Source organism: Streptomyces sp. NPDC020731 (assembly GCF_044334705.1).
Taxonomy (GTDB): Bacteria; Actinomycetota; Actinomycetes; order Streptomycetales; family Streptomycetaceae; genus Streptomyces.
The window spans coordinates 1-56,180 of sequence record NZ_JBIRTN010000030.1; the positions used below are offsets into that span (position 1 = coordinate 1).

Annotated in this window: 51 protein-coding genes and 1 pseudogene (1 of these 52 running past the window's edge); 20 read left to right on the top strand and 32 right to left on the bottom strand. The window is 72.0% G+C overall.

What is annotated here, in order from left to right; translation table 11 throughout:
• Positions 1-346 precede the first annotated feature (346 nt).
• The 6 genes and pseudogenes from ACH4VX_RS33420 to ACH4VX_RS33445 all read right to left on the bottom strand — a co-directional run bounded on the left by ACH4VX_RS33420 (position 347) and on the right by ACH4VX_RS33445 (position 6,612).
• The gene (locus tag ACH4VX_RS33420) at positions 347-1,267 is read right to left on the bottom strand and encodes a DUF2382 domain-containing protein (RefSeq protein ID WP_398372830.1); all 921 of its coding nucleotides are present in this window, start codon (positions 1,265-1,267) and stop codon (positions 347-349) included.
• 103 nt (positions 1,268-1,370) lie between these two features.
• Positions 1,371-2,179, bottom strand: a pseudogene (locus ACH4VX_RS33425) (lysophospholipid acyltransferase family protein).
• On the bottom strand, positions 2,176-2,949 hold the full coding sequence (locus ACH4VX_RS33430) for a GNAT family N-acetyltransferase (protein WP_398372832.1): 774 nt from the start codon (positions 2,947-2,949) through the stop codon (positions 2,176-2,178). Before ACH4VX_RS33430 ends, ACH4VX_RS33425 begins: the two are co-directional and overlap by 4 nt.
• A gap of 293 nt (positions 2,950-3,242) precedes the next feature.
• Positions 3,243-3,992 carry a succinate dehydrogenase/fumarate reductase iron-sulfur subunit gene (locus ACH4VX_RS33435; protein ID WP_398372834.1) on the bottom strand — a complete coding sequence of 250 codons (750 nt, stop codon included), beginning with the start codon at positions 3,990-3,992 and terminating at the stop codon, positions 3,243-3,245.
• Complete coding sequence (locus tag ACH4VX_RS33440) at positions 3,989-5,938, bottom strand: fumarate reductase/succinate dehydrogenase flavoprotein subunit (RefSeq protein ID WP_398372835.1); 1,950 nt, start codon at positions 5,936-5,938, stop codon at positions 3,989-3,991. Before ACH4VX_RS33440 ends, ACH4VX_RS33435 begins: the two co-directional genes overlap by 4 nt.
• Positions 5,939-5,940: 2 nt before the next feature.
• The gene (locus ACH4VX_RS33445) at positions 5,941-6,612 is read right to left on the bottom strand and encodes a succinate dehydrogenase (protein ID WP_398372913.1); all 672 of its coding nucleotides are present in this window, start codon (positions 6,610-6,612) and stop codon (positions 5,941-5,943) included.
• A gap of 120 nt (positions 6,613-6,732) precedes the next feature.
• Between ACH4VX_RS33445 and ACH4VX_RS33450 the strand changes: the two genes are divergently transcribed.
• Positions 6,733-7,617 (top strand): LysR family transcriptional regulator, encoded by an 885-nt coding sequence (locus ACH4VX_RS33450; protein WP_398372837.1) that lies wholly within the window; start codon positions 6,733-6,735, stop codon positions 7,615-7,617.
• A 6-nt stretch (positions 7,618-7,623) separates the two neighbouring features.
• Here ACH4VX_RS33450 and ACH4VX_RS33455 read toward each other — a convergent pair whose 3' ends face one another.
• Positions 7,624-8,085 (bottom strand): universal stress protein, encoded by a 462-nt coding sequence (locus ACH4VX_RS33455; protein ID WP_398372839.1) that lies wholly within the window; start codon positions 8,083-8,085, stop codon positions 7,624-7,626.
• A 146-nt stretch (positions 8,086-8,231) separates the two neighbouring features.
• On the opposite strand from ACH4VX_RS33455, the gene ACH4VX_RS33460 reads away from it, so the two are divergent.
• Positions 8,232-9,071 carry a polysaccharide deacetylase family protein gene (locus ACH4VX_RS33460; protein ID WP_398372840.1) on the top strand — a complete coding sequence of 280 codons (840 nt, stop codon included), beginning with the start codon at positions 8,232-8,234 and terminating at the stop codon, positions 9,069-9,071.
• Positions 9,072-9,102: 31 nt separating this feature from the next.
• Here ACH4VX_RS33460 and ACH4VX_RS33465 read toward each other — a convergent pair whose 3' ends face one another.
• Complete coding sequence (locus ACH4VX_RS33465) at positions 9,103-9,771, bottom strand: class F sortase (protein WP_398372842.1); 669 nt, start codon at positions 9,769-9,771, stop codon at positions 9,103-9,105.
• A gap of 333 nt (positions 9,772-10,104) precedes the next feature.
• Here ACH4VX_RS33465 and ACH4VX_RS33470 point away from each other — a divergent pair, with 333 nt between their 5' ends.
• Entirely contained in the window at positions 10,105-10,602 is a 498-nt protein-coding gene (locus tag ACH4VX_RS33470; protein WP_398372843.1) for a hypothetical protein, read from the top strand.
• Positions 10,603-10,701: 99 nt separating this feature from the next.
• Here the strand turns inward: ACH4VX_RS33470 and ACH4VX_RS33475 are convergent, their stop codons facing one another.
• Positions 10,702-11,466 carry a hypothetical protein gene (locus tag ACH4VX_RS33475; protein WP_398372845.1) on the bottom strand — a complete coding sequence of 255 codons (765 nt, stop codon included), beginning with the start codon at positions 11,464-11,466 and terminating at the stop codon, positions 10,702-10,704.
• Between the two features lie 32 nt (positions 11,467-11,498).
• Complete coding sequence (locus tag ACH4VX_RS33480; RefSeq protein ID WP_398372846.1) at positions 11,499-11,627, bottom strand: hypothetical protein; 129 nt, start codon at positions 11,625-11,627, stop codon at positions 11,499-11,501.
• A gap of 665 nt (positions 11,628-12,292) precedes the next feature.
• Between ACH4VX_RS33480 and ACH4VX_RS33485 the strand changes: the two genes are divergently transcribed.
• From ACH4VX_RS33485 to ACH4VX_RS33495, 3 genes are all read left to right on the top strand, one after another.
• The gene (locus ACH4VX_RS33485) at positions 12,293-13,231 is read left to right on the top strand and encodes an SCO0930 family lipoprotein (RefSeq protein WP_398372915.1); all 939 of its coding nucleotides are present in this window, start codon (positions 12,293-12,295) and stop codon (positions 13,229-13,231) included.
• A 325-nt stretch (positions 13,232-13,556) separates the two neighbouring features.
• Positions 13,557-14,369 (top strand): SAM-dependent methyltransferase, encoded by an 813-nt coding sequence (locus ACH4VX_RS33490; protein WP_398372848.1) that lies wholly within the window; start codon positions 13,557-13,559, stop codon positions 14,367-14,369.
• Positions 14,366-16,507 carry a putative bifunctional diguanylate cyclase/phosphodiesterase gene (locus ACH4VX_RS33495; protein WP_398372849.1) on the top strand — a complete coding sequence of 714 codons (2,142 nt, stop codon included), beginning with the start codon at positions 14,366-14,368 and terminating at the stop codon, positions 16,505-16,507. The genes ACH4VX_RS33490 and ACH4VX_RS33495 overlap by 4 nt, the downstream gene beginning before the upstream one ends.
• Before the next feature lie 215 nt (positions 16,508-16,722).
• On the opposite strand, the gene ACH4VX_RS33500 is transcribed toward ACH4VX_RS33495, so the two are convergent.
• Positions 16,723-17,538: an alpha/beta fold hydrolase gene (locus ACH4VX_RS33500; protein ID WP_398372851.1), complete on the bottom strand. Its 816-nt coding sequence runs from the start codon at positions 17,536-17,538 to the stop codon at positions 16,723-16,725.
• A 57-nt stretch (positions 17,539-17,595) separates the two neighbouring features.
• Here ACH4VX_RS33500 and ACH4VX_RS33505 point away from each other — a divergent pair, with 57 nt between their 5' ends.
• Positions 17,596-18,069: a MarR family winged helix-turn-helix transcriptional regulator gene (locus tag ACH4VX_RS33505; RefSeq protein WP_398372853.1), complete on the top strand. Its 474-nt coding sequence runs from the start codon at positions 17,596-17,598 to the stop codon at positions 18,067-18,069.
• A gap of 6 nt (positions 18,070-18,075) precedes the next feature.
• Here ACH4VX_RS33505 and ACH4VX_RS33510 read toward each other — a convergent pair whose 3' ends face one another.
• The gene (locus ACH4VX_RS33510) at positions 18,076-19,230 is read right to left on the bottom strand and encodes a CapA family protein (RefSeq protein WP_398372855.1); all 1,155 of its coding nucleotides are present in this window, start codon (positions 19,228-19,230) and stop codon (positions 18,076-18,078) included.
• 211 nt (positions 19,231-19,441) lie between these two features.
• Between ACH4VX_RS33510 and ACH4VX_RS33515 the strand changes: the two genes are divergently transcribed.
• From ACH4VX_RS33515 to ACH4VX_RS33525, 3 genes are all read left to right on the top strand, one after another.
• Positions 19,442-19,987 (top strand): sigma-70 family RNA polymerase sigma factor, encoded by a 546-nt coding sequence (locus ACH4VX_RS33515; RefSeq protein ID WP_085571417.1) that lies wholly within the window; start codon positions 19,442-19,444, stop codon positions 19,985-19,987.
• A gap of 136 nt (positions 19,988-20,123) precedes the next feature.
• Positions 20,124-20,645 (top strand): hypothetical protein, encoded by a 522-nt coding sequence (locus tag ACH4VX_RS33520; protein ID WP_398372857.1) that lies wholly within the window; start codon positions 20,124-20,126, stop codon positions 20,643-20,645.
• 151 nt (positions 20,646-20,796) lie between these two features.
• Complete coding sequence (locus ACH4VX_RS33525) at positions 20,797-21,450, top strand: zf-HC2 domain-containing protein (RefSeq protein ID WP_398372859.1); 654 nt, start codon at positions 20,797-20,799, stop codon at positions 21,448-21,450.
• A 254-nt stretch (positions 21,451-21,704) separates the two neighbouring features.
• Here the strand turns inward: ACH4VX_RS33525 and ACH4VX_RS33530 are convergent, their stop codons facing one another.
• A complete protein-coding gene (locus tag ACH4VX_RS33530; protein ID WP_398372861.1) occupies positions 21,705-23,819 on the bottom strand; it encodes a SpoIIE family protein phosphatase in 2,115 nt (704 codons plus the stop codon).
• A 147-nt stretch (positions 23,820-23,966) separates the two neighbouring features.
• On the opposite strand from ACH4VX_RS33530, the gene ACH4VX_RS33535 reads away from it, so the two are divergent.
• Positions 23,967-25,388: a lipase maturation factor family protein gene (locus ACH4VX_RS33535; RefSeq protein ID WP_398372863.1), complete on the top strand. Its 1,422-nt coding sequence runs from the start codon at positions 23,967-23,969 to the stop codon at positions 25,386-25,388.
• On the opposite strand, the gene ACH4VX_RS33540 is transcribed toward ACH4VX_RS33535, so the two are convergent.
• Genes ACH4VX_RS33540 through ACH4VX_RS33555 form a run of 4 tightly spaced genes read right to left on the bottom strand, consistent with a single transcriptional unit; the run spans position 25,376 to position 29,284 of the window.
• Entirely contained in the window at positions 25,376-26,215 is an 840-nt protein-coding gene (locus ACH4VX_RS33540; protein ID WP_398372865.1) for an amidohydrolase family protein, read from the bottom strand. The genes ACH4VX_RS33535 and ACH4VX_RS33540 overlap by 13 nt on opposite strands.
• The gene (locus tag ACH4VX_RS33545; protein WP_398372866.1) at positions 26,212-27,189 is read right to left on the bottom strand and encodes an aldo/keto reductase; all 978 of its coding nucleotides are present in this window, start codon (positions 27,187-27,189) and stop codon (positions 26,212-26,214) included. The genes ACH4VX_RS33540 and ACH4VX_RS33545 overlap by 4 nt, the downstream gene beginning before the upstream one ends.
• Positions 27,186-27,941, bottom strand: coding sequence for an SDR family NAD(P)-dependent oxidoreductase (locus ACH4VX_RS33550; protein WP_398372868.1), 756 nt, complete (start codon positions 27,939-27,941; stop codon positions 27,186-27,188). The genes ACH4VX_RS33545 and ACH4VX_RS33550 overlap by 4 nt, the downstream gene beginning before the upstream one ends.
• Positions 27,938-29,284: an enolase C-terminal domain-like protein gene (locus tag ACH4VX_RS33555; protein ID WP_398372870.1), complete on the bottom strand. Its 1,347-nt coding sequence runs from the start codon at positions 29,282-29,284 to the stop codon at positions 27,938-27,940. The genes ACH4VX_RS33550 and ACH4VX_RS33555 overlap by 4 nt, the downstream gene beginning before the upstream one ends.
• 181 nt (positions 29,285-29,465) lie before the next feature.
• On the opposite strand from ACH4VX_RS33555, the gene ACH4VX_RS33560 reads away from it, so the two are divergent.
• Positions 29,466-30,167: a FadR/GntR family transcriptional regulator gene (locus ACH4VX_RS33560; protein ID WP_398372872.1), complete on the top strand. Its 702-nt coding sequence runs from the start codon at positions 29,466-29,468 to the stop codon at positions 30,165-30,167.
• A 409-nt stretch (positions 30,168-30,576) separates the two neighbouring features.
• On the opposite strand, the gene ACH4VX_RS33565 is transcribed toward ACH4VX_RS33560, so the two are convergent.
• On the bottom strand, positions 30,577-31,005 hold the full coding sequence (locus ACH4VX_RS33565) for a DUF3291 domain-containing protein (protein ID WP_398372873.1): 429 nt from the start codon (positions 31,003-31,005) through the stop codon (positions 30,577-30,579).
• Between the two features lie 87 nt (positions 31,006-31,092).
• On the opposite strand from ACH4VX_RS33565, the gene ACH4VX_RS33570 reads away from it, so the two are divergent.
• A complete protein-coding gene (locus tag ACH4VX_RS33570) occupies positions 31,093-31,746 on the top strand; it encodes a MerR family transcriptional regulator (RefSeq protein ID WP_398372875.1) in 654 nt (217 codons plus the stop codon).
• A gap of 219 nt (positions 31,747-31,965) precedes the next feature.
• Positions 31,966-32,361 (top strand): VOC family protein, encoded by a 396-nt coding sequence (locus ACH4VX_RS33575; protein ID WP_398372876.1) that lies wholly within the window; start codon positions 31,966-31,968, stop codon positions 32,359-32,361.
• Between the two features lie 106 nt (positions 32,362-32,467).
• Here ACH4VX_RS33575 and ACH4VX_RS33580 read toward each other — a convergent pair whose 3' ends face one another.
• On the bottom strand, positions 32,468-32,641 hold the full coding sequence (locus ACH4VX_RS33580; protein WP_398372878.1) for a hypothetical protein: 174 nt from the start codon (positions 32,639-32,641) through the stop codon (positions 32,468-32,470).
• 471 nt (positions 32,642-33,112) lie between these two features.
• Between ACH4VX_RS33580 and ACH4VX_RS33585 the strand changes: the two genes are divergently transcribed.
• Positions 33,113-33,562, top strand: coding sequence for a hypothetical protein (locus ACH4VX_RS33585; protein ID WP_398372880.1), 450 nt, complete (start codon positions 33,113-33,115; stop codon positions 33,560-33,562).
• Positions 33,563-33,580: 18 nt separating this feature from the next.
• On the opposite strand, the gene ACH4VX_RS33590 is transcribed toward ACH4VX_RS33585, so the two are convergent.
• The 6 genes from ACH4VX_RS33590 to ACH4VX_RS33615 form a co-directional block, all read right to left on the bottom strand.
• On the bottom strand, positions 33,581-35,074 hold the full coding sequence (locus ACH4VX_RS33590) for an SDR family NAD(P)-dependent oxidoreductase (protein WP_398372882.1): 1,494 nt from the start codon (positions 35,072-35,074) through the stop codon (positions 33,581-33,583).
• A gap of 105 nt (positions 35,075-35,179) precedes the next feature.
• Positions 35,180-36,607: a wax ester/triacylglycerol synthase family O-acyltransferase gene (locus tag ACH4VX_RS33595; protein ID WP_398372884.1), complete on the bottom strand. Its 1,428-nt coding sequence runs from the start codon at positions 36,605-36,607 to the stop codon at positions 35,180-35,182.
• Between the two features lie 234 nt (positions 36,608-36,841).
• Positions 36,842-39,472, bottom strand: coding sequence for a PA14 domain-containing protein (locus ACH4VX_RS33600; protein ID WP_398372886.1), 2,631 nt, complete (start codon positions 39,470-39,472; stop codon positions 36,842-36,844).
• Between the two features lie 205 nt (positions 39,473-39,677).
• A complete protein-coding gene (gene glgC / locus ACH4VX_RS33605; protein ID WP_398372887.1) occupies positions 39,678-40,898 on the bottom strand; it encodes a glucose-1-phosphate adenylyltransferase in 1,221 nt (406 codons plus the stop codon).
• A gap of 51 nt (positions 40,899-40,949) precedes the next feature.
• Positions 40,950-42,101, bottom strand: a complete 1,152-nt coding sequence (gene glgA, locus ACH4VX_RS33610) for a glycogen synthase (protein ID WP_398372889.1) — start codon at positions 42,099-42,101, stop codon at positions 40,950-40,952.
• A 38-nt stretch (positions 42,102-42,139) separates the two neighbouring features.
• The gene (locus ACH4VX_RS33615) at positions 42,140-42,895 is read right to left on the bottom strand and encodes a (2Fe-2S)-binding protein (RefSeq protein WP_398372890.1); all 756 of its coding nucleotides are present in this window, start codon (positions 42,893-42,895) and stop codon (positions 42,140-42,142) included.
• 210 nt (positions 42,896-43,105) lie between these two features.
• On the opposite strand from ACH4VX_RS33615, the gene ACH4VX_RS33620 reads away from it, so the two are divergent.
• Positions 43,106-44,224, top strand: coding sequence for a DMT family transporter (locus tag ACH4VX_RS33620; protein ID WP_398372892.1), 1,119 nt, complete (start codon positions 43,106-43,108; stop codon positions 44,222-44,224).
• Here ACH4VX_RS33620 and ACH4VX_RS33625 read toward each other — a convergent pair.
• On the bottom strand, positions 44,214-45,452 hold the full coding sequence (locus ACH4VX_RS33625; protein WP_398372894.1) for a transglycosylase family protein: 1,239 nt from the start codon (positions 45,450-45,452) through the stop codon (positions 44,214-44,216). The genes ACH4VX_RS33620 and ACH4VX_RS33625 overlap by 11 nt on opposite strands.
• A gap of 366 nt (positions 45,453-45,818) precedes the next feature.
• On the opposite strand from ACH4VX_RS33625, the gene gndA reads away from it, so the two are divergent.
• The gene (gndA, locus tag ACH4VX_RS33630) at positions 45,819-47,258 is read left to right on the top strand and encodes an NADP-dependent phosphogluconate dehydrogenase (RefSeq protein WP_398372895.1); all 1,440 of its coding nucleotides are present in this window, start codon (positions 45,819-45,821) and stop codon (positions 47,256-47,258) included.
• A gap of 668 nt (positions 47,259-47,926) precedes the next feature.
• Here the strand turns inward: gndA and ACH4VX_RS33635 are convergent.
• From ACH4VX_RS33635 to panD, 6 genes are all read right to left on the bottom strand, one after another.
• Entirely contained in the window at positions 47,927-48,691 is a 765-nt protein-coding gene (locus tag ACH4VX_RS33635) for a DUF899 family protein (protein ID WP_398372897.1), read from the bottom strand.
• 32 nt (positions 48,692-48,723) lie between these two features.
• Entirely contained in the window at positions 48,724-49,059 is a 336-nt protein-coding gene (locus ACH4VX_RS33640; protein ID WP_398372899.1) for an ArsR/SmtB family transcription factor, read from the bottom strand.
• A complete protein-coding gene (locus tag ACH4VX_RS33645; RefSeq protein WP_398372901.1) occupies positions 49,056-49,553 on the bottom strand; it encodes an SRPBCC domain-containing protein in 498 nt (165 codons plus the stop codon). Before ACH4VX_RS33645 ends, ACH4VX_RS33640 begins: the two co-directional genes overlap by 4 nt.
• Before the next feature lie 134 nt (positions 49,554-49,687).
• Positions 49,688-50,371 carry an aspartate/glutamate racemase family protein gene (locus ACH4VX_RS33650; RefSeq protein ID WP_398372903.1) on the bottom strand — a complete coding sequence of 228 codons (684 nt, stop codon included), beginning with the start codon at positions 50,369-50,371 and terminating at the stop codon, positions 49,688-49,690.
• Positions 50,372-50,378: 7 nt separating this feature from the next.
• A complete protein-coding gene (locus ACH4VX_RS33655; RefSeq protein ID WP_398372916.1) occupies positions 50,379-50,723 on the bottom strand; it encodes a GNAT family N-acetyltransferase in 345 nt (114 codons plus the stop codon).
• A 34-nt stretch (positions 50,724-50,757) separates the two neighbouring features.
• Positions 50,758-51,180 (bottom strand): aspartate 1-decarboxylase, encoded by a 423-nt coding sequence (gene panD, locus ACH4VX_RS33660; RefSeq protein WP_398372905.1) that lies wholly within the window; start codon positions 51,178-51,180, stop codon positions 50,758-50,760.
• 493 nt (positions 51,181-51,673) lie between these two features.
• On the opposite strand from panD, the gene ACH4VX_RS33665 reads away from it, so the two are divergent.
• From ACH4VX_RS33665 to ACH4VX_RS33675, 3 genes are all read left to right on the top strand, one after another.
• Positions 51,674-52,213, top strand: a complete 540-nt coding sequence (locus ACH4VX_RS33665; RefSeq protein ID WP_398372907.1) for a winged helix-turn-helix domain-containing protein — start codon at positions 51,674-51,676, stop codon at positions 52,211-52,213.
• A complete protein-coding gene (locus ACH4VX_RS33670) occupies positions 52,210-52,737 on the top strand; it encodes a transposase (protein WP_398372908.1) in 528 nt (175 codons plus the stop codon). Before ACH4VX_RS33665 ends, ACH4VX_RS33670 begins: the two co-directional genes overlap by 4 nt.
• A 570-nt stretch (positions 52,738-53,307) precedes the next feature.
• Positions 53,308-56,180, top strand: the 5' portion of a protein-coding gene (locus ACH4VX_RS33675; RefSeq protein ID WP_398372910.1) for an RHS repeat-associated core domain-containing protein. The gene runs 382 nt beyond the window's last position; only the first 2,873 of its 3,255 coding nucleotides appear in the window; its start codon is at positions 53,308-53,310; its stop codon lies beyond the right edge, outside the window.

Below are 56,180 nucleotides of genomic sequence, written 5' to 3' on the forward strand. Positions count from 1 at the left end.
CAGGTACGACAAACTCGCCGTCCGCTACGAAGCGACCGTGCTGGTCGCGGCCATCAACGAATGGCTGTGACCAGCACTTTCGCAACAGACCCTAGACGTACGGACGCCAACCGCGGCCGGCCGCACTCGCCGCGCCCGCCGCGGACAGTCGTGCCGCAGGGCGGCACGGGTGGGCGGTGGGGGTCCCTCCCGTTCGAGCGAAGCCGGGAGTGGGGGAGGCACCCCGTGAGCGCCGGACCGCGCGACTCCCCGCCCGGCACCGCTCGCCGTCACCCGCCCGTGCCGCCCTGGGGGCACGGCGACGCGCCGGTGACGTCGCACCGGCGCGCGCTGGGGGTGGTTGGTGCTACTCGCGGCCCCGCTTGGGGACGTCGCGGCCGCGACGGCCGGACTCCTCGTCCATCTCCGTCTCGGCCTCGATGCGCTCCTTGCGGACCTGGCCGCGGACGGTCTCGTCGGCGGTCTTCTCCTCCGTGGTCATCCGGACCCGTTCGACCGGCACCGCCTCGGTCTCCACGACCGGGCGCTCCTCGTACAGCGTGACCTCGTGCTCGTCCTCCTTGAAGGCCGGGCCCGACATGGCCTCGCCGCGGTTGGCGTCCGTGATCGGCTCGCGCTCCACGCGGACTTCCTCGTGGCGCACCGGCACGGTCTGCTGGACCTCCTCCGTGACCACGTACTTGCGCAGCCTGGCCCGTCCGGTCTCGTGCCGCTCGACACCGACGCGCATGTGCTCCTCGGAGCGGGTCATGGCGTCGTCGCCGCGTCCTCGGGTCCGGGCTTCGCTCCGGTGGCCCGCGGTGCCCGCGGTTCCGGCCGTGCCCGGCGCCGTCCGGGAGGCGTCGCCCCGACGGCCGGCCGCGCCCGCCGCGCCGGCGGCCCCCGCCGTACCGGCCGTGCCCATGCCGGGGGACCGGTCGCGTTCGCCGGGCTCGGCCAGCACGGAGTCCCAGTCGATGCCGTAGTAGTCGTACAGACGGTGTTCCTCGTCCACCGACAGGTGGCCGCCCGCGTCGATGTCGACGTTGGGCGCGCCCTTGATCTTGTCCTTGCGGTAGGGGACCTCCAGGTGGTCCTTCACCAGGGCGGCGTCACGGATGGGGATGAACGACTCGCTGGAGCCGAACATGCCCGTTTTGACGGTCACCCACTCGGGGCGTCCGCTCGCGTCGTCGAGGAAGACGTGCTTCGCGTCGCCTACCTTGTTCCCGTCCCCGTCGTAGACGGGATGATCCAGCAGGGTCGAGATCTCTTCGCGGGTGATCATCTGCCATCACCCTCCTTTCGAAGGTCGCCTCTCACGGGTTCTCCCGAATCGCTCGCCGAAAACAGTATGAAAGCGACAAAAAGTACTTAATTTTCCACAGTGCTCACTCGTGGTGACCTCCCTCGTGTCCCTCCACCGCCTCCGGCTGCGCCGCGCGCGCCAGGGCGCGGCGGTCGCTGTGGCTCCCCGGCGGGAGGGGAGCCCGCACCTCGACCTCGGCGACCACGCCACGGGCCGACGTCACGCGCCACAGCGAGGCGAGGAGCGTGTCGTCACCGACGAAGGCCGGTGCGGTGGCCGGGATTCCGCGCACACCCCGGTAACTGATGCGCACCGGCTGTACCGGGACCCGGGCGTCCAGCGCCGCCTGGAAGACCGCGCGGCGAAAGTGCCCCCGGGCCCGGCCGCACCAGGTGCTCCCCTCCGGGAACGCCGCGACCGCCGCGCCGCCGCGCCGCCGCGCAGGATCCCGGCGAGCGCGGCGACCGTGTCCGGTAGGGCGCGCAGCCGGTCACGGTCGATGAACAGCACGCCACCGCGCGCCGCCAGCGCCCCCGCCACGGGCCAGCGCCGTATCTCGGTCTTGGCCAGCATCCTGGCCGGACGGACCGCCGCGAGCAGCGGCACGTCCAGCCAGGAGATGTGGTTGGCGACGAGCAGCACTCCGCCCGTGGGCACGGCGGCCCCGGCGATACGGACCCGGACCCCGGCGGCCCGTACGATCCACCGGCACCACCGGCGCACCGCCCCCGCCGGGATCCGCCGCCCGAGCGGGAGCAGCGCGATCCCGGCGAGGACCAGCAGGCCCACCGCCGCCAGCCGCAGCACCGCCAGCGGTACGGCCGCCGCGGACGCCGTCGGTTCCACACAGCCCCTCGGGGTGCAGGGCGCACCCGGCAGCCAGACGCTCATCGGGCGGGGACGAGGGAGAGGAAGTGCCGCAGGTAGCGGGGGTCGACCCGGTTCATCGGCAGCAGCACATAGAGGTCGGCGACACCGAAGTCCACGTCGTGCGCGGGCTCGCCGCAGACCCAGGCGCCGAGCCGGAGGTAGCCGCGCAGCAGGGCGGGCAGCTCACCGGGGGCGGCGGGGGCCGAGGTCCCCGGCAGCCAGGGCAGCAGCGGGCGCACCCGGTACTCCTCCGGCGCGAGGTGCTTCGCCCGCACCCGGTCCCAGGTGGCGGAGGCGAGCGCGCCCCCGTCGGCGAGGGGGACGGAGCAGCAGCCGGCCAGCCAGGCGTGGCCGTGGTCGGTCATGTAGCGGGCGATGCCGGCCCAGATGAGCCCGATGACCGCGCCGTCGCGGTGGTCGGGGTGCACGCAGGAGCGGCCGACCTCGACGAGGGAGGGCCGTATCGCGTCGAGGCCCGACAGGTCGAACTCACCCTCCGCGTAGAGCCGTCCGGCGATCCCCGCGCGCTCCGGCGGCAGCAGCCGGTAGGTGCCGACGACCTGACCGCCGGCCTCCTCGCGCACGAGCAGGTGGTCGCAGTACGCGTCGAAGGGGTCGACGTCCAGTCCCGGCTGCGGGGTGCCCGGCAGGGCGCCCATCTCCCCCGCGAAGACGTCGTACCGCAACCGCTGAGCGGCACGCACGTCCTCCTCGTCGCGGGCGAGGGCGACGGTGTAGCGGGTGGGGGTGGTGGGCCGCGGGTGGTGGTCGACGGTCAGCACGCCTGTCATGGCTCTCTCCTGATCACGCGCCGGAGCGGGGGTGGGGACACCCCTGTTCTTCCGATCGGGGTTGGCGTGTACGTGACCGGAGCCGGGAGTACGGCTGTGGAGATGCTGAATGTTGGGAGCGAGACAGGGCCGGGAGGAGCACCTCTCCCGGCCCTGTCCGTCCGCACCTGTCGGCGAACGTTCACTGCGGCGGCCCACAGGGTCGCGGGGCGTGACCCTGTGCTGCTCCGCCGCGTGGGCGCGACCGGCCGCCGACGGCCCGCGGTCCGGCGACGACCGCCCACGCGACGGCGCTACCGCTTGGCGGCCTTACGAGTGGCCCGCAACCACTCCTTGTTCATACCGGTGATGGAGGTCAGCGGAATCCCCTTCGGGCAAGCGGTGGCGCACTCCCCGGCAAGCGTGCACCCCCCGAACCCCTCCTCGTCCATCTGCGCCACCATGTCCAGCACCCGCGTCTCCCTCTCGGGCGCCCCCTGCGGCAGCACATTGAGGTGATTGACCTTCGCGGAGGTGAACAACATCGCCGCCCCGTTCGGGCACGCCGCGACACACGCCCCGCACCCGATGCACTCCGCGTGCTCGAACGCCAGGTCCGCATCGGGCTTCGGCACCGGCGTCGCGTGCGCCTCCGGTGCGGAGCCGGTCGGCGCGGTGACGTAACCGCCGGCCTGGATGATCCGGTCGAAGGCGGACCGGTCGACCACCAGGTCCTTCACGACCGGGAAGGCGGAGGCCCGCCACGGCTCGACGTCGATGGTGTCGCCGTCCTCGAAGGACCGCATGTGCAGCTGGCAGGTGGTGGTGCGCTCGGGCCCGTGGGCGTCGCCGTTGATGACGAGCGAGCAGGCGCCGCAGATGCCCTCGCGGCAGTCGTGGTCGAAGGCGACCGGGTCCTCGCCCTTGAGGATGAGTTCCTCGTTGAGGGTGTCGAGCATCTCCAGGAAGGACATGTCGGGTGAGATGCCGTCCACCTCGTACGTGGACATGGCGCCGTCGGCGGCGGTGTTCCTCTGCCGCCAGACGCGCAGGTTGAGCTTCATGCGTAGCTCCGCTGGGTGGGGTGGACGTACTCGAAGACCAGGTCTTCCTTGTGCAGGACGGGAGCCTCACCGGTGCCGGTGAACTCCCAGGCCGCGGCGTAGGAGAACGCGTCGTCCCTGCGCGCGGCCTCGCCGTCGGGGGTCTGCGACTCCTCGCGGAAGTGGCCGCCGCAGGACTCGGAGCGGTGCAGCGCGTCGAGGCACATCAGCTCGGCGAGCTCCAGGTAGTCGACGATGCGGTTGGCCTTCTCCAGCGACTGGTTGAACTCCTCGCCGGTGCCGGGGACCTTGATGCGCCGCCAGAACTCCTCGCGGATCTGCGGGATGCGCTCGAGGGCCTTGCGCAGTCCGGAGTCGGTGCGGGCCATGCCGCAGAACTCCCACATGAGTTCGCCGACCTCGCGGTGGAAGGAGTCGGGGGTGCGGTCGCCGTCGACGGACAGGAGCAGGTCGATCCGGTCCCGGGTCTCGGCCAGCACCTCCTGCACCGCCGGGTGTTCGTCGGTGAGTTCCCCCTGGTGCGGGTTGCGGGCCAGGTAGTCGTTGACGGTCGCCGGGAGGACGAAGTAGCCGTCGGCCAGGCCCTGCATCAGCGCGGAGGCGCCGAGCCGGTTGGCGCCGTGGTCGGAGAAGTTGGCCTCGCCGACGGCGAACAGGCCCGGGACAGTGGTCTGGAGGTCGTAGTCGACCCACAGTCCGCCCATCGTGTAGTGCACGGCGGGGTAGATCCGCATCGGCACCCGGTACGGATCCTCGTCGGTGATCCGCTGGTACATGTCGAAGAGGTTGCCGTACTTGGCCTCGACGGCCCCCCGGCCCATCCGCTCGATGGCGTCGGCGAAGTCGAGGTAGACGCCCTGTCCGCCGGGACCCACTCCCCTGCCCTCGTCGCAGACGTTCTTCGCGGCGCGGGAGGCGATGTCACGGGGCACCAGGTTGCCGAACGAGGGGTAGATGCGCTCCAGGTAGTAGTCGCGCTCGTCCTCGGGGATCCCGCTCGGCGGCCGGTCGTCGCCCTTGGCCTTCGGCACCCAGATCCGGCCGTCGTTGCGCAGCGACTCGCTCATCAGCGTCAGCTTGGACTGGTGGTCGCCGGTGCGCGGGATGCAGGTGGGGTGGATCTGGGTGAAGCAGGGGTTGGCGAAGTACGCGCCGCGCCGGTGCGCCCGCCAGATCGCGGTGGCGTTGGAGTTCATGGCGTTCGTCGACAGGTAGAAGACGTTGCCGTAGCCGCCGCTCGCCAGGACCACCGCGTCCGCGAAGTACGTGTCGGTCCTCCCGGTGATCAGGTCCCGGGCGACGATGCCGCGGGCCCGTCCGTCGACGACGATCAGGTCGAGCATCTCGGTGCGCGGGTGCATCTCGACGTTGCCGGCCGCGATCTGGCGGGACAGGGCCTGGTAGGCGCCGAGGAGCAGTTGCTGGCCCGTCTGGCCGCGGGCGTAGAAGGTGCGGGAGACCTGGACGCCGCCGAAGGAGCGGGTGTCGAGCAGTCCGCCGTACTCGCGGGCGAAGGGCACGCCCTGGGCCACGCACTGGTCGATGATCTCGACGGAGATCTGCGCGAGGCGGTGCACGTTGGACTCGCGGGAGCGGAAGTCGCCGCCCTTGACGGTGTCGTAGAACAGCCGGTGGACCGAGTCGCCGTCGTTGCGGTAGTTCTTCGCCGCGTTGATGCCGCCCTGCGCGGCGATGGAGTGGGCTCGGCGCGGGGAGTCCTGGTAGCAGAACTGGACGACGCGGTAGCCCTGTTCGGCGAGTGTGGCACCGGCCGAGCCGCCCGCGAGACCGGTACCGACGACGATGACGGTCTTCCCCCGCCGGTTGGCGGGGTTGACCAGCTTGGCCTCGAAGCGGCGCCTGTCCCAGCGCTCGTGGACCGGTCCCGCGGGAGCCTTGGTGTCGGCGACCGGCTCGCCGGTCGCGTACTCGGTGTAGGAGGTCATGGTCAGTTCACCACTCCGGTCATGACGCCCACGGGTACGGCGAGGAAGCCGGCCGTGAGCAGCAGCGCGAGGGCATTGGCGGTGGTCTTGAGGGCGCGGTCGCGGGTGCGGCTGCCGGCGCCGAGGGTCTGGGCGGCGCTCCAGAAGCCGTGCCGGACGTGCAGGCCGACGGCGAGCATCGCGACGATGTAGAGGGTGTTGCCGTACCAGGTGGAGAAGGTGTCCACGATGTTCTGGTAGGGCTTGCCGGTCTCGAAGCCGCCGGAGTGCACGGTGCCGGTGGTCAGGTCGAGGAGGTGCCAGACGATGAACAGGGCGAGGATGACGCCGCCCCAGCGCATGGTGCGCGTGGCGTAGCTCGTCCGTGCCTTCTTGTGCACGTACTTGCTGGGGCGTGCCTTGATGTCGCGGCGGCTGAGCTGGTAGGCGGAGACGGCGTGGGCGACCACGGCGACGACGAGCACGACGCGGATGATCCACAGCGTCCACTCGTAGTGCATGAACGGTTCACCGACGGTGCGCAGCCAGTGGGCGTAGTGGTTGAACTCGCCGGCCCCGAAGAAGATCTTCAGGTTCCCGATCATGTGGGCGACCAGGTACAGCAGCATGATCAGGCCGCTGACCGCCATCACTGCCTTCTTGCCGACGGTCGAGTCCCACACGGTGCGTGCCAAGGACGGCCGTCGGTCCGTCCGCGTTGCCAGAGCCATGTCACCAGACGCTAGGGCCGGAAGGCCCCATCGGTCCAAGACATGGTGCGGCTCGTTCCGATAGGGCGAGCCTATGATGGGCCCATGCAGTTCCAGCAGCTCCAGTACTTCGTGGCCGTCGCCGAGACCCGGCACTTCACCCGGGCCGCGGAGCTGGTCCATGTCGCGCAGCCGTCACTGTCGCAGCAGATCAAGGCGCTGGAGCGGGAGCTGGGGGCGGATCTGTTCCGGCGGGCGCGCGGGAACATCACGCTGACCGACGCGGGCGAGGCGCTGCTGCCGCTGGCCCGGCGGATCCTGGCCGACGCGGACACCGCCCGGCACGAGGTGCAGGAGGTGGCGCAGCTGCGCAGCGGGCGGGTGCGGCTGGGCGCCACGCCGAGCCTGTGCACCGGTCTGCTGCCGGACGTGCTGCGCGCCTTCCACGACCGCTATCCGGGCGTCCGGCTGCTGATCGAGGAGGGCGGATCCCACGACCTCGTACGGGAGCTGGCCCGCGGCGCCCTCGACCTCGCCCTGGTGGTCCTGCCGCTGCCGACGCCCTCCCCCGCGCTCACCACGGTGGAGCTGCTGCGCGAGGACCTGGTGGTCGTCGCCTCCCCGGACGCGCCGCGGCCGGGACGGGGCCGGCGCACCGTGCGCATCGCCGACCTGGAGGGCGAACGCCTGGTGATGTTCCGGCACGGCTACGACCTGCGCGAGCTGACCGTGGCGGCGTGCCGGGCGGAGCGCTTCGAGCCCGAATTCGCGGTGGAGGGCGGCGAGATGGACGCGGTACTGGGCTTCGTGCGGGCGGGGCTGGGAGTGGCGGTGGTACCGCGGATGGTGGCCGCCCGCTCCGGCCACGGACTGCGCGTCACCCCGCTGGCCCGTCCGGGCCTGCACCGTGCCATCGCCCTGGCCCACCGCAGCGACGTGGCCCCGCCCCGCGCGGCCCGCGAGCTGCAGCGGATGCTGCTGGAGCGATGAGCCGTCCTACGGCACCACCGTGACCGGCCACCGGCCGGCCTTCACCAGACGGACCGCGACCGAGCCGACGAACCGGTGGCCCGCCTGTTCCGAAGCGCCCACGACCACGGCGTCCGCCTTGAGGTCGTCGGCCGCCTTCACCAGTCCGTTGTACGGGTCGCCGCGGAAGGTGTGGAACTCCCAGCGGAGGTCGAAGACGCCCTTGATCCGCTCCGTCGCGTCCCTGACCTGCGTCACCAGGTCCTCGGCTATCTCCTCGGTCGTGCCGGCCACCGGCGCGCCGAGCGCCGCTCCCGCGGCCAGCACCGGCTGCACGTACACGAGGGCCAGCAGCGCGCCCTGGCGCCGGGCCAGACCGGCGGCGTACGCCGCCGCGCGCAGCGAGGAGTCGGAGCCGTCCACGCCGGCCACGATCACCTTGGGGCCGTCCGTGCCCCGTTCGAACTGATGGGACTGCTGTTCCGTCACGGCTGCGAGGCTATCGGAGTCCGGCGCCCCGGCCTCCACTCGCCCCTCGGGGTCCGTCGCCCCGCACTGCGCCGATCGGGTGAAATCGTGCCGCCACACCGGTGTCGCTGAGGTGCGTCGGACTCCGGTGGGGCGACTGATGAGTCATGCAGAAGGATCAGTTGCTCACCCGGCGCGGGGCGCTGCTCGCCGGGGTCGTCTCCCTGGGCGCGGCCGGTGTGGCCGCGGCGTTCGCGCCGGGCGCCGGGAACCGCGCCGCACCCGCGCCGCCGCCGGCCGCCGGTGCCCGGGCGGCCCGCCGCCCGCTCAGGCCCTCCGAGTACCGCCTGCGGCCCCTGACCGGCTACGGGTCCGCGCACACCCCGCCGGGCAGGACGCCGGTGCGGCACGAACCGCTGCTGCGTGTGCCCGGACACGACCGCACCATGGTGCTGAGCTTCGACGACGGACCCGACCCCCGCTACACCCCGCACATCCTCGACACCCTGGCCCGGTACGAGGTGCGGGCGATGTTCTTCGTGTGCGGGGAGATGGCGGCCGACAACCGGGACCTGCTGGCCCGGATGGCCGACGAGGGGCATGTGGTCGGCAACCACACCTGGACCCACCCCCTGCTCACCCGGCTGCGGCGGGCCCGGATCCGCTCCGAGATGGAACGCACCAGCGACGTCGTCGAGCAGGCCTGCGGCGAACGCCCCGAGTGGTTCCGCGCACCCTACGGCGCATGGAACCGCGCCGCCTTCCAGCTCGGCGCCGAGCTGGGCATGGAGCCGCTGGCCTGGACGGTCGACACCCTCGACTGGACCACACCCGGCACCCGCGCCATCGTCGGCCGGGTGGAGGACGGCGCCGCCCCCGGCGTCGTGGTGCTCTCGCACGACGCCGGGGGCGACCGCTCGCAGAGCGTGCGGGCCCTGCGCGCCTATCTGCCCGGACTGCTGGACTCCGGGTACCACGTCACCGTCCCCCGCCGGCAGTACGTCTGAGCGCTTCCCGCCCGCCCGGACGCGGGGCCGCTCAGCGGACCTCGGCCAGGCGGGCGAAGGCGACCACGTTCCCGTCGTAGCCGTTCTGCTGGGAGAAACCGCCGCCGCAGGTGATGACGCGCAGTTCCGCGGTCCCCTTGGAGGCGTAGACCCGGTCGCCGGGGAAGTTGTTCTTCGCGAAGACCTCGATGCCGTAGATCTCGAACACGGCGGTCTTCCCGTCCTTGCGGGTGATCTCGACGCGGTTTCCCTTCTTCAGCGCCCCGAGCCCGTAGAACACGGCCGGTCCCTGCGCGTTGTCGACATGGCCGACGACGACCGAGGTGCCCTTCTCTCCCGGTGAGACGGCACCGGTGAACCAGCCCGCCAGATTGGGGTCCTGGGGCGGCGGCGCGTCCACCCAGCCCTCCGCGTCCAGACCCACCGGAATAATGGGCGCGTCCACCTGGATCGCCGGGATCGTGACCCGGTCCGGGACCGCGTACGGCAGCGGTCGCACCGCCTCGGTCGTGATGCCGCCGGGCGTCCTGCTGTCGGCGGCGGCCGCGCCGGCCGGCTGCGGCGGACCCACGTCGAATTCCCCCGAACCGTTCCGGATGAGCGCGAGGCCGGTGAGCAGAACCAGCGCTATCACGCCCCACGGGGCGCGCTTCTTCCGCCGCGCCTCCCATTCGGCTTCGGCCGGCTCGAAAGCAGACATTCGCCTTCCCCTCTCGATACGGCCGTCGTCGTACCACTCGCGCATGACGAAAACGCTAAAGGCCGCACGCGCAACCGGCGACGGGGCGGCGGCGAACGGGTGGCCCCGGCACGACCGGGTGCGCCATCCGAGGCGGTACCGGACAAAGATTTTCTGACGGTCCGTGACCTGCGGCGATATCCCCTCGCACGGTTTTCCGCGCGGGTTCGCCTCACCAGTACGGACCATTCCCGAAATGCGGGCGTGCGCAGGGCAACTGAGGGTCTTTCCGGGAGGCGCTTTCTCGCCGATCGACCGGGAACGGGACCCGGGGCGTCTTCCGCGGAGGATCACATGCGCAATTCACGTGCCCTGGCGGCCGCGGGCGCCGCGGTCGCCGTCCTCGGGGTCGCCGCCCCGGCGGCCGTCGCGGACTCCGGCCGGGTTCCCAACCCGTCCAACATCGTCGCCCTGCCCAGCGTCATCGCCCGTGGCGGCCAGCTGACCATCACGGTCGACGGCTGCCCCAATGGCGGCACGGCGACCTCCAACGCCTTCCCCCGGACGGATCTGACGCCCATCAGCGGTGCCAACGACACCTCGAAGGGCACCGCCACCGTCGATGCCGACGCCCGTCCCGGTCCCTACGACATCACGGTCCACTGCTCCGGCCGGAGCCTGACCCGGCCGGCCGCCTTCACCGTCATCGGCGGTGTCCGCGGCGGTATCGGCGGCAGCAGCACCAGCGGGGCGACCCCGACCGACATGGCCATCGGCGGGGCGCTGGTGACCGCCGCGGTCGTCGGCAGCGGTGTCTTCTGGATGCGCCGCCGCGCCGAGAAGCGGGTCTGAACCGCTGTCCCCTTCGGGTCGCCGTTTCACACCAGTCCGCACGCCGCTCGCCCCGGATCCCGCGGGATCCGGGGCGACGCTCTGCTCCCGCGGGCGGTCTCAGCCCTCGATGTGCGGGAAGAGCCGCAGGAACGGGTCCGCCGACGCGGCGAGGCCCCGGCTGTAGGGGGCGTCGAAGTCCCAGATGAGGAAGAGCAGGAAGGCGATCAGCGCCGAGAACAGCCCGGCGAGGATCATCTCCCGGACGGTGCGCCGGATCTGCAGCGCGAAGATCATCCCGATGGTGATGGCGGCCCCGGAGATCAGCCCGAACCACACCACGCCCGGCATGGTCTCCCCGGTCGACTCGGCCCGCGCGCTGCGCGCCTGGTCGGCGGCGGCCACCTGGTCCACGAGCGGCTGGTAGGCCTGCGCCTCGAAGTCCGTCCGCGGCTGGTGGTCGGTGACGTCCCGGCGGACGCGGTCGAGGAGTTCGGTGCCGCGTTCGGTGACCCGTCCGTCGTCGGCCATGGCCCGCCACTCGGTGGTGACGACGTGTCCGACATAGGCGTTGACATCGTCCCGGATGCGGTCACGCACCTCGGCGGGGTAGACCCGTACCCGCTCCGAGACCTCGTGCAGTGCCACCGCCTCCGCCCGTACGTGCTCCTGGGCGGCGCTGCGTCCCTCCCAGACGCCGGCGATGGCGAGACCCAGGACGATGGCGTACACCACGCCGATCCACATCGTCATGTACTCGATGACGTCCGGGGTCTCGCTGGGATCCTCGTCCTCGGCCGCCCTGCGGTGCCGCAGGAGAGTGATGACCACCACGACGACACAGGCGGCGAGCATCGCGAGGGTGAGAACAAGCCATTCCGACAAGAGGTGCCTCCAGAAGGGGGTCGGGCCGGGCCTCAGCGCGGACGCAGGGCGGCGACGGCGACCACGGCGGGCGTCGTGATGAGCAGGACGAAAACGAGCGGCGAGGTGGCACCGCCGGAGGTCCGCCGGACCGGGACCGCGCGGTACCGCGGGTAGTGCACGGGTGTCACGGACGGGCGCGGCTTCGGCGTGGCCGACGGCGTCGGGTCCGGTGACGGTGGCGGCGAGGGGCGTGGACGCGGCGGTGGGGCGGGAGTCCGCGTCGGACGGGCGGCGGGCGGTGCCGGACGGGCGGCCGGCGGGGGCGACGGCTCGGGGGGCGGGGTCGGGCGGGGTTCCGGCGGCGGTGGCGGGGTGGTCGGCGGGGGCTCGGGCGGGGGCGGCGGCTTCGGCGTGGGTGTGGGTGTGGGTGTGGGTGTGGGTGTGGGTGTGGGTGACGGTGGCGGCGGTGAGCAGAACGGGGGGGCGGTCCAGGTGACGTCTCCCGCGACCGCCACCGCCTCCGTGCCGTCCGGCCCCGTCGAGGCGTACGCGCAGGCGTCGGCCACGGCCGCGCCTGGGGCGCCGACGAGTGCCCAGATCAGCGTCGCCACGGCCAACGCGCGCGCGACCGCGCGGGATCGGGTCGGTACGAGTGCTTGCACGACGAAGATCATGAGTCGTGTACCGCCGGGCCACGCCCGGGATCCCTGGTGATTGCCCCGAAGGAGTTAACAAAAGAAATTGCGGCCACCGTTGAACACAACCCGTGCTCCCGTGCGTACCCATCGTCGAGCGGCGGCACAGCAGGGCGCTGCAAGACCCTTGCGATGATCTGGAGTTGACGATGAAGACCTCCTGGCGGACCGCCTCACTGGTGGCGAGCGCCGCGGCGGTGCTGGCCCTGACCACGGCGTGCGGGCAGGACAGCCCGCCGCCCGCCTCCAGCCAGAACGTCGGTGCCACGGCCGGGGCCGGGGACGTCGGCAGCATCGGCACCGGCGCGGGCCAGGCGGGAGGGGGCGGCACACAGGCATCGGCGAGCCCTTCCGACACGGCGGGCGAGCTGAACGTCTCCACCAACGCCGAACTGGGCAAGGTGGTGACCGACAGCCTCGGTCTGACCCTGTACCGCTTCGACCAGGACACCGCCGAACCGCCCGCGTCCAACTGCGAGGACGACTGCGCCAAGACCTGGCCGCCGGTGCCCGCCGACGACGCCACGGCCGGCGAGGGGATCGACAAGTCGCTGCTCGGGGAGGTCGCCCGGGCCGACGGCACCAAGCAGCTCACCGTCGCCGGCTGGCCGGCCTACCGCTACGTCAAGGACGTCAACGCCGGTGACGTCAAGGGTCAGGGCGTGGGCGGCAAGTGGTACGCGCTGAACCCCGAGGGCAAGAAGGCGCAGGCGGCCGACCAGCCCGGTCTGTCCACCCGTGAGGACCCGAAGCTGGGCGAGATCGTCGTCGACAAGAACGGCATGACCGTCTACCGCTTCATGAAGGACGAGGCCTGGCCGAAGCCCGTGTCGGCCTGCACCGGCGCCTGCCTGGAGAAGTGGCCGGTGGTCTCGCCGGTCGACTTCGGCGACACCAAGGGCATCCAGAAGAAGGGCTACATGACCTTCACCCGCCCGGACGGCGCCGGCCAGCAGACGATCAACTGCTGGCCCATCTACACCTTCGCCGGTGACAAGGCTCCCGGCGACACCAACGGTCAGGGCGTCGGCGGTACCTGGTACGCCGTACGGCCCGACGGAAAGCCGGTCGGCGCGTCGGAGAAGTAACAACCTTCCCAGGGTGTCGTCCACTCGGACGCCGCCGGCCCCGTGTCCGCCCCTCCGCAGCCCGCGGAGGGGCGGACCGTTTTGCCGTGATTCACCGGTACCCATGGGACCATCGGCACTCTTCTCCGCGTATTTCCCGGCGTGCCGGAACTCTCCTGAAGGCCGTGGACACATGTCGTCACGCTCTCGCGGGGGGCGCGGAACAAGCACGTGCCACTGGCAGTGACCGGGAACGGATGGTCAATTTCCGTTTGGGGTCGCTCCTTTGGCGGGCGATCAGTAGCCTCTGCTCGAACACCGGATCGCCTACGCCTTGGAGAGCTACATGGAGCGTCCCGCCTGGGCCCCGCGGAGCATCGACATCTCGGTGCCCAGCGTCTCCCGGATGTACGACTACTACCTGGGCGGTTCGCACAACTTCGAGGTCGACCGGCAAGCGGCCCGCAGGGCCATGGAGTTCATGCCGGGCCTGCCCAAGGTCATGCAGGCGAACCGTGCCTTCATGCGGCGGGCGGTGCGTTTCGCGGCCGGTGAGGGCATCACCCAGTTCCTGGACATCGGTTCCGGCATCCCGACGTTCGGCAACGTCCACGAGGTGGCGCAGGCGGCCGTACCGGACGCACGGGTGATGTACGTCGACCACGACCCGGTGGCCGTGGCGCACAGCCAGGCCGTTCTGGCGGGCAACGACGGCGCGGACGTCGTCGCCGCGGACCTCCGCAAGCCGCGGGAGATCATCGACAGTCCCGAAGTGCTGCGGCTGATCGACCTGAATCGGCCAGTGGCACTGCTCCTCGTTGCCATACTGCACTTCGTGGAAGACGCGGACGACCCGTACGCGGCGGTGGCCGAACTGCGCCAGGCCCTCGCGCCCGGCAGCATGCTCGTGCTCACCCATGCCTCGTACGAGGGGATCCCGCTGCCGGCGGAGCGGGCCGAGGGGGCGGTGGACGTGTACCAGGACATTCGCAACCCGCTGATCATGCGCACGCGCGACGAGATCGCGCGGTTCTTCGAGGGGTACGACATGGTGGAACCCGGACTGGTGCCGATGCCGCAGTGGCGGCCGGACACCGCACCGGAGGACGAGGATCCCTACGCGTTCTCCGGTTTCGCCGGCGTGGGGCGTACGGCGTGAGCGCGGAGCCGGACGGGCCGGAGGACAGACTGCGCCGGTTCGCGACGATCTGGAGCCGGGCGGTCTTCCCGGTGACCTCGACGTCGTCGACCCGCCCGGAGTTCCAGGAGCGGCTGCTGCCGCTGGCCCGGCTGCTGAGCGAGGCGCTGCGGGCCCGGTCGTTCGACGCGGACGCGGGCCGGGCGGTCGGGGCCGCGCTGGTGGAGGCGCACTGCACCGACCCGGAGGCGCTCAGCCGGACCCTGGACTGCGTGGACGCCTATCTCGTCCTGTACTGCGGCGGGGACGGCGACCGGGAGGATCTGCGGGCGCGCTCCGGCAGGCTCCAGCACGCCATGGCCGCCGGGTTCGCGCAGGCGCTGCGCGAGCGGACGCTGGCCGAGCAGGAGGCCATCGCGCAGGCCGCGCTGGAGGCGCAGGGCGTGGTGGCGCAGGCGCTGCACGCCACCGAGGCCCGGTTCCGCGCGGTGTTCGAGGGCGCGGCGATAGGGATCGGCATCGCCGACCTGGAGGGCAACATCCTGCAGGTCAACGGCGCGTTGCGGCGCATGTTCGGCCTGTCCGAGCAGAGCCTGCGCGGCCGCAGGGTCAAGGAGTGGGTGCACCCCGACGACGCGCCGCAGACATGGCGGCTCTACGACGAGCTGGTGAGCGGCGAGCGCGAGCACTACCACCTGGAAAAGGCGTTCTACCGCCCGGACGGAACGGTCCTGTGGACCAATCTGACGGTGTCCCTGCTGCGCGACGCCGACGGTGACCCGCAGTACCAGCTCGCCCTCATGGAGGACACCACCGAGCGGCGGCTGCTCAACCTCCGGCTGCGCTACGAGGCCACCCACGACGCACTCACCGGGCTGCCCAACCGGGCGTTCTTCTTCGAGCGGCTGGAGAAGGCGCTCGGCGCCGGCGAGGGCCGGCGGTTCGGGCTGTGCTACCTCGACCTGGACGGCTTCAAGACCGTCAACGACAGCCTCGGGCACGCGGCCGGCGACCGGCTGCTCGTCGAGGTCGCCGACCGGCTGCAGGCCTGCGCCACCGCGTCCGGCGAGATGGTGGCCCGGCTCGGCGGCGACGAGTTCGTGGCGCTGACCACCGGCCCCGACACCGAGCGGACGGTCGACGAGCTCGCCGCCCGCATCATGAACGCGCTGCTCGCCCCGATCAGCGTCGACGGCCGTGAACTGACCGTGCGCGGCAGCATCGGCATCGTCGAGGGACCGGCCGGGGAACGCAGCGCGGCGGAGGTACTGCGCAGCGCCGATATCACCATGTACCGGGCCAAGTCGGCGGGCGGCAACCGGTTCGAGCTCGCCGACCCGGAGGCCGACGCCCGCGCCATCACGCGGCACGGGCTCACCACGGCGCTGCCGACGGCCCTGGACCGGGGCGAGTTCTTCATCGAGTACCAGCCGCTGGTGCATCTCGGAGACGGCAGTGTGCGGGGTGCCGAGGCGCTGGTGCGCTGGCTGCACCCGCAGCACGGGGTGCTGTCCCCGGACCGGTTCATCCCGCTCGCCGAGCACACGGGGCTGATCGTTCCGCTGGGCCGCTGGGTGCTGGAGCAGTCGGTGCGTCAGGCCCGTGAGTGGCGGGACCGGCACGGGGGCGAGGCGCTCGGCCCGCTGCGCATCAACGTGAACCTGTCGCCCTGCCAGCTCACGCATCCCGGACTGGTCCAGGACACGGTGGACATCCTGGAACGCACGGGTGTGGAGCCGGACGCCCTCTGTCTGGAGGTCACGGAGTCGGCGTTGATCGGCGCGGACGACGACCTGCTGAAGCCGCTGCGCCGGCTGGCGGAGATGGGTGTCGACATCGCGCTGGACGACTTCGGCACCGGCTACTCCAACCTGGCCAATCTGCGCCGGCTCCCGGTGAGCGTCCTGAAGCTGGACCGTTCCTTCACGCAGAGCATGCAGCAGTTCCCGGCCGATCCCGTCGACCTGAAGATCGTCGAGGGGATCGTCTCCCTGGCCCACAGCCTCGACCTGGCGGTGACGGTGGAGGGCGTGGAGACGGGAGCCCAGGCCGAACAGCTCCGCATCCTCGGCTGCGACACGGCCCAGGGCTGGTACTACGCCCGCCCGGGCCCCCCGGACCGCCTCCACGACCTGGCCCTGGTGGACGCGACGGGCTAGCCCCTTCCAGGGGCGCCCGGTGACTCGGGACGCGCGGGTCGTGCGGCGGCCGCGGGTCCACCGTGGCTTGTCGCGCAGTTCCCCGCGCCCCTGAAGGGGCGCGGGGCCGCGCCGCCCACGCGGCTCCGCCACGTGGGCGCGAAGGGATCCCCCGGGAGGGGGCGGGAAGGGCCGGTGCTCGCCGGACATCGGGACGGACGGCCGCCGGCACGCCGTCAGAGGGCGCGCAGGAAGTCCAGCAGGATCTTGTTCAGTTCCTCGGGCCGCTCCATGTTGGGGTAGTGCGCGGTGCCGTCGATGATCACGGAGCGGCCGTCGCGGACGGCACCGGCGAACCGTTCCGCCTCGGCGATCAGGTCGGGGGCGTCGAGGGCGCCGTTGACGGTGAGCACCGGGACGTCGATTCCCGGAACCCGGGCCCAGGTGTCGGTCAGGGGAACATGGTGGTTCTCCTCGTCCGGAGTGTGCTTGGCGAGGGTGCCCAGGGCCATCTCGCGCAGCCGGCCCAGGATGTCCGGGTCGATGTCGGCGGCGGTGCGGTGCTCGCCGGGTGCATGGCGCAGGAACGCGGTGAGCCAGCCCTCCACGTCGCCCGCGCCCAGGGCCGCGGCCTGCTCGGCCAGCACCTGGCGGACCCAGGGGTCGGTGTACTGGAAGTCGCTGGTGGCGGCGCCACAGGCCACCACCGCGCGCACCAGCTCCGGGTACTCCAGCACCGTGTCGGTGGCGATGGCACCGCCCATCGACACACCGACGAGCACGGCCGGACCGGCGTCCAGGCGGCGCAGCAGGCCGGCGAGATCGTCGGCCCAGCGGAACGGCGCGGTGGCGTTGGCCGAGGCGCCGTGGCCTCGGACGTCCGGCGCGATCACCCGGTACTCGGCGGCCAGGGCCGGGATCTGGGCGTCGAAGACCCGGTGGTCGGTGAAGCCGGAGTGCAGCAGGACCACCGGGTCACCGGTTCCGGTGTCGAGGTAGGCGAGATCGCCGTCGGCTGAGGGGAAGGAGCGCAGATCCGAAGCACCATTCATGACAACCAAGGTGTCATTCACGCCCGGGTTTGGCAACCCAGGTGTCATGATGGCGAGGTGACAGACATCGACGCACCCCTCCCCCCGGACGAGCTCGGCCGTCGTCTCACCGAGGTCTACGACCTGGTCGGCCCCCTCTACCGGCGCGCCCAGCGCAGCGTGGAGCAGGGCCTGACCGCCGACGACCTGTCCGTGGGCGTACGCGCCGTGCTGACCCTGCTGCACCGCAACGGGCCGATGACCGTGCCGCAGATGGGCAGGGCACAGGCGATCAGCCGGCAGTTCGTGCAGCGCATGGTGAACGACGCCGCGGCGCAGGGCCTGGTGGAGGCCGTCCCCAATCCCGCCCACCGGCGGTCGTCGCTCATCCGTCCGACCGAGAAGGGCTCCGCGGCGGTCTCCGCCGTCCTGGAGCGTGAGCACCTGCTCCTGCGGGGGGTCGGCGGTGGCCTCACGGACGCCGACGTGACGGCCTGCCTGCGGGTACTGGGCGAACTGCTGGAGGCACTCGACCACGTCGACCTCGGCTGACGGTCCTCACTCCCCCATCACGAGCCCGTCCTGCGCGGCGCCCCGGCTCAGCACCACGTTCCGGATCCGGTCGCGCACGGACTGCACCTCGGCGCCCCGGGCGAGCGCCCGGTTGAGGTTGACGACCCGGCCCGCGTCCACGTCGAAGAACTGCGGGACGAACTCGGCCCGGGCCACCTCCCAGCGTCCGCCGGGACGCTTCGGCGGGGCGAACGTGAAGCGGCCCAGGGTGGACTGGTTGCCGCGCGGGTCCCGGACGCCCTCGTGGCCGGTCATCTCGCCGGCGATCTGGTCGCCCATGCCGTAGATCACCCAGGTGCCGTTGACCTTCTCGTAGGCCTGCGGGACATGGGCGTGGGTGCCGAGGATCAGGTCGATGTCGGGGCGGCCCCCGGCGGCCGAGGCGGTGAGCGAGCGGGCGAGGGTGATCTGCCGCTCGTCGGGGGCCTCCTGCCATTCGGTGCCCCAGTGCAGGGAGACCACGACGACATCGGCTCCGGCCTCCCGGGCGGCCCGTGCGTCGGCGACGATCCGCGTCTCGTCGACGAGGCCGACGGCCCAGGGCTCGTCCGGCGGCAGCGGGAGGCCGTTGGTGTCGTAGGTGTAGGCGAGGTGGGCGATCCGCGCCGTGCCCGCGCGCAGCACGGTCGCCGTGCGGGCCTCCCGCTCGGTACGCGCCGAGCCGGCGTGGCGCACACCGGCCCGGTCGAGGGCGTCCAGGGTGCGGCGGATGCCGTCCACGCCGTCGTCCAGGGAGTGGTTGGAGGCGGTGGAGCAGCCGTCGTAGCCGGTGGCGGCGAGACCGCGGGCCACTTCGGGCGGGGACTTGAAAAGGGGGTAGCCGGTGTAGTCGGGGCCCGCACCGTAGACGGTCTCCATGTGGCAGAGCGCCACATCGGCGGAGTCGACGACGGAGCGGATGCCGGAGAGCATCGGCCGGAAGTCGTACCCGGTGCCGCCCGCGTCGTAGCGGGCGCGTTCGATGATCGAGTCGTGGGGCAGTACGTCCCCCGAGGCGACCAGGGTGAAACCGCGGGGCCCCGTGGCGGAAGGGGCCGGACGCCCCGGTTCCGGCGGCCGGTGGCCGCGGGCCTGGCAGGCGGCGCCCGCGGCGAGGACGGCGGTCAGGACGAGGGCCACCTGCCGACTGCGTGTGATCATCACTTCACCCCGCTGTAGTCGTATTTATGGATAAACAGGTAAGAAGCCGCATTACGCCCGTCGTCGTTCCGACACGCTCTTTAGGCCGTCCGGCGTGCGCGAACGGCCGCCTCGACCGTTCGTCGAACCGTTCGTCGACGCGATCGACCGCCCGCCGCACGCTCCTGTGCACGCCCTGTCCCCGCGTCGCGCCGTGCGCTGCCATACGGCCATGACGGCCGGAACCACACTCATGAACGGGACGACCGCCGAGCACGAGCTCGCCGCACTGCAGCGCGAGCACGGCCGGCCCCTCTTCGCGCTGCTGCTCCGACTCTGCGACGGGGACCGGCAGCGCGCGGAGGATCTGGTCCAGGAGACCCTCGTACGCGCCTGGCAGCACCCCGAGGCCCTGCGCGCCGAGAACTTCGACTCCGTACGGCCCTGGCTGCTCACCGTGGGGCGGCGGCTCGCCATCGACGCGCGACGGGCCCGGCAGGCCCGGCCGGCCGAGGTCGGGGACGCCGTGCTGGAGAACGCCCGGGTGATCTCCGACCACGCCGAGCGGGCCGCGGCCGCGCTCGATGTCCGTGAGGCTGTGAAGACACTCACTCCGGAGCACCGTGAAGTCCTGGTGCTCGTGTACTTCCAGGGGGCGAGTGTGGCGGAAGCCGCGACGGCCCTCGGGATTCCGCCCGGTACCGTGAAGTCCCGCGCGTACTACGCGCTGCGCGCCCTGCGCCGGGTGCTTCCCGGATACGCCTCCGACATGCGGTGAAACCGGCCGTCGGGTCAAACCTCCGTAAAGCGCCTTGCCGACCACCCCGGTTGAGTAATCGGCTGTCCTCATCCGTGTTCCGGACCGGGGGCCCGGGTTCGGGCGACGCGCACGCACCGGAGGAAGGCAGGAAGGGATGCTGCACAGAGGTCGAGAAAGCACGGACGGCACCGGCGACGGTGAACTGACCGTCCCCATGGCCTGGTTGTACGCCGAGTACATCGCCGACGAGCTGCTGCGCAGCGGCGATCTGATGCCGCCGACGTCCTTCGAGTTCCGCGCGGGACGGGACGCGCTGGCGCTGACCGTGTTCCTGTCCGACACCGACGGCGAGCTGTCCGGCATCCGGGTGGTCACCCAGCTGGAGACCTGGCTGTCGCTGACCGCGTACGACCAGCCGTGGCAGGAGTGGGTGCAGGGGCGCCTGCGGGAGCTGTCCGCGGACGCCGCCGCGGCCGGCCGGGACGCGCCGGATCCGGACCTGGAACTGGCCCGGGAGGCCTGGCGCTGGCTGCGGGAGACGGAGCTGCTCGCGCCCGACCTGAACGCGGTGCCGGGCGGCGGTGCGGTGGCCGGTGAGGACGAGGGACCCAAGGTGTGGACACCGGCGTGGCAGCTCGGGCTGCCGCTCGGTCACCTCGCCATCCATCTTTTTTAGGTTCCTCGCCGATCCGACCAATCCGCGGGCCGGTCGGCTCCGAATCCCCTGGTTACGATTCGGCACGTCGCTTGAGTGATTCGGCTGCCTGGTGCGTACCGGTGGGAGCAAGGAGCAACCCCACCCGCACCCAACGGCACGAGGATTCGGCATGAGGTCCCTGGAGAGGCATCGCGACGTCGGCGCCTACGCGCTCGGCGTGCTGGACGAGGCGGATGCGTTCCGCTTCGAGGACCACCTCATGGAGTGCCCTCAGTGCGCGGTCCGGGTGACCGAATTCGGCCCTGCGGCACGCCAGTTGATGCTGTACCGGAGTTCAACCCCGCGGCTGGTGCACCCGCTGGCCGAGCCCGGCCCGAGGATGCTGGACCGGCTGCTGTCGGAAGTGGCGGCCCGCAACCGCGCGGGGCGTCGCCGGCTGCTGCTGGCGCTGGCCGCCTCGGTGGTGGTCGCGGTGTCCGCGCCGGCGGTCGCGATGATGGCGCGGGACGACGGCGGGACCGCCGTGAGCATCGCGGCGACCGACGAGCGGTCCGGGGTGTGGGCGCAGGTGACCACTCAGGACGAGGCATGGGGCAGCAACATGGAGATCGAGGTCAAGGACGGTGCCGGCCCGCGCACCTGCCGTCTGGTGGTGGTCGGCCGGGACGGCTCCGAGGAGACGGTGACCAGCTGGAGCGTGCCCCGGCACGACGCCCGCCCCAACACGGTGCGCGGCGGCTCCGCCATGCACTCCGGGGACATCGCCCGCTACGAGGTGCGTACGGCGGAGGGCGAGAACCTGGTGACGCTGGAACCCCGGTGAAGAGCCGCGGACGGCGTCCCGCCCACCGGACAGGCCGCTCCGGCACCGCGGCGGGCGCGACGGGGCCGCCCGGCACGGCACCGCCCCGCACTGCCGGCATCGCTCCGGCCCGGCCGGGCCCAGGACGGCGCGTACTCCACACGGCTCTGTCACCGCTGCACGGCGACCGCGGGACTCGGGCCCGTGCGGCCGGCTCCCCGCCGTGACCGGAGGAGCCCGCGAGGCCGCGCCAACGGTGCGGCGCCCGCGCGGACTCAGGCCGGGGCGGATCCCTTCGCCACCACGAACTCGCTCCATACGCACTTGCCACCGCCGCGTGCCTCCACGCCCCATACGTCCGTGAGCGTCTCGATCAGGAGCATGCCCCGGCCGGAGACGCCCGACTCGCCCGCCTCCCGGCGGCGCGGCAGGGCGCTGGAGGAGTCCTCGACCTCCACCCGCACGCGCCGCTCGCTGCCGGTGAGGGCCCGGAGGGTGACGACCGCGGCGCCCTCGGTGTGCATCAGCACGTTGGTGATCATCTCGTCGGCGACCAGCTCGATCTCGTCGGCCCGCTCCCCCGCGCCCCAGGCGCCCACCGCCGTACGGATCATGCGCCGGGTCTCGGCGAGTGCCTCCGGATCGCCGGGCGTCACACGCTGCTTGAGCCGGCCGCCGGGCCGCGCGCTCTCCAGGGCACGGCGGCGCAGCAGGAGCAGTGCCACGTCGTCGCCGCCGCCGCGTTGCGCGGCGACGTCGATGAGCCGGTCGGCGAGGTCGCGTACGTCGTCGGGGCCGACGGCGATCAGCGCCGCGAGGGTCTCCATACCGTCGTCGAGGTCGGCACCGGGCTGCTCGACCAGGCCGTCGGTGCACAGCAGCAGGGTGTCGCCGGGGTCGAGCTCCATCGTGCCGACCGGGTAGTCGAGCCGCCCGAACTCCGCGGACAGGCCGAGCGGCAGCCCGCCGGGGACCCGGACGCGCCGGCAGGAACCGTCGGTGCGGCGCACCAGCGGGTCGAGGTGGCCGGCCCGGACCACCTGGAGCACGCCGGTGGACAGGTCGGCCTCGGCGTAGAGGCAGGTCGCGGAGCGGTCGGTGTCGAGCTCGTCCAGGAAGACGGAGGCGCGGGCCATCACGGTGGCCGGCGGGTGGCCCTCGGCCGCGTAGGCGCGCAGCACGATGCGCAGCTGGCCCATGACGGCGGCGGCGTGCGTGTCGTGGCCCTGGACGTCGCCGATGACGGCGCCGACCCGCCCTCCCCCGTAGGGGGTGCCCCCGGGCAGCGGGATCAGGTCGTACCAGTCGCCGCCGATGTCCCGGCCGAGGGAGCCGCCGATGGTGGCGGCGCGGTAGCGCACGGCGAGGTCGGCGCCGGGCACGCTGGGGATGGTGCGCGGCAGCATGGCCTGCTGCAGCCCCTGGGCGAGGTCCATCTCCTGCTCGTAGAACATCGCGCGCTGCAGGCTCTGGGAGATGCTGCTGCCCAGGACGACGAGGATGTTGCGCTCCTCGGCGGTGAAGCCGCGCCGGTCGTTGTAGAGCAGGCCCATCGCGCCGATGGGGCGGGCCTGGACGATCAGCGGCAGATAGGCCGCCGAGGTGATGTGCAGGCCGGTGATGCCCTGCCACAGCCGCGGATAGCGTTCGGCGAACTCCTCCGGGGAGTCGATGAAGCACGGGCTGAGGGTGCGCACCGCCTCGCTCATCGGGTACGGCTCCTCTATCCCGGTGACCTCGGTGCCCGGTACGAAGCTGCCCTCGGGTCCCTCCGCGATGAGCCGGATCCTGCCCGCCTCGACCAGACCTATCACGAGACTGGTCGCGCCCAGATGGGTGAGGCCGTGGGTGTCCTTGAGGACGTCGATGACGTCCTGCACGGTGCGGGCGTGGGCGAGGGCGGCGGTGGTGAGCTGGACGACGTTGGTCTGCCGGCGGCGGACGTCCTCCTGGGCGGCCTGCTCGCGTCTGGCCTCGCTGTCGCCGAGCTCCTGGGTGGCGTCCCGGACGATGCCGATGATGCGGCGGGGCCGGCCGCCCTCGTCCCGGCGGATGTAGCCCTGGGTGTGGGTCCAGCGCAGGGAGCCGTCGCGGCGGCGGACGCGGAAGTAGACGCCGTAGTTCTCGCTGCCGGTCTTCAGCGCCTGCGACACGGCGGTGTCCAGGCGCAGGGCCTCGCCGTGCGGAACCCGGATCCCCAGGGACTCGGGCCTGTCGTCGTATTCGTCGGGGCGCAGGTCGAAGATCTCGTGCGCCTGGGCGTCCATCTGCAGCACCCCGGCGTCCAGGTCCCAGTCGAAACTGCCCATGCGGTTGAGCGCCAGGATCGGATCCGGGTGGTCCGGCCAGTCGTCCGGGGGAGACAGGGGGTTCGCTCCCCGATCAGCCATGGGCCCACCTTGCCAGGGTTCACGCGATTCTTCGACCGCTGGGCGCCGTCCGCGCACCTCTCCCGCGTGGGTTGCGCGGTCCGCCCGGTGGTATACGGAGAGTCACAGAGGTCTCCGGCGGGACGAGGCAGGAGGGAGCGCGCGGCCGTGGAGTGGTTCACCGCGTCCGAGTACTGGACGGGCCGGCTGGTCTTCCAGCGGGCGCTGGCCGGACTGTATCTGGTCGCGTTCCTGACGGCGGCGCTGCAGTTCCGTGCGCTGATCGGGGAGCGCGGCATGCTGCCGGTGCCGCGTTTCGTGGAGCGGGTGCCGCTGCGCCGGTCGCCGAGCCTGTTCCACTGGCACTACTCGGACCGGTTCTTCGCGGTGTGCGCCTGGACGGGCTGCGCGGTGTCGGCGGCGCTGCTGGCGGGACTGGACTCGCTGCTTCCGCTGTGGGGCGGGATGTTGCTGTGGCTGGTGCCGTGGGCGCTGTACCTGTCGGTCGTCAACGTGGGGCAGACCTGGTACTCGTTCGGCTGGGAGTCGCTGCTGCTCGAGGTCGGGTTCCTGGCCGTCTTCCTCGGCAACGACGAGGTGGCGCCGCCCGTCGTGGTGCTGTTCCTGCTGCGGTGGATCCTGTTCCGGGTGGAGTTCGGCGCGGGACTGATCAAGATGCGCGGCGACGAGTGCTGGCGGAAGCTGACCTGCCTGGACCACCATCACGAGACCCAGCCGATGCCGGGACCGCTGAGCTGGTTCTTCCACCATCTGCCGAAGCCGCTGCACCGGGCCGAGGTGGCCGCGAACCATGTCACCCAGCTCGTCGTGCCGTTCCTGTTGTTCGCCCCGCAGCCGGTCGCCACGGCCGCCGCCGCGCTGATGATCGTCACCCAGTTGTGGCTGGTGCTGTCCGGCAACTTCGCGTGGCTGAACTGGATCACGATCGTGCTGGCCCTGCCGACGCTCGCGTTCCCCTCCGATCCGCCGGCGGTGTCCGACCCGCCGCTGTGGTACGTGGTGGTCGTCCTCGGGGTGTCCGCGCTGCTGCTCGGCCTCGGTTACCGGCCGGTGCGCAACATGCTCTCCCGCCGCCAGGTGATGAACCGCTCCTTCGACCCGCTGCACCTGGTCAACACCTACGGCGCGTTCGGCAGCGTCAGCCGGATCCGGTACGAGGTGGTCGTGGAGGGGACGGCGGACGAGGTGCCCCGGAAGGACTCCGACTGGCGGGAGTACGAGTTCAAGGGCAAGCCGGGCGATCCGCGGCGCTGGCCGCGGCAGTTCGCGCCGTACCATCTGCGGCTCGACTGGCTGATGTGGTTCGCCGCGCTGTCGCCCGCGTACGCGGGACCGTGGTTCGGCGCGCTGGTGGAGCGTCTGCTGGAGGGCGACCGGGACACGCTGAGGCTGCTGCGCCGCTCCCCGTTCCCCGCGGACGCGCCGCCCCGGCACATCCGCGCCCGCCTCTTCCGCTACCGCTACACGACGTGGCGGGAGCTGCGGGAGACGGGCGCGTGCTGGGAGCGGACGTACGTGCGGGAGTTCCTGCCGCCGACCCGGCTGGCAGGGGCGGCTCAGAGGCCGTAGACGCGGGTGGCGGTGGTCTCGAAGAGCTGACGGCGCCCGGTGTCGTCGAGGCTCGCCGTCAGTGACCGCGCGGTGGCGAGGACGTCGCCGTACGCCGCCGCGAGGGTGCACACCGGCCAGTCCGAGCCGAACATCAGCCGGCCGGGCCCGAAGGCGTCCAGCACGACGTCGGCGTACGGACGCAGGTCGTCGACGCTCCAGGAGGCCGGGGCGGCCTCGGTGACCAGGCCGGAGAGCTTGCACACCGTGTTGGGGAGTGCGGCCAGGGCACGGACGTCGGAGGCCCAGGGTTCGAGCGCGCCGGAGGCGATGGGCGGCTTGCCCAGGTGGTCCAGGACGAAGGTGAGCCGGGGCAGCGACTCGGCCGCCGCCGCGCAGGCCGGCAGCTGATGCGGCAGGACCACGAGGTCGTAGGCCAGACCGGCGTCGGCCACGGCGGCGAGTCCGCGCCGTACGTCCGGGCGCAGCAGCCATCCGGGGTCGGGTTCGTCCTGCACCTGGTGGCGGACGCCCTTCAGGTACCGTCCGCCGGGCAGCGCCCGCAGCCGGGCCAGCTCCTCGGCGACGTCGGGGCGGGTGAGGTCGGTCCAGCCGACGACCCCGGCGACCGACCGGTGTGCCTCGGCGAGCGCCAGCAGCTCGGGGGTCTCCTCGGGGACCGTGACGGTCTGCACCAGGACGGTACGGCCGACACCGGCCGCGCTCGCCTCGGGCGCGAGGTCGGCGAGGCCGAAGTTCCGGCGCAGCGGCAGGAGTTCGGGGCCGGTGATCCAGTCCTGGTCGCGGACGGACAGGTCCCAGACGTGGTGGTGTGCGTCGACGGTCACGGCAGCTCCTCCCCGGGCGGCAGCAGGCCGTCGGCACGCAGTTCCCGCCAGAGGGCGGTGGGTACCGGGGCCGTGAACTGGTCGGCGCAGTCGTGGACCTCGGCGGCCGAACGGGCGCCGACCAGTACGCTCGCGACCGCCGGATGGGCGGCGCAGTAGGCCAGGGCGGCGGCGCGCAGGGTGGTGCCGTGCCGCTCGGCGGCCTCCTTCAGCCGCAGGGCGCGGTCCAGCAACTCGGCGGGCGCGCGGGTGTAGTTGTACGTCGCTCCCGGCCTCGGGTCCGCGAGCAGACCGGAGTTGAAGGCGCCGCCGACGACGACGGACGTGCCGTGTTCCAGGGCGGCGGGCAACAGGCCGGTCAGGGCGCTCCGGTCGAGCAGGGTGTGGCGGCCGGCGCACAGGACCACGTCGACGTCGGTGTCGCGGACGAAGCGGGTGAGCATCGCGGTCTGGTTCATGCCGGCGCCGATCGCCCCGACGACGCCTTCCGAGCGGAGCCTCTCCAGGGCCGGGTAGCCCTCGCGGAAGGCCTGTTCGGCGTGGTCGTCGGGGTCGTGGAGGTAGACGACGTCGACGCGGTCCAGACCGAGGCGTTCCAGACTCGCCTCCAGGGTGCGGCGCACGCCGTCGGCGCTGAAGTCCCAGACGCGGCGGTGGGTGGCGGGGACGGCGAAGCCGTTTGCGAGGTCGTCGCCGCCGGCGCGGGAGGGTTCGAGGCGGCGGCCCACCTTGGTGGAGACCGTGTACCGGTCGCGCGGGTGCTCGCGCAGGGCCGCGCCGAGACGGCGCTCGGCGAGGCCGAGACCGTAGTGCGGGGCGGTGTCGAAGGAGCGGATGCCGCGCTGCCAGGCGGCCCGCACCGCCTCGTGCGCCGCCTCCTCGCCGACCTCGGTGTACAGGTTGCCGATGCCGGAGGTGCCGAAGGCCAGGGCGGTGACCTCGACGCGGCTGCGGCCGAGCCGCCGGAGGTTCACCGGCTCTCCGGGCGCGGCCGCAGTCCCTGCATGCCGCCGTCGACCGCGAGGGCGGTGCCGGTGGTGGCGCCGGACGAAGGGCTCGCGAGATACGCGATGGCGGCGGCGACCTCGGCGGCCGAGACCAGGCGGCCGGTGGGCTGGCGGGCCTCGAGGGCGGCGCGTTCGGCGGCCGGGTCGTCGGCCGCGTCCAGCAGCCGGCCGATCCAGGGCGTGTCGACGGTGCCCGGGTTGACGCAGTTGACGCGGATGCCCTCACGGACGTGGTCGGCGGCCATGGCGAGGGTGAGGGAGTACACGGCGCCCTTGGTGGCGCTGTACAGGGCCCGCTGCGGCAGGCCCGCAGTGGCGGCGACGGAGCAGGTGTTGACGATCGCCGCGTGCGCGGAGGCGCGCAGGTGCGGCAGGCAGGCGCGGGCGGTGCGGACCATGCCGAGGACGTTGACGTCGAAGACGCGGTGCCATTCCTCGTCGGAGTTGGTCTCCACGGTGCCCCGGGCGCCGATACCGGCGTTGTTGATCAGTACGTCGAGGCCGCCCAGGCCGTCGACGGCGGCGGCCACCGCCGCGCGCACCGAGGCGTCGTCGGTGACGTCGGCGCGGTGTCCGGTGAGGGGTTCGTCGACCGTCGACGGGTCGAGGTCGAGGACGGCCACCGTGGCGCCGCGCCGTGCGAGGAGGTCCGCCGTGGCCCGGCCGATGCCGGAGGCGCCGCCGGTCACCAGGGCCGTCAGGCCCTCGAAGTCGCTCATGCGGTCCGCTCCTCGTCCTGTCGCGTGTCCGGGTCGGCGGCCCAGAAGTCGCCGTCGGGATAGGTGTAGCGCGCCAGGGACTCCGGTCGCACGGCGGCGGAGAAGCCCGGCGCGAGGGGTGCCGTGTAGTGGCCGTCGCGGATCACCACGGGGTCGAGGAAGTGGTCGTGCAGATGGTCGACGTACTCGATGACCCGGTCCTCGGTGGTGCCGGTCAGGGCCACGTAGTCGAACATCGACAGGTGCTGGACGAGTTCGCACAGGCCGACCCCGCCGGCGTGCGGGCACACGGGGACGCCGTACTTGGCGGCGAGCAGCAGGACGGCGAGGTTCTCGGGGACCCCGCCGACCCGGGCGGCGTCGATCTGGACGATGTCGAGGGCGCCGGCCTGGAGGAGCTGCTTGAAGACGATCCTGTTCTGCGCGTGCTCGCCGGTGGCCACCTTGACCGGGGCGACGGCGCGGCGGACGGCCGCGTGGCCGAGGATGTCGTCGGGGCTGGTGGGTTCCTCGATCCAGTACGGGTCGAACTCGGCGAGGGCCTTGGTCCAGCGGATCGCCTCGTCCACGTCCCAGCGCTGGTTGGCGTCGACCGCGATGCGCACGTCCGGTCCGACCGCCGCGCGGGCGACCCGGCAGCGCCGGAGGTCGTCGTCGAGGTCGGCGCCGACCTTCAGCTTGATCTGGCGGAAACCGTCGGTGACCGCCCGGGTGGCGAGCCGGGTGAGTTTTTCGTCGTCGTAGCCGAGCCAGCCGGGCGAGGTGGTGTACGCGGGGTAGCCGCGCTCCAGCAGCAGGGCGGTGCGTTCCTCGGCGCCCTCCCTGCCCCGGCGCAGGAGGGTCAGGGCCTCCTCGGGGGTGAGGGCGTCGGTGAGGTAGCGGAAGTCGATCTGACGGACCAGCCATGCGGGGTCGGCCTCGGCGAGCAGCCGCCACAGCGGTCTGTCCGCGCGTTTGGCGGCCAGGTCCCAGAGGGCGTTGACGACGGCCCCTACCGCCATGTGCATCACGCCCTTCTCGGGTCCGAGCCAGCGCAGCTGGCTGTCGCCGGTCAGGGCGCGGTTCAGGACGGAGGGGTCGGCGCAGAGCTCGTCGGCGGACCGTCCCAGGAGATGGCCGCGGAGTGCTTCGATCGCGGCGACCTGGACGTCGTTGCCCCGGCCGATGGTGAACGCGAACCCGTGCCCCTCGTGTCCGTCGGCGGCGTCGGTGCGCAGCACGACGTAGGCCGCCGAGTAGTCGGGGTCGGGGTTCATCGCGTCGGAACCGTCGAGTTCGCGCGAGGTGGGAAACCGGACGTCGTAGGTGTCGACGGCGGTGATACGGGCGGGTTGCGGAGGCACGGAGGACCTTTCGGTGGGCGACGGGGACGGTAGGGCGTCAGTCCGGGGCACGGCCGCATACTTATCAGACCACTTGGTGAGTGGAACAGCCCCTGGACGCAGATCCTGCGGCTTTCGTCCCGTAGTGGTCGGACCATTCCCGTCGTTAGACTGCGGCGGACCGGGCGAGTGGAGGAGTGGCGTGGAGGAGACGGCCCCGCAGAAGGGCACGGTGACGCAGCGCGCCATCGAGCGGATCACGGCGATGATCCGCGAGGGTGAACTGGAGCCCGGCGAGCGGCTGCCCACCGAGCGGGATCTCGCCGCCCGGCTGGGCATCTCCCGCAGTTCGATGCGGGAGGCGATCCGCGCGCTCACGGTGCTGGGCGTGGTCGAGGCCCGGCACGGTTCGGGCATCTACGTCACCCGGCTGGAGGCCGGGGACCTGCTGGAGACGTTCGGGGTGATGGCCGATCTGTCCCGGGGGCCGCGCCTGGTCGAGCTGCTGGAGGTGCGCCGCGTCCTGGAGTCGACGGCGGCCGCGCTGGCCGCAGCCCGGATCACCGCGGAGCGGCTGGCCGAGGTCGAGAAGCACCTGGCGGCGATGAACGCCACCGACGATCCTGAGGAGATCCTCTCCCACGACCTGGCCTTCCACCGCGAGATCGCGGCGGCCGCCGGCAACGAGACGATGGCCGTGCTCCTGGAGGGCCTGTCCTCGCGCACCTTCCGGGCCCGGGTCCGGCGCGGCCACCAGGAGGAGGGCGCCTTCGCCCGCACCCGGCACGAGCACGCCGCGATCCACCGCGCCCTGGCCGCCCGCGACCCGGAGGCGGCACGGGCGGCGGCGGCCGCGCATGTGGGCGCGGTGGAGGAGTGGCTGCGCGGCCGACTGCGGGGCTGAGCCGGTCAGGCCCGCTTCAGCCGCAGCGTCATCAGCTGGAAGGGGCGCAGGCGTACGGTGATCCGGTCGCCGTCGAGCGGGGCGCCTCCGTGTCCGCGAGCGGGCGTTCCAGCAGGTCGGTCACCTCGACGCCGGTGGCCGTGAAACCGGTGGTGAGCGTGGCGCGGGCGCGGCTGCCGCGAGGCCCTCGGCGACGGGGACGGGTTCTCCCGGCGCGTGCCACACCGCGACCTCGAGGGGCACGGGCTCGGGGTACACGGCGGGGCGGAGGCGCTCGTCGAGGACGCGCTCGAGGCGGGCTTCGACCAGGGTGCGGTCGTCATGCGCGCGGGACGCTCCAGGGGTGCGGGCGGGTGGTCACCAGGGGCACCACTCCCCCGGCGCGCACCCGTTCGCACCAGGCCGCCGTTCAGTGGGCGGTGCCGTGGCCGTCCGGGGCGCCGGCCCGCGCCTGGTCCTCGAGGCGGCGCCTGGCGTCGTCCCAGTCGACCGGCAGTCCGTCGACGGGCACCTCCCAGAAGGTGAACGTCGAGTCGCGCATCGTCTCGCGCAGTCCGGTCATGACGCTCTTGTGGGGATCGCTCCGGGCGTAGGTGTAGAGCGCGTCCCGGCTCTCCCACGCGGACAGCGTGTAGAAGACCTTGCCGAACGGCCGCGCCTCCAGGGAGGCGCCGAGCGCGCCGGGCGCCTTGCGGACCTGACCCCAGGCGGAGAGGGACTTCCAGAAGAAGCGGGGGACGTCCTTCAGCGACCGGACCTCGAAGCGGGAGGCCATGACGAAGGCGTGGGTGGTGTCGGGGCCCGCCGGATGCGGTGTGACCCAGGGAAGAGTGGGCACGGTAGTCTCGCCTCCATAGTTGGTGAGTGGCACTATCCATATTAGACAGTGCCACTACCCAATTGCCAGAGGGAGAGTGGGGAGCACGTGAGAATCTCGGAACTCAGCCGCCGCAGCGGGGTGCCCAACGCGACGATCAAGTACTACCTGCGCGAGGGGCTGCTGCCGCCCGGCCGGGCCACCGCGGCGACCCAGGCCGAGTACGACGAGACCCATCTCAGAAGACTCCGCCTGATCCGCGCGTTGACGGGGGTACGGGGTCTGTCCGTCGCCTCGGCCAAGCACGTCCTGGACGCCATGACCGAACACCGGACCGACCTGCACCAACTGCTCGGCATCGTCTTCGGCATCCGGCCGCCCGACAGCGGCACACCGGACGCGGCCGAGGGCGAGGCCCCCGCCGGGGCGAACCCCGAGGCCGGCGCCCTGGTCGACGCGATGGGCTGGTCGGTCTCCGCACAGAACCCGGCCCGGCAGATCATCGACGAGACGCTGCGGACCCTGCGCTCCCTGGACATCGAGTACGACTGGGAGGCACTTCTCCCCTACGCCGAGCTCGCGGAACGGACGGCCCGGCACGACCTCGACCGCCTGGAGGCGATCACGGACCCGCTGGAGAAGGCCGAGCAGGCGGTGCTGTTGACCTTCCTCCTGGAGCCGGCGCTGATGGCCCTGCGCCGGCTCGCCCAGGAGAACGAGTCGACCGCGCGCCACGGCGGGGGCGAACACACCCCGGCCTGACCGGAACGGCGTTGCGGTGATCGACCACGAGGGCCTAGGGTCGGCCGGGTGACTGCCGGGTCGGCCGTAGGCCATTCACGTAAGGCGCTCCCGGCCTCGGTGTGAGGCCGGTGCGGGGCGCGCCCCCGCTCGCGCGAGGCCGGGCGAGAGTCCGCGGCCCGCCCTTCCTCTCCGTGTTCCCGTCCCTCATGGAAACCGACACCGGAGACGAATCCAGCCATGTCCGCAGCACAGCACGTCCAGTTGAACCACACCGCCGTCTACGCCAGTGACCGCCGGTACTCCGCCGAGTTCCTCGCCGGGATACTGGGACTGGAGGTCGGCGCCCCGTTCGGCCCGTTCCTGCCGGTCGACCTGGGCAACGGGGTGACCCTCGACTACTACGAGAAGCGGGACGAGCCGGTCCAGAGCCAGCACTACGCGTTCCTGGTGCCCGAGGAGCGGTTCGATGCCATGATCGAGCGCCTGGAGGCGGCCGGGGCCACCTACTACGCGAACCCGAGCCACACCGAGCCCGGCGGGGTCAACGACCTCTTCGGCGGACGCGGCGCCTACTTCGACGACCCGGACGGCCACAACATGGAGATCATGACCCGGCCCTACGTCCGGCCGTAGCGAGGCGGGCTGCGGGACCGCCGGAGGCGGAGGCGGTCCCCGGCGGCTGCCGGGGACCGCGTTCCCGATCGGCACGGGTGCGCGTGTGAGGCGCCCGCACGTTCGGTCAGTCGACGCTGGGCAGGATGTGGGGCTCGGCGAGGTCGTCCTCGTAGCCGGCGAGACGGATCGGGGCCGAACGGGCCCACACGTCGAGAATGCCGAGCTCTCCCGGCCGGCGGGCGGCGCGCTCCGCGCGTTCCTTGGGGCGCTGATCGCTTTTCGTCTGCTCCGGTGTCACCGCGCACTCCTTATGTGTCGGTCACCCTCGGGACGTACTGCGTCGGCCCTGTGCCTGGCATCTGACGTCCGCTCGGGTCTGAGTGGAAAACCGTTCGGACGCGGTGGCGCCGGCAACTCGAGGGAGAGCAGGCCGTTGTGAACCGGCTGGTCCCATGACGGACCGTGGGTGCGGATGGAACCCTGACTGCTGTCCGTCCGCATCAGAGTAACCAAATGAGCGGCACCCCGCTCGATGGGGCTCAAAACCGACGGTAACAATCACGCGTCGGACGGTACTCAATAGGCCTGAATATGCTCCTATTTCCGTACGGACACGGTTGGCTGGGATCACCCGTTCGAAGTACGCGGACGTCGGCGCTTTCGACCGGGCCGCCTGCCCGGGGCACAGTTCGGGTCCCGTTGGCCGGTACGCGAGCGCGTCATGGTCCGCTGCCGCACGGCAACGGCCTGCTCCCGGGAGGACCGGCGCATGGAGCTGCGCGCCGTCGAGGAGCTGATGGACCTGCTGTACGCGTGCCGGGGCGCGCGGGACGTCCGGGGCCGTGGCGGCGCCCCGGCCGACGCGCACGACCACGCCCTGCGCACCGCCGCGCTGCTGCGCCACGGCCGGCCCGCGGACAAGGAACTCCGGGTGGCGGGTCCGGTACGGCCCGTCGGCCGGCTGCCGTGGCCGGGCGAACCGACGATGGGGGCCGACCACGCGGCGGACGCGATACGGGCACTGCTCGGCGAGCGGGTGGCCGGCCCGGTCCTCCGGCACGCCCGGTACGGCCTTCCGGCCGACGACGACCTCCTCGCCCTGCGCGCGGCGGACGAGGAGGCCCGCACCGCCTGCTTCGACGCCGGCGTCCTGGAGGACCGGCGCACCGTGCTGGAGCTGCCGGCGACGCGCGACTCCCGGCCGGCCATGGTCGGCTGACGGCCCCCGGGCCGCCCCTCACCACCGGCCGGGCGCGTAGTCCTTCATGAAGACGCCGTACAGGTCCTCGCCCGCCTCACCGCGCACGATCGGGTCGTAGACGCGGGCCGCGCCGTCGACCAGGTCGAGCGGGGCGTGGAAACCGGCGTCGGCGAGGCGCAGTTTGTCGAAGTGGGGTCGCTCGTCGGTGATCCAGCCGGTGTCGACCGAGGTCATCAGGATGCGGTCGGCGTCGAACATCTCCTGTGCGCTGGTCCGCGTCACCATGTTCATGGCCGCCTTGGCCGCGTTGGTGTTGGGGTGGCCGGCACCCTTGTAGCCGCGGTCGAACACGCCTTCCATCGCGGAGACGTTGACGACGTAGGCGCGCCCGGCGGACGCCCGGCGGGCGGCCTCGGCCATCGCCGGACGCAACGCGCTGATCAGGATGAACGGCGCCGTGTAGTTGCACAGCTGGGTCTCCAGCAGCTCCACCGGGGAGATCTGCTCGATGGTCTGCACCCAGGTGTTGGTGTCGACGACGTCGGGGACCAGGCCGCCCGCGTCGATGGCGGTGCCCTCACGGTGCCGGACCACGCTGGCGTTGCCCGCGACCAGGGCGAGGTCGGCCACCTTCTGCGCGTCGAGTCCGCTGACGCCGACGGGCAGCGCGGTCAGCCCGTCGACCGCGCCGGAGTTGAAGGCGCCGATGACGTGGTGGGCGGGCAGCTCACCGGCCGGCAACGGGGCGCTCTCGCCCTCGACGAGCGCGGCGTACGCGGTCGGCAGCCGGCGCACGGTCTGGGTGGCGTTGTTGATCAGGATGTCGAGCGGGCCCTGCTCCGCGACCCGGTCGGCCAGCGCGACGGCCTGGGCGGGGTCGCGCAGGTCGATGCCGACGACCTCCAGGCGGTGCATCCAGTCCGCGGAGTCGTCCATGGCCTTGAAGCGGCGGATGGCGTCCTTGGGGAAGCGCGTGGTGATCGTGGTGTGGGCGCCGTCGCGCAGCAGCCGCAGCGCGATGTACATGCCGATCTTGGCGCGTCCGCCGGTGAGCAGCGCGCGCTTGCCGGTGAGGTCGGCGCGGGCGTCGCGCCGGGCGCGGTTCTCGGCGGCGCACTCCTGGCAGAGCTGGTGGTAGAAGTAGTCGACCTCGACGTAGCGGGTCTTGCAGGTGTAGCAGGAGCGGGGACGCTGGAGTATTCCCGCGATCCGGCCGGGCGCGACGCGGGAGGACGGCAGGATGCCTTCGGTCTCGTCGTCGATGCGTTCGGCGGAGCCGGTGGCGGTGGCCTCGGTGACGGTCTTGTCGTGGGCGGTCTTGGCGGCCCGGCGCTCCTGGCGGCGGCGCTGCTTGACCGTGCGGTAGATGTGCGAGGTGGCCCGGCGGACCAGGACCGCGTCCGGGTGGTCGACGTCCAGTGTGTCGAGTTCCTCGAGCACGCCGAGGCAGACGGCCAGCCGCTCCGGGTCGATGCCGGGCCCGTATGCCACCGCGTCCGTGGCCTCGGGGCCGTCCTGTGTCACCGTCATCGCCGCTGCCGTTCCCGCTCTGCTTCTCGCGGCGCTCCGTTCGCATCCGCTGTCGAACGGGGGATTTTACTTCAGCGCCGGGCCGCAGCGCCAAACCCGTGTCCGTCAGTGATCGCAGGCAGCGGTCAGCGTCGTCACCTCCTCGGTCAGCGCGCGGGCCAGCCGGTCGAGGTCCGGGAGGGCCGCGCCGTCGGCGACCAGGCCGTAGTGGACACGTCCGCGGTAGGTGGAGACCGCGACCGCGAGGGAATGGCCGGGGGCCAGCGGCGCGAGCGGGAATACGGCGCCGAGCGGGTCGCCGCCGAGCCGCAGACCGAAGCCGGGCAGCGGCACGCTGGTGACCAGGACGTCGAACCAGAGCCGGGCCGCCTGACCGAGCAGCGGCCCGCCGAGCCGGTGGCCGAGCGGCGGCACATGGTCGGCGAGCAGGGCGACGGCGCCCGCGCCCCGGTGCGGACCGGCGTCCTTGTTGCGGTCCATGGCGGTGCGCACCCGGTCGAGGCGGACGAGCGGGTCCCGCTCGTCGACGGGAAGCCGTATCAGGTACCCGGAGAGCCGGTTGCCCTGCGGGTGGGCGGTGCGCGGCCGGCGCCGGGAGACGGGGACGAGGGCGCGGGGGGCGACGCCCTCGCTGCCGTCGCCGCGCTCGTCGAGCCAGCGGCGCAGGGCTCCGGCGACGACCGCGATCGTGACGTCGTTGACGGTGCCGCCGGCGCTCTTGCGGATCCGGTGCACGTCGTCGAGGTCGATCACCACGCCGGCGGTGCGGCGGGTTCCGCTGGGCGCGCAGGTCAGCGCGGGTGAGGAGCGCATGTCGAGGGTGGAACGGGCGACGGCTGCGCCGATGTCCAGGGCCCGGCCCGCGTCGGACAGGGCGTCCCGGACGAGACCGGGCACCTCGCGCACGTCCGGCAGGAGCCCGCGCGGGGGCGCGGCGGGACGGGGCCGGGGTGTGGGGAGGTCCATCGGGTCCATCAGCGCGGCGGCGAGGGTGAGGGCGCGCAGCCCGTCGGCGAGGGCGTGGTGGAACTTGAACAGGACGGCGAAGGAGGTGCCGTCCTCCCCCGGCAGCACATGGGCCTCCCAGGGCGGCCGGGTGCGTCGCAGCGGACGCCCCATGAGCCGCCCTGCGACGGTGTGGAAGTCGGCGGCCGGGGGGTGCAGCCGGACGTGGTCGAGGGGGTCGAAGCCGGGGTCGGGCTCGCGGGTGGCGCCGCCGAAGGCGAGGGACCGGCGCAGGGCGGAGGCGAGCGGCTGCCGCAGCGCGGCGGCCAGGGGCTCGCCGGGCGCCGGCCAGGCGCGGCGGAGCGCCGACAGCGGCTGCCGCAGGGCGAGCGGCTGCCAGGTGTCGCGGATGCGCATGCGCAGGCCCGGCACGGCGGCGGACCGGGACGCCAGCAGATCGACGGCGTGGGCCGCCGCGGAGGGCGAGCGGGCGGAGAAGACGCCGAGCGCCGCGAGGTGCATGGGGTGACCGGCGGACTCGATGTTCCAGAACGCCAGGTCGAGAGGGGCGAGCGGGTCTGCGGTCATGGGCGGGGCCTCGCGTCGACGACGGGAACGGATCAGCAGTCAATCGCTCCCGGCCGATTACGGTCAAGCACGATCTGGCTACACATAGTTAACATCATGTGTCGTCTTCACCCCTTCCGCCGGTGCGGCGGAAGGGGCGGGACCGCGGTGACGGACGGGGTTACCGGGGCACGATCACCGCCTGACGGAGTGACGAACGCCACCCGGACGGGCGCGGCCCGCCGGAGGAACGGTTCATCGCGCGGCGCCCTCCGTCGCCGGGCAGCCCGCGGGCTGTGCCCGTGAGGCGTCCCGGACGAGGGCCTCATGGGCTGCCTTCACCCGGGCCACGTCCGGCTTCATCACGCGCCGGTCGTAGGTGAGCAGACCGTTGAGCTCGCCCTCGACGTCCGTGATCTGGGTGTACACGGCTCCGTTGCCGCCCCGGCACACCAGCGCGCGCACCTCGTCCAGCTTGGTGAGGTAGTCGTCGGTGTAGGTCGCCGGGTCGACGTCGACGTACGACTGCTGCACGGACCAGGCGTGTCCGGGCACTGCCAGGCCGAGGCCGCCGTACTCGCCGCTGACCAGGGCACGCCTGCCGTCCGGGCGAGGCGGGAGGGCGGGGCTGGGGTAACCGTGCTCGTCCATGATGTCGCCGGCGTTCCCGTCGGCGCCGAGGTTGAGCCCGGACTGGTTGTTGACCAGCCGGCTGGGGTCCCAGGCCTTGGCCTGTTCGGCGATGCGGCCGATGTCGTACTGGCCCCAGCCCTCGTTGAAGGTCACCCACATGACGATCGACGGGCTGCTGATGTGCTCGTCGATCATCTGCTTCATCTCGCGCTCGTAGCGGGCGCGGGCCTCGGCGTCCGGGTTCTTCCCGGCCGTCATGGCGGGCATGTCCTGCCACACCAGCAGTCCGAGCCGGTCGGCCCAGTAGAACCAGCGGTCCGGTTCGACCTTGATGTGCTTGCGCACGGAGTTGAAGCCGAGCTCCTTGTGGGCCTTCAGGTCGTACGCGAGGGCCTCGTCGGTGGGCGCGGTGTGCAGGCCGTCGGGCCAGAACCCCTGGTCGAGGGTGGCCATCAGGAAGACGGGCTCACCGTTGAGGACCGTGCGGGGCACCCCGTCGATCCGCTCGACGGCGATGGAGCGCATCCCGAAGTAGCTGCCGACGCGGTCGGCGCCGACGGTCACCTGCAGCCGGTACAGGAACGGGTCGTCGGGCGACCACAGGCGCGGGTCGTGGATCCTCAGGGTGAGCGGTTCACCGGTGCGGCCGACGGCCGTGGCGACCTTGCGCCGTCCCTCGTACGCGGTCGCCCTGACCGGTACGCCGTCCCGGACGCCCTTCGCCTCCACGGTGAGCCGCTCGCCGGCCACGTCCGGGACCAGCTTGAGGGAGTCGACGTGGTCGCGGGCGACCGGCTCCATCCAGACGGTCTGCCAGATGCCCGAGCTGGGCGTGTACCAGATGCCGCCGGGGTCCAGGCGCTGCTTGCCGATCGGCGGGTTCTCGCCGTTTGCCGCGTCGGTCGGGTCGTACACGCCGACGACGATCTCCTGGGTGCGGCCGGGCTTCAGCGCGTCGGTGACGTCGGCGCTGAACTTGTCGTAACCGCCCTCGTGCTCGGCGACCTTGGTGCCGTTGACGTACACCTCGGAACGCCAGTCGACGGCGCCGAAGTTGAGCCGCAGCCGCTTGGCGGAGCCGATGTGCCAGTCGCGGGGCACGGTGAAGGTGCGGCGATACCACATGCGGTCCTCGTGCCGCTGGATGCCGGAGAGCCGGGACTCCACCGGGTAGGGGACGAGGATGCGCTCCTTCAGCGTCTTTCCGACGGGCGGCTGCTCGCCCTCCTCCGCGGCGGCGAACTGCCAGCGGCCGTTGAGGTTGCGCCATGCGTCGCGGGTGAGCTGCGGGCGCGGGTACTCGGGCAGGGCGTTGTCCGGGCCCACTTCGTCCGCCCACTTGGTGCTCAGTTCGTGGGTGGAATGGTTGGGGCCGCTGCTCAGGAACGCGCCCACGGGGTCGCCGTCGGCGGCGGTCAGGCCGCCCTGTCCGTCGTAGCGGATGTCGGCGCTGCCGCGGGCCGTGCCGGTCTTGTTGCCGACGACGGGCTCGGCGAGCGTGACGAGCAGCGCCTTCGGGTCGGCCGGGTCGGGCTGCGCCGACTCCAGGGGCCAGTCGGCGCCGCCGATCACCGCGTCGAAGTGGTCGGTGAAACCGGCCGGGGGCGCGGCGAGCGGCCGGGGGAAGTCCAGCTTCAGGGTGCGGCCGGAGGCGAGGACGGTGGCGGCGAGGGCACCGTCGTAGTCGAAGCCGTCCGGGAGGCGGAACGCCGACTGCGGTACGGGCTCCTTGCCGCCGCCGGGCTCGGTCCAGCGCAGGTGGAAGTTGGAGCCGCCGTAGTGCTCGAAGTACTCGACCTTGATGTCGTGGGCCCGGCCGGCGGTCAGCTCGACGGGCTCGGCGGTCTGTTCGCGGTCCCAGTCGTCGATCCAGTGGTCGATGGCGATCTCGCCGTCGATCCACAGGCGGAAGCCGTTGTCGGCGCTGACCGAGAAGGTGTGGGCGCCGGTCCGCTCCGGGACGATCTTCCCGGTCCAGCGGACGCTGACGTCGTCCGACCGGCCGGTGGTGAGGTTCAGGCGCGGCTCCAGGTTGTCGAAGTCGAGGTCGGCGTCGAAGGCGGTGGCCCGGAGCTCGTGGAAGTCGAAGGCGCCGGGGGCGGACTGGGTGTAGTACTCGCCCTTCAGGCCGTGGATCTCCACCGGATCGTCCTCCGCCGCGGTCGCGGCCGGGCCGGTCGCGGTGAGTCCGGTGACTCCCAGGGCGGCGGCCAGGAGAAGCGCGAATCGGTTTCTGAGTCGTCTGGTGCGCACGGATCCTCCGTCGGTGAGGAAGGTGACGGCTTGTCGCTCAGTAGGTGGATCTGGTGCTGTGCGTGTTCTGTTCTGTGCGCTGCACTCGCTCGTACAACGTTGTCAAAGAACACCACTCGGCATAACAGCACGGATTCCGTCATGCGTCCAGGGACATGACAAAGACCCCGGTGGCCACAGCCGACCGGGGCCCGCACACCGGTGTCTACGGCACCAGCTGTCCCTTGCCGAGCGCGATCACCCCGCCCTTGGACACCGTGTACAGCTCGGCGTCACGCTGGGGGTTGACGCCGACCGTCGCGCCCGGCGGCACCTCGACGTTCTTGTCGAGCACGGCGCCGCGCACCACCGCGCCCCGTCCGACGTGCACGTTGTCGTGCAGCACCGAGCCCTGCACCACGGCCCCCGGATCGACGACCACGCCCGGCGACAGCACGGACCGGGTGACCTGTCCCCGGATCAGACAGCCGGCGCTGATGATCGACTCGCTCGCCATGCCGCCCGCGTTGAACCGGGCCGGGGAGAGCTGGCCGGAGTGGGTGTAGATCGGCCACTGGCGGTTGTAGAGGTTGAACGCGGGGCGCTCGGCGATCAGGTCCATGTGCGCCTCGTAGTACGCGTCCAGCGTGCCGACGTCCCGCCAGTAGCCCTGGTCCCGGCTGGTCTCGCCGGGCACGTGGTTGGTGCTGAAGTCGTACAGCGCGGCCTCGCCCCGCTCGGTGAGCCGGGGCAGGATCGAACCGCCCATGTCGTGCACCGAGTCCTCGTCCCCGGCGTCCCGGTGCAGGGCCTCGATCAGCGCCTTGGTGGTGAAGATGTAGTTGCCCATCGACGCGAACACGCACTCGGGGTCGTCGGCGAGTCCGGGCGGGTCGGTCGGCTTCTCCAGGAAGCGGTCCACGGACCGTCCGTCCGATCCCGGCGTGATCACGCCGAAGGCGGAGGACTCCGAGCGCGGCACCCGTATCCCCGCCACCGTGACGCCGGCCCCGCTCTCGATGTGCTGGGCGAGCATCTGGCGCGGGTCCATGCGGTACACGTGGTCGGCGCCGAAGACCGCCACGTGCTCCGGCTGTTCGTCGTGGACCAGGTTCAGCGACTGCAGGATCGCGTCGGCGCTGCCCAGGTACCAGCGCGGGCCGAGGCGCTGCTGGGCGGGGACCGGGGTGACGTAGTTGCCGAGCAGGCTGGACATCCGCCACGTGGTGGTGATGTGCCGGTCCAGCGAGTGCGACTTGTACTGCGTGAGCACGCAGACGCGCAGGATGTCGCCGTTCACGAGGTTGGACAGCACGAAGTCGACCAGGCGGTACGTGCCGCCGAAGGTGACCGCCGGTTTGGCTCGGTCCGCGGTGAGGGGCATCAGGCGCTTGCCCTCGCCGCCCGCCAGCACGATTCCCAGGACCGAAGGACCACCACGACGCATGGCCGCTCCCCTCACGCCGAATTTCCCCAAGACTGCCCCGGACGGGCGGGACTAAGCCTGTTTGAGGATCTCCTCGTAGAGCCCGGCCGTACGGCGGGCCACCGCGTCCCAGCCGAACTCGGTGACGGCCCGCTCCCGCCCCGCCCCGCCCATCCGCCGTGCCGCCTCCGGGTCGCCGAGGACCGAGTCGAGCGCCCGCGTCAGGCCCGTCTCGAAGTCGTCGTCCACGTCCACCAGCACCCCCGTCGAGCCGTCCGCCACGACCTCGGGGATCCCCCCGACCCGGGAGGCGACCACCGCCGTGCCGCACGCCATGGCCTCCAGGTTGACGATGCCGAGCGGTTCGTACACCGAGGGGCAGACGAACACGGCGGCGTGCGTCAGCAGCTGGATCACCTCGGGCCGCGGCAGCATCCGCGGAATCCAGTGCACGCCCTCGCGGACCCGGCTCAGCTCCTCGTACAGCTCACGGAACTCGCGGTCGATCTCGGGCGTGTCCGGGGCGCCGGCGCACAGCACGACCTGCGCGGCCGGGTCGATGCCGCGCACCGCCCGCAGCAGCTGGGGCACGCCCTTCTGCCGCGTGATCCGGCCGACGAACAGCACGTACGGGCGGGAGTGGTCGAGGCCGATCCGGTCCAGGGCGTCGGTGCCGGGGTCGGGGCGGTACAGGCCGGTGTCGATGCCGTTGTGCACGACGTGCACCCTGGCGGGGTCCAGCGCCGGATAGGAGGCGAGGATGTCCTCGCGCATGGCGCCGGAGACGGCGATCACGCCGTCGGCCGCCTCGACGGCGGTGCGCTCGGCCCAGCTCGACAGGGCGTAACCGCCGCCGAGCTGCTCGGCCTTCCAGGGGCGCAGGGGCTCCAGGGAATGGGCGGTCATCACGTGCGGGATGCCGTACAGCAGCTTGGCGAGGTGGCCGCCGAGGTTGGCGTACCAGGTGTGGGAATGGACGAGTTCGCGGCCCTGGAGGGCGGCGGCCATGGCCAGGTCCACGGAGAAGGTGCGCAGCGCGTCGTTGGCGCCGTCGAGCGCGGTCCAGGGGCGGTGGCGCAGCACACCGTCCGCCCGGCCCTCGCCCCAGCAGTGCACCTCCAGGTCCACCAGGGGCCGCAGTTCCCTGGCGAGGAACTCCACATGGACACCCGCGCCGCCGTACACGTCCGGGGGGTACTCCCGTGTCAGCAGTCCCACTCGCACCCGTGAACCCCCTGTCTGAGCGGACGTTCCCTTCATGGTCACCCAGATGGGGCGCGCGGGGAAGAGCGGGGCGGCCGGGCGAAGCAGCAGTCGCCGCAGACGCCCCCGCCGGGCACCCGGTAGTACAGACAGCAGCTGCGGCGCCGGAAGGCGGTGCCCGTGAGGGTTCCGGTCCCGGTGAGCAGGGGGTGCGCGAGGAGTTCGGCCGTCAGGGAGGCGGCACGGGCGGCGGCGTCCGTACGGCCGTGGCGGCGCCCCCAGCGGTCCAGTTCCCGGGCGGCGCCCGCGAGCGCGGAGGCGGCGTTGCCGCGCAGCAGGCCCGGCGCGAGGCGGTGGCGGGAGCTCAGGGCCGCGGCGAGGGGTTCCAGGTGGCCGCGCAGCACCAGCTCCGCGATCGTCGCCGCGTCACCGGGCAGCGGCCGCACCTCGGTCAGCCACAGGTCGTCGGGGGCGCCGCCCTCCGGGTCCCAGCGCAGCAGCGGCGGGGCGAGGTCGGGGACCGCGCCGTACAGGGCGGCGGAACCGAGGGCCACGGACCACAGACGGGCGGCGAGCCCCTGCTGGGCCACCGACGCGGCGACCCGCGCCTCGGGGGTGCGCAGGGCACCGGCGACCCGGCGGACCCGCGAGGCCAGGAAGTCGCCCTGAACATCCGGGCCTCCGGGGCCGTATGCCTGGGCGAGCGTGGGCAGGGAACGGCCGGCCACTCCCGCCGTGCGCAGTACGAAGAAACCACCGAGGCGGTGAAGGGCGGTGAGAGACGGGTCGAGGTCCACGACGTGCAGTAGTACCAAGCCCCTTAGGGGTGACAACCAGGGGCCCCCCGCCCGCGGGTACCCACCCTGGGGATGAGGGAGGCGCCGTCGTACTCCATCGGCAGTAGGACTCATTGAGTGCTCAGGGACGACGACGGGAACACTCTGGCACGGCATCGTGTTGGTTATGAAAGCCGACCGTTCGCCGCGCCGGGTCCACCGCCCCGGCCTCACGCAGAGGAGCAGCCGATGAGCGCCCTCGCGTTGTCCGTGCTGCTGTCGTTCGTCTCTGCCGTGGCGTACGCCGGAGGGGCGATCGTGCAGGAGCAGGTCGCGGTGTCCTCACCCGGCGCGCAGCAGTACGCACCGCTGCGCCGGCCGGGCTGGTGGGCGGCGGTCGCGCTCAACGGCCTCGGCGGACTGCTCCACGTGGTGGCGCTCGCCTACGGCCCGCTGAGCCTCGTCCAGCCCCTGGGCGCGCTGACCATCGTCTTCGCCCTGCCCATGGCCGCGCTGTTCGTGGGCCGGAAGGCCGGGGCGACCGCGTGGCGCGGCGCCATCATGGCGACGGTGGGCCTCGCGGGACTGCTGTCCCTGGTCGGCGCGTCCGACGCGCAGTCGCTGGACACCGCGCAGCGGGTGGCGGCTGCGCTGGGCACGGCCGGGGCGGTCGTGGCGCTGATGATCGCGGCCCGCGCCGTGCACCGGCATCCCGCGGTGCGCAGCATCCTGCTGGCCACCGCGTCCGGTGTCGCGTTCGGCATGTCCTCCGTGTTCACGAAGACCGTCGCGGTCGACTGGACGGGCGGTGTCACGGCTGCGGACCTGCCGTCCCTGGCGGTGATCGGCGTCCTGGCCACGGCCGGCATGCTGCTCTCCCAGGCCTCCTACCGGGGCGCCGGCCTCGCGGCGCCGCTGGCCACGCTGACGGTGGTGAACCCGGTGGTGGCGGCCGCGGTCGGCATCACGATGTTCGGCGAGACCTTCCGCTACGGCACGACGGGCACGGCGCTCGCACTGAGCTGCGGCGTGGTGGCGGCCGGTGGTCTGATCCTGCTCACGACGGAGCGGCTGGCACGCGAGCACCAGGAGGCGCGGGTGGCGGAAGCCTCCGTACCGGAGCCCGCGTCCGAGGTGGTTCCCGCGGAGGCCGACGGACAGCCGGCCACCGATCCCGCCGAGCGGCTGCTGGCCGCACTCGAACTCTCCGAGGACGTACGGGTGCCGGCCCCCGTGCCGGCACCGGGCGGCGCGCCGGACGACGCGGATTCCGCCCCGGTGCCGCTGGTGTCGTACGCGCCCTTCTACGGCGGCCCGTACGTACCGGTGGCGGTGGTGGACCGGCACAGGGTGCGGATCAAATCCTGACGCCGCCCGCCCTCAGGTAGGCGACCGGGTCGACGTCCGATCCGAAGCCGGGCCCCGTCCGCACCTCGAAGTGCAGATGCGGGCCCGAGCTGTTTCCGGTCGAACCGGAACGGCCGATGCGCTGGCCCGCGCCGACGGACTGCCCGCTCTTCACCGAGATCGCCGACAGGTGTGCGTACTGGCTGTGGCGGCCGTCGGCGTGCCGGACCACCACCTGGTAGCCGAACGACCCCTCCCAGCCCGCGCTGACGACGGTGCCGGCCCCGACCGACTTCACGGACGTGCCGGTGGGGACGGGGAAGTCGACGCCCGTGTGGTAGCCCTTCGACCAGGCGGATCCGGCCTTGTGGTACGGCGTGCCGAGCGCGGCGCTGACCGGGGCGACCAGAGTTCCGGTGGTCTTGGTGGCGCGGTCCGCAGGGTCCTCGGTGCGCTGGGAGGAGGCCTTCTTCTCGGCCTTCTTCTCCGTCTTCTTCTCGTTCTTCTCGGCCTTTTCGGCTCTCCCGGCCTTCTTCTCGGCCGACTTGGCCGGTTTCTCGACCGCCTTCGTCGTCCCGTCGGGCAGGGAGAGCCGCTGGCCCGGCATGATCAGGTCGGGGTCACCGCCGATGGTGGAGCGGTTGGCGTCGTACAGCTTCCGCCAGCCGCCGCCGACCTGTTCGCCCGACGCGATGCCGGAGAGGGTGTCGCCGCGGACGACGGTGTACATCTCGGCGCGGCCCGCGCGGGACTGGGGCGTGGTCTGCGGTGTGACGTCCCCGGCGGAGGACCGGCCGGTCTTCCTGCCGTCGGCCTTCCCGTCGTTTCCGTCGGACTTGCCGGCGGCCGGCCGGATGTCGGGGGTGTCGCCGCCCCGGGTCAATCCGGCCCGCACCGAGCACACCGGCCAGGCGCCGGGCCCCTGTCCGTCGAGGACCTTCTCGGCGACGGCGATCTGCTGGTCCTTGGTGGCCAGATCCGCGCGCGGCGCGTACCGGGTACCGCCGTACGCCTCCCAGGTCGACTGGGTGAACTGGAGCCCGCCGTAGTACCCGTTGCCGGTGTTGATGTTCCAGTCGTCGGTGGACTCGCAGGCGGCGACCTTGTCCCAGGTCTCCACGTCGGCCGCCTGGGCGGCGCCGGCGCCCAGCAGCGGGAGCGCCATTCCGGCGCCGCCCGCGGTGACGGTGAGCGAGGCCCGGTTGATCCTGTTCGGCTGATACCGGCGGTGCCGGCCGCGCACGGCCATGGAAGTCCCCCTCGACAATGCGTCAGGAGGGGCAAAAGTAAGCGGTGCGAACCGGCCGTGACAAGACGGCTATCGGCCGCACGGATGCGCCAAGTGGCCGGGAGTTTTCGCCCGTTGCGCCCCCGTTGGCACTCCCTGGGGAGCGTGCGCGGGCGGGTGTGCCCGTCCGCGGGGGCACGCGGGCGCGTGCGCCCGCTGAGTGCACGGGGGGCATCCGCGCGTATGTGCCTGAGCGGTGTCGTACCGACCCGCGCGTGCGCACGCGAGTGCGGCACGTCAGGATGGTCGATGGCAGGACTGGCGGGCATCGGCCGGCAACACCGGGACCCGGCAGTACCGATACCAAGGTCACTAGGAGCCACCCCAATGAGCAGTTCAGCGCAGATCGGTGTCACGGGGCTCGCGGTCATGGGCCGCAACCTCGCGCGCAACTTCGCCCGCAACGGCTACACGGTCGCGGTGCACAACCGGACGGCGGCACGCACGCACGCGCTGGTGGAGGAGTTCGGGCACGAGGGCGGCTTCGTGGCGGCCGAGACGGCCAAGGAGTTCGTGGCGGCGCTGGAGCGACCGCGGCGGCTGGTCGTCATGGTGAAGGCGGGCGAGCCGACGGACGCGGTGATCGAGGAGTTCGCGCCGCTGCTGGAGCCCGGCGACATGATCATCGACGGTGGCAACGCGCACTTCGCGGACACCCGCCGCCGCGAGAAGGCGCTGCGGGAGCAGGGCATCCACTTCGTCGGCATGGGTGTCTCCGGCGGCGAGGAGGGCGCGCTGAACGGGCCGAGCATCATGCCGGGCGGCCCGAAGGAGTCGTACGACTCGCTGGGCCCGATGCTGGAGAAGATCTCCGCGAAGGCGAAGGACGGCTCCCCCTGCGTCACGCACGTCGGCCCGGACGGCGCCGGGCACTTCGTGAAGATGGTGCACAACGGCATCGAGTACGCCGACATGCAGCTGATCGGTGAGGCGTACCAGCTGCTGCGCGATGTCGCCGGCTACTCCCCCGCGCGGATCGCGGAGATCTTCCGCACCTGGAACACCGGCCGGCTGGACTCGTACCTGATCGAGATCACGGCCGAGGTGCTGTCGCACGTGGACGCGGCCACGGGCGAGCCGTTCGTGGACGTGGTGGTGGACCAGGCGGAGCAGAAGGGCACGGGCCGCTGGACCGTGCAGATCGCGCTCGACCTGGGCGTGCCGGTGTCCGGGATCGCCGAGGCCGTGTTCGCGCGCTCCCTGTCCGGTCACGCGGCGCTGCGCGAGGCCTCGCGCTCCCTGGCCGGCCCGAAGGCCGCGCCGCTGGGCGAGTCGGAGGCGGCGGCGTTCGCCGACCGGGTGGAACAGGCGCTGTACGCGTCGAAGATCGTGTCGTACACGCAGGGCTTCCACGAGGTGGCGGCCGGCAGCGAGGAGTACGGCTGGGACATCGACCTCGGCGCGGTCTCCGCGATCTGGCGCGGCGGCTGCATCATCCGCGCGGCCTTCCTGGACCGTATCCGCGCCGCCTACGACGCCCGCGCCGACCTGCCGAGCCTGCTGTCGGACGAGACGTTCGCGCGGGAGATCGCGGACGCCCAGGACGACTGGCGCGAGGTGCTGATCGCGGCGACCCGTCAGGGCGTGCCGACCCCCGGCTTCGCCGCGGCCCTCGCCTACTACGACGCCCTGCGCGCGGAGCGCCTGCCGGCCGCGCTCACCCAGGGCCAGCGGGACTACTTCGGCGCGCACACCTACCGGCGCACGGACCGCGACGGCTCGTTCCACACGCTGTGGGGCGGGGACCGCTCGGAGGTGTCGGCGTAGGACTCCTGTGACAGGGCGGTGGGCGGCCGGGCGGCCGGCCCCCCCCCCGGTTTGCCCGCCGGGGCAGCACAGCGGCGGGGCGGGGGCCGGGGTGGGCCCCCGCGCGGGGGCCGGCGGGGTCGGCGCCGGGGGCGGGGGGGGGGGGCCCGGGGGGGGGGGGGGGGCCCCCCCCCGGGGGCGGGGGGGGGGGCCGGCGGCCCCCCCCCCCACCGCCCTGTTTTCCCGTCCGGATCAGCTCAGCGGCGGGCCGGGCTCCGGGTTCGGCACCGGCTCGGGGCCCGGCGGGATCGGCGACGGGGACGGCTCGGGGGGACCCGGATGCGGCGGGGGCGGCTGCGGTCCCGGTCCCGGCGGCTGCGGGGTCGGCTCCGGACCGGGGCCCGGCGGCGGGGGCGAAGGGGCGGGGTCCGGGTAGGGCTCGGGGTGCGAGGGGTCCGGGCCCGGGGTGGGGCCCGGCGGGACGGGGTCCGGGTACGGGTTCGTCATGGCGCGTGTCCTCCGGCCTGTCGCTCGACGTCGGCTCTGGACTACTGCCCCGCCTACCCGACGGCCGCCTCTCCAGTCACCCGCCCGCGTGACGGCACGGGGCCGGTTGGCGTCACCTTCCCGGCCGGGCGCGGCACGCCTCCGCCGCCGGACGTTCGGAAGGGACCGGCCCGGCCGGAGGATCAGGGGCGCGGGGTGAGAGTGTCGGAGCGGCCGGCCTCGATGCGCGACCACTGGGGGATGGGGCGTCCGTCGCTCCGCAGCCGCACCTCATCGACGGGCGTGCCCTGTACGGTGGGCCAGTCGGGTGGCGAGTCCTCCCACAGCTCCTGGCGTCCGTACACGGTGAGGTCCATGAGCGCGTAGCTGTAGTCCATCGCCTCCACCCCGCGCAGGGTCGTCCAGTACGTCTCGAAGACGCGGTCGCCGTCCCGCAGGTAGCACACGATGTGCATCATGCCGACGTGGCGCCCGGTCAGCAGTTCGTCCTGCGACGGGAGAGCCGAGTACCACGGCACCTCCCAGCCCATGAAGTCGCGGTAGCGGCGGCTTTCGTCGTACGGACCCTGGCAGAGGACGGCGTAGGTGATGTCGCGCGAGTGCAGGTACGACAGCTCCTGGACCTGGGTGGTGACCCACGTGCAGCCCTCGCACTGCCCGGCCGCGTCGTGGCCGTGGTGCCACATGAAGTAGTAGGCGATGAGCTGTCGGCGCCCTTCGAAGGCTTCGAGCAGGGTGACCGGCCCGTCGGGCCCGGTCAGTTCGAGGTCGGCGGCCACCTCGACCATGGGCAGGCGCCGCCTGGCGGCGGCGATCGCGTCGCCTTCCCGGGTGTGCGCCTTCTCCCGGATCCGCAGGCGGTCCAGTTCGGCCCGGAAGGTGGCGCGGTCGGCCATCGGTGGCAGCGCCGGAGCACGGTCCGTGGGCCTGCTGTCGTGGTCGGTCATGGTCTTGCCCAATCGTCGTAAGTCGCTGTCCGTCAGGGGGCCGCGTCGGGTCCGGGGCGTTCCGCCAGTTCCTTGATGCGCAGCAGACGCGTCTCCCAGGAGCGGCCGATCCGGTCGAGTTCGCGGGCCAGCGCGCCGAGCCGGGCGCCGACGGCGAGGTGGACGACCTCTCGCCCGCGCTGCTCGGACTCGATCAGCCCGACCTCGCGCAGCACTTCCAGGTGCTTTCCGATCGCCTGCCGGCTCACCGGCAGGACCCTGGCCAGCGCGGACGCCGACATGGGGCCCTCACCGAGCCGGGTGAGTATCTCCCAGCGCGTCGCGTCGCCGAGCGCGGCACACACGACGGGAAGAGCGGAAGCGGTCACAGCCGCCTCGCCGGGACCGACGCGTTCTTCTCGACGAACGCCTTCGCGGCGGCCAGCTCCATGAGCCAGCCCTTGTCGTTTCCCTCGCGTTCCTTCAGCCATGCCGCCGGGTCGTCGGCGAGGCCGGAGAAGCCGCTCTCCACCACGCGCAGGGTCACCCCGCCGCCGTCCCGCTCGTCGATCCGGAACTCGACCAGGGTCGAGGGCGTCGAGTCGTCCCGGTGCGGGGTTCCGATCCACCGGAACGCCGCGTAGCGCGGCTTGTCCAGCTCCACCGTCCGGAACCGGAACTCACCCAGCGAGGGATGGCGCACCACGGTCACCTCGCCCTCGTGGCGCAGGTCCGGCTCGGCCTCGACCGCGCCGTCATTGATGTACCAGCCGGGGCGTACGACCAGCTCCCATACCCGCTCGGCGGGTGCGTCGATGTCGATCTGCCGGGCGATCCGGTCGAGCTCGGACAGCTCCGCGTCGGTGTGGGCGGCGTCATTCACGGGATACCTCCATTGCCGGTCCGTGTGCAACTCGACGATTGCACATCCCGACGGCATGCGCAACTGAAAGGTTGCACTCAATGGATCCATCCGCGGCTCACGCGTCCGTCCGCACGGCACGTTCCGAGGAAGTGTCACGTTCCCGGCCGGAGCGCCTCCCGGTCCGGCACGGCCCGGCCGGGGCCCCGGCGGCACAGTCGGGCTGCCGCCGCGAGTCCCGGACGGGGACTGGACAGCACGGGCACCGGCGTCGTGGCGAGTCGCCCGGCCGGGGCCATGGACGCCTGGGCGAGGACGATCACTTCGGCACCGGTGACCGCGTCCGCGGCCTCCGCGATCCGCCGGACGTAGCCGGCCGGGTCGCCCGCCTCGAAACACTGCCAGGCCCCTTGGACCAGCACGGTCGTCACCCCGACGGACCGTCCGCCGCGCCGGGCCTCCTCCTCGATCAACGCCACCGTCGGCCGAAGCGTGCTTTCCAGGGCGGCGAGGACGACGACCCGCGACCCGGCCGCCACCGCCGCGGCCGCCATCGGCCGGTCGACACGCAGTACCGGAACCCCGGCCTCGGCGGCAGCCGCCTCCGCGACCCCGCCGATGGTCGAGCAGGTGCACAGCACGGCCCGGGCACCGCCGTCGACGGCCTCACGCACTTTCGCCCGTACGTCGCAGGCCACCGCTGCGGGCCCGTCGACGCGGGCGCGCTCCAACAGGTCCTCGGCGACAAGGTGCCGCAGTTCCAGCCCGGGGTGGGCCTCGTCGCGCAACGCGTCGAAGACGGGCACGTGGACGGGCGAGGTGTGCAGCAGTGCGAGCACGTGGACCTCAGAACCGCTCGGGATGCGCCGCCAGCCACTCCTTCGCCGCCCGGGCCGGCTCCGGTCCGGCCGCCGGAGCCTGGTCGGGGTGGCGCTCGGCCCACTTGGCGACGTAGGGGCAGAGCGGGACGACGGCGCTGTCCTCTCGGGCGGCGGTACCGTACAGCTCGCGGGCGAGGGAGCCCGCGATGCCCCTGCCCTCGTGGGCGGGCTCGACGATGGTGTGCACGGGCACGAGCGCGCGCTCGGGCGCGTCGAGGACGAAGTACTCGATCCGCCCGACGACCTCACCGTCCGCCACCGCCTCGAGCCGGCCCGCCGCCCGGTCGTCACGGATCCCGATGTCACCCATGGCCACGTCACGCTCCTGCCTCGGTCTGCGCCGGTCAGGCCGTGGTGACGGCCCCCGGGCTGCGCTCCTGGTCCGACCCCGGCACCGGCTCGGACGGGTCGGCCCCCAGGAACACGATGCGGTTGTCACCGTCCACGTGCACCACCCGGGGTTCCAGCGCCCGCGCCTCGGCGTCGGTCACCTGAGCGTAACTGATGATGATCACCAGATCGCCGGGCCGGACGAGATGGGCGGCGGCCCCGTTGATCCCGATCACCCCGGACCCGCGCTCCCCCTCGATGACGTACGTCTCCAGCCGCGCCCCGTTGGTGACGTCGACGATGTGCACCAGTTCCCCGGGCAGCAGATCGGCGGCGTCGAGCAGCTCGGCGTCGATCGTGACGGATCCCACGTAGTGCAGGTCGGCCTGGGTGACGGTGGCTCGGTGGATCTTGGACTTGAACATGGTACGCAACACCGGGGCACTCCCACCAGTAGGCTCCCTGCCTGCGTTTTTGCAGGTCAAGGGCTGTTTCCATACCCTACAACGAGTCGCATGTCCGGGCAGCTGTCCCCAGGTTTTTCAGGACTCATGCTGACCACTTGCCGACTTTCATGACGCCCCGTCAGGTGACTGGAGGAGGGCTTCGCCCACTCTCGCGGACCCCACCGTGGCGACGACCCAAGCCTACGCAGCACCCCCCGAAGGACGTCCGTGATCACCGTCACGCGGACGGTCTGGACGGCAGTCAGGAGCGAGGGCGCTCGAACGGAAGTCGGACCACGCGCCGCCATGGGTCAGCCGGCCCAGGCCCCTCGTATCCCGTCTCAAAGGAGGAGGCGCCCACAGCTCCATGAATCTGAATGGCCGAAGCAGCGCGGCAACATAGCGGCGGATCGCCGGTTACTGAGGTTGAACTCGTGGAGTCGTAGGGGCTGACGGCTGGTCGCCCGTGCGGTATCACCGGGGCATGCGGTATCCACAAGGGGGCGGGTTGACCGCCGAACGGCAGCAGTTCCGCGAGGGGTTACGGCTCAAGGCGGCCGAGCGGTTCGCTCGGGGCGAGGCGAGTTCTGTGATCGCCAAGGACCTGCGTGTCAGCGTCCGGTCGGTGCAGCGGTGGCGGCAGGCGTGGGAGAAGGATGGGCCGCGTGCTCTGCGGTCGCAGGGGCCGGCGTCGTTGCCGAGACTGAGCGAGAAACAGTTCGCGCAACTGGAGGCGGAGCTGGCCAAGGGGCCGACCGCGCACGGCTGGCAGGACCAGCGCTGGACACTGAGCCGGATCAAGACCGTGATCGGCCGGCGCTTCCACCTGACCTACACCATCCAGGGCGTGCGCAAGCTGCTGGTCCGCAACGGCTGGTCCTGCCAGGTCCCCGCCCGCCGGGCCCTGGAACGCGACGACGAGGCCGTGGCCGGCTGGGTGAAGGAGACCTGGCCCTGCGCGGAAGACTCGCGGCGACCCGTGGAGCCTGGCTCGTCTTCGAGGACGAAGCCGGCTTCTCCATGACGCCGCCGCAGGCGAAGACCTGGTCCCAGCGTGGCCGCACCCCGGTGGTGCGGGTCCGCGGCCGCTCCCGCAGACGCATCTCCATCGCAGCCCTGGCCTGCTACAAACCCGGTCACCGCTCGAGGCTGATCTACCGGCCCCGCCGCGACGACGGCAACCGCGACGGACGCAAGAGCTTCAGTTGGCGCGACTACCGCGACCTGCTGATCGCCGCACACCGCCAGCTCGACGGCCCGATCGTCCTGATCTGGGACAATCTCAATGTCCACAAGGCCGCCGACCTGCGGCAATGGGCGGCAGCCCAGGACTGGCTGACCATCTACTACCTGCCGCCCTACGCACCCGACCTCAACCCCGTCGAAGGTATCTGGTCGCTGCTGCGGCGCGGCTGGCTCTCCAACGTCGCCTTCAGCACCCCCGAACACCTCGTCCAGACCATCCGACGCGGTCTCCGCCACATCCAGTACCGCAGCCACCTCATAGACGGCTGTCTCACCGAGACAGGACTGACCATCAGCCCCTGATCACCGAAGACGACATCACGAGTTCAACCTCAGTAAGTGTGCCTGGTGTGAGGCCCGGCCACAGCGATGCCTGGTGCGCTCCCGTTTGCCTTGAGACAACTTGCCCGCTTGCCGGCGGAGCGTCGTAACCTGCATGTGAGCGTAGGAGCTGCCGTTCGGCGGGTGGGACGGGCAGGTCTGAACCTGACCGGAAGCGACCGGTCTTCCACTCGGGATCTCCATGGAAACTCCGAGGTCGAAGGGTTTCGGTCAAGTCCGGCTCCGTATCCAGAGACAGCTTCATCATTTCCATCCACCCTTTTGGGGTACTTGATATCTCTGTGTCCTGCTTGGGCGGTTGAAGCGGTGGGGCTGATTCTGGCCCGCATGCAGTCGGAGTTCGGGGGGACGCCGCGCTGGTTTGTGTGCTTCTTGTGACAGCTTGTGTGTCACTGGTGACCGGTGGGGTTGCCGGATCTGACTTCCTGTGGGGGGAAGCTGATGCACTCGCGTGCCACGAGCGCGTCGTTTCGGCGTGCCCGGAGAACACACAGAACCGCTCTCGTCTCGGCGATCACCACGGCCGCTGTGATGATCGCTGCCGCACCCGGTCTGGCGGCAACACCCAAGCCGCAGCTGCCGGAGCCAGAGAGCCCTTGGACCAAGCCGACGAAGGTGGAGGCTCCCGCGACGCCGGCCGGGAAGACCAGGGCGCCGGCCTCGCAGGCGGAGGCGAAACCATCACCAGAGGTGGCAGCCTGGCGAGCGGCGCAGCAGGCCCGCGCCACCGACGGGCAGACCGCCAAGGCGTCCGGTGTCCGGTCGGCAGATGCTGTCGCCACTGACTACCTGCCCGAGGGGCAGGGCGAGGTGCCCTGGCACCAGATTGTCGACACCCGTCTGAACGACGCGCTGGTGGCGCGGGTGAACGTCTCCAACGGCAACCTGATGCTGGCGGCGACGGACTTCGACATCGCGGGCGTCGGCCAGAAGCTCCAGTTGACCCGCACCTACAACTCACTGGAGGCCCCGTGGGGCAAGGTGTCGCAGCGCTGGTGGCAGGCGTACGAGCGCTACCTCCAGGTGAACGACGGTGAGGTGGACGTTTTCGACGCCACCGGCAACCTGTTGCGCTTCACGGCCAACGCCGACGGCACGTACACGACGCCGGCCGGCTACTCGAAGGACCTGAGGAAGAACGCGGACGGCACCTACACTCTGACCGACCGCAAGTCCGGCACCAAGGACACCTACAACGAGCACGGCACCCTGCTGAAGGTGACGGACAGGAACGACGGCACGATCACCGTCGACCAGCACGACGAAGGCGCCGAGCACAAGGGCTTCAAGCTCACCGAAACCCGCTCCGGCCGCTGGATCGACCTGGTCAAGACCTACGGCAACCAGTGGCAGGCCAAGGACCACACCGGCCGCACCGCAGTCCTCAACCTCGACGGCTCCGGCAACCTGGCCAAGGTGACGGACACGGCCGGCAAGGCCACCACGTACGAGTACGACGGCTCGCACCGCGTGACGAAGGTGACCACTCCCGAAGGCACGGTCACCCTCTTCACCTACGACAGCCACAACCGCGTCACGTCCGTGCAGCGCGCCACCGAGTCGACGTCGAGCGGTCACACGGGCCCGACCTGGCGCTACGACTACACCGCCGCCACTCCCTCGGACGCCGGAACGACCACGCTCACGGACCCGGACGGCGACGCCACGAAGTACGTCCACAACGCCGACGGCGAGGTCACCAAGGTCACCGACCCACTCGGCCACGCCCGCCACGCCACGTACAAGAACCACCTCACCCAGACGGCGATCGACGCCATGGGCACCGGCGCGGACGGCACCGGCGGCAACACGACCACGTACGGATGGGACGGCCGCAACAACGCCCTTTCCCAGAAGCTGCCGCTGGGCGCGACGGCGTCCGTGTCGGCGTACCAGACGGTCGCGGGGACCGACCTGCCCAACGACTTCACGACTGCGGACGGCCGCAAGGACAGCTTCAAGTACGACGCCAACGGCAACACGATGTCGGTGACGACGTCCGGCACCGCGGGCGGCACCCGGGAGTACACGTACAACGACGCCACGCCGGACTGCGGCGGCTTCGAGGGTCAGCGCTGCACGGCGAAGGACGGCAACGGCAAGGTCACGTCGTTCGAGTATGACGCCAAGGGCAACCTGATCAAGGCCAAGCCGCCGGCGCCGCTGGGCGAGACGACGTACACGTACGACGCGCTGGGCCGGGTGGAGACGGTCAAGGACGGCCGGGGCATCACCACGGTCTACGTCTACGACAACCGTGACCGAGTCCGCGAGGTCTCCTCCACCAACTCCACTGTCAGCTACTCCTACGACGGTGACGGCAACGTGAAGACCCGCACCGACGCCTCGGGCACCACCACCTGGGAGTACGACAAGCTCAACCGGGAAAAGCGCCGCACCCTGCAGAACGGCGCCCAGACCGCCCTCGCCTACACTCCGGGCGGTGACGTCGACTACTACACCGACCCGACCGGGAAGACGGACTACACCTGGGACAAGGCCGGCCGCCTCGACTACCTGACGGCGCCGGACGGCCAGAAGACCGACTTCGACTACAACAACAACGGCAAGCGCACCAAGACCGTCTACCCCGGCGGCACCACCCAGTCGGTCACCATGGACGACAACGGCCGACCGGAGAAGATCCGGACCACGTCGGGCACGCAGACGTTCATCGACCTCGCCTACAGCTACAAGAACACCGCGGGCAAGGACACCACCAAGATCCGCACCCGCACCGACAACCTCACCAAGTACACGACCACCTACACCTACGACTCCCAGGACCGCCTCACCTACGCCCTGGAAGCCGACTCCGCCGGCACCCGCAAGGCATCGTGGCTGTACTGCTTCGACAAGGCCGGCAACCTCACCAGCCGCGACGGCAGCAAGACCACCTGCCCGGGCGGCACGACGTATACGTACAACGACGCGAGTGAACTGACCGCCAAGAACGGCACCACGGCCGGCTGGTCCTACGACAAACTCGGCAACGAAACGGCGGCGGCCGACAACACCCCCCGCACGGGCGAGACCTGGACCGACTACAGCCAGCTCTCCGGCATCACCACCGGCGGCAAGACCTACGACCTGGTCCACGCCGGCACGGACAACGCCGAGCGCACCAGGCTCGGCTCGACCTGGTTCCACCACACGGCGCTCGGACTGGCGTCCACGACCACGAACGGCATCGACACCGGATTTATCCGCGAACCGGCGGGCACGCTGAACTCCATGACGACTGGGGGGAAGTCCTACTACTACCTCACCGACGCCACCGGCAACGTCCTCGGCCTCGCCGACAGCACCGGCAAGCGCACCCACACCTACGCCTACGGCCCCACCGGTCTCCCGCGCACCACACCCACGGAGACCGTCCCCCAGCCCTACCGCTACGCCGGCGC

What these genes read in the sequence shown, in the direction of transcription:
- glgC (WP_398372887.1), bottom strand. Translation starts at nt 40,898, where the DNA reads ATGCGTCGTGGTGGTCCTTCGGTCCTGGGAATCGTGCTGGCGGGCGGC.
- ACH4VX_RS33575 (WP_398372876.1), top strand. Translation starts at nt 31,966, where the DNA reads ATGTCCGCAGCACAGCACGTCCAGTTGAACCACACCGCCGTCTACGCC.
- gndA (WP_398372895.1), top strand. Translation starts at nt 45,819, where the DNA reads ATGAGCAGTTCAGCGCAGATCGGTGTCACGGGGCTCGCGGTCATGGGC.
- ACH4VX_RS33460 (WP_398372840.1), top strand. Translation starts at nt 8,232, where the DNA reads ATGCAGAAGGATCAGTTGCTCACCCGGCGCGGGGCGCTGCTCGCCGGG.
- ACH4VX_RS33515 (WP_085571417.1), top strand. Translation starts at nt 19,442, where the DNA reads ATGACGGCCGGAACCACACTCATGAACGGGACGACCGCCGAGCACGAG.
- ACH4VX_RS33530 (WP_398372861.1), bottom strand. Translation starts at nt 23,819, where the DNA reads ATGGCTGATCGGGGAGCGAACCCCCTGTCTCCCCCGGACGACTGGCCG.
- ACH4VX_RS33670 (WP_398372908.1), top strand. Translation starts at nt 52,210, where the DNA reads ATGACGCCGCCGCAGGCGAAGACCTGGTCCCAGCGTGGCCGCACCCCG.
- ACH4VX_RS33625 (WP_398372894.1), bottom strand. Translation starts at nt 45,452, where the DNA reads ATGGCCGTGCGCGGCCGGCACCGCCGGTATCAGCCGAACAGGATCAAC.
- ACH4VX_RS33665 (WP_398372907.1), top strand. Translation starts at nt 51,674, where the DNA reads ATGCGGTATCCACAAGGGGGCGGGTTGACCGCCGAACGGCAGCAGTTC.
- ACH4VX_RS33485 (WP_398372915.1), top strand. Translation starts at nt 12,293, where the DNA reads ATGAAGACCTCCTGGCGGACCGCCTCACTGGTGGCGAGCGCCGCGGCG.
- ACH4VX_RS33430 (WP_398372832.1), bottom strand. Translation starts at nt 2,949, where the DNA reads ATGACAGGCGTGCTGACCGTCGACCACCACCCGCGGCCCACCACCCCC.
- ACH4VX_RS33440 (WP_398372835.1), bottom strand. Translation starts at nt 5,938, where the DNA reads ATGACCTCCTACACCGAGTACGCGACCGGCGAGCCGGTCGCCGACACC.
- ACH4VX_RS33450 (WP_398372837.1), top strand. Translation starts at nt 6,733, where the DNA reads ATGCAGTTCCAGCAGCTCCAGTACTTCGTGGCCGTCGCCGAGACCCGG.
- ACH4VX_RS33510 (WP_398372855.1), bottom strand. Translation starts at nt 19,230, where the DNA reads ATGATCACACGCAGTCGGCAGGTGGCCCTCGTCCTGACCGCCGTCCTC.
- ACH4VX_RS33420 (WP_398372830.1), bottom strand. Translation starts at nt 1,267, where the DNA reads ATGATCACCCGCGAAGAGATCTCGACCCTGCTGGATCATCCCGTCTAC.
- ACH4VX_RS33500 (WP_398372851.1), bottom strand. Translation starts at nt 17,538, where the DNA reads ATGAATGGTGCTTCGGATCTGCGCTCCTTCCCCTCAGCCGACGGCGAT.
- ACH4VX_RS33525 (WP_398372859.1), top strand. Translation starts at nt 20,797, where the DNA reads ATGAGGTCCCTGGAGAGGCATCGCGACGTCGGCGCCTACGCGCTCGGC.
- ACH4VX_RS33620 (WP_398372892.1), top strand. Translation starts at nt 43,106, where the DNA reads ATGAGCGCCCTCGCGTTGTCCGTGCTGCTGTCGTTCGTCTCTGCCGTG.
- ACH4VX_RS33470 (WP_398372843.1), top strand. Translation starts at nt 10,105, where the DNA reads ATGCGCAATTCACGTGCCCTGGCGGCCGCGGGCGCCGCGGTCGCCGTC.
- ACH4VX_RS33595 (WP_398372884.1), bottom strand. Translation starts at nt 36,607, where the DNA reads ATGACCGCAGACCCGCTCGCCCCTCTCGACCTGGCGTTCTGGAACATC.
- ACH4VX_RS33465 (WP_398372842.1), bottom strand. Translation starts at nt 9,771, where the DNA reads ATGTCTGCTTTCGAGCCGGCCGAAGCCGAATGGGAGGCGCGGCGGAAG.
- ACH4VX_RS33635 (WP_398372897.1), bottom strand. Translation starts at nt 48,691, where the DNA reads ATGACCGACCACGACAGCAGGCCCACGGACCGTGCTCCGGCGCTGCCA.
- ACH4VX_RS33590 (WP_398372882.1), bottom strand. Translation starts at nt 35,074, where the DNA reads ATGACGGTGACACAGGACGGCCCCGAGGCCACGGACGCGGTGGCATAC.
- ACH4VX_RS33585 (WP_398372880.1), top strand. Translation starts at nt 33,113, where the DNA reads ATGGAGCTGCGCGCCGTCGAGGAGCTGATGGACCTGCTGTACGCGTGC.
- ACH4VX_RS33520 (WP_398372857.1), top strand. Translation starts at nt 20,124, where the DNA reads ATGCTGCACAGAGGTCGAGAAAGCACGGACGGCACCGGCGACGGTGAA.
- ACH4VX_RS33550 (WP_398372868.1), bottom strand. Translation starts at nt 27,941, where the DNA reads ATGAGCGACTTCGAGGGCCTGACGGCCCTGGTGACCGGCGGCGCCTCC.
- ACH4VX_RS33490 (WP_398372848.1), top strand. Translation starts at nt 13,557, where the DNA reads ATGGAGCGTCCCGCCTGGGCCCCGCGGAGCATCGACATCTCGGTGCCC.
- ACH4VX_RS33435 (WP_398372834.1), bottom strand. Translation starts at nt 3,992, where the DNA reads ATGAAGCTCAACCTGCGCGTCTGGCGGCAGAGGAACACCGCCGCCGAC.
- ACH4VX_RS33655 (WP_398372916.1), bottom strand. Translation starts at nt 50,723, where the DNA reads ATGGGTGACATCGGGATCCGTGACGACCGGGCGGCGGGCCGGCTCGAG.